The following is a 57,671-nucleotide window of genomic DNA, read 5'->3' on the forward strand; positions in this document are numbered from 1 at the left end:
CCTTAGATTATTTATTGTACGGTGTTGCAGATTCTGATGTAGCTATTATAGCAAAGTATAATACAGATACCAATGCAACTGGATACAAAAATTATTTAACAGCTATTTTAAACCAAATGACAACCTTAACAGAGCAAGTGGTTACAGATTGGTCTACTTACAGAAATGAGTTTGTAGTTAGTACTTCTAATACAGCAACAAGCGCTGTAAATAAATTGGTAAACGATTATATATTTTATTACGAAAAAGTGATAAGAACTAATAAAATAGGTATTCCAGTAGGTAAATTTTCATCAACAGCTTTACCGGAAAAAGTAGAAGGCTATTATAGTCGTGTTTATTCTAAAAAATTAGCTTTAGAAGCTTTAAGTGCCGCAGAAAATTTATTTGAAGGCAAACATTATAATGGTTCTAGTACAGGTATTGGTTTTAACGATTATTTAATTGAATTAGAAAGATCGGATATTTCTTCTAGTATTATCAGTCAGAATACAGTGGCAAGAGCACAAATAAGTACATTAAATGATAGTTTTTACGAGCAAATTAATACAGATGATATTGCTATGTATAAAGCTTATGATGAACTACAGAAAGTAGTCGTATTTTTAAAGGTTGATATGTTGCAAACTTTTAATATTAGTGTAGATTATGTGGATGCAGATGGAGATTAATACAAGCTGTTTATAAACAAAAATTAAACCCTGAATACTTTTAATTAGAAGTTTTCAGGTTTTTTTATTTCATCAATGAAATTTTTTAAATACAATTTTAAAGAACAAACAAATGCAGCTCCTTTGGCTGTATTTCGTTTGTTTTTTGGTTTTATGATGTTTGCAAGTATTGTCCGTTTTTGGGCAAACGGTTGGATTGAAAAACTGTATTTAGAACCAAAAATGTTTTTTTCGTATTATGGTTTTAGTTGGATAAAACCTATAGGTGATTACACTTATTTATTATTTGTTATTTGTAGTTTATCTGCGCTATTTATAGCTATTGGTTTTAAATATAGATGGGCAATTATTACGTTTTTTCTATCGTTTACTTATATAGAATTTATGGACAAAACCACCTATTTGAATCATTATTATTTCATAACGATTATAAGTTTTGTACTTATATTTTTGCCCGCAAATGCTACTTTTTCTATTGACAATTTATCAAAAAGAAAAAAGTACATAAACATACCAAAATGGACGATTGACATTATTAAAATACTTTTAGGAGTTGTCTATTTTTATGCAGGTTTGGCAAAACTGAATTCAGATTGGTTATTTAGGGCAATGCCTTTAAAAATTTGGTTGCCTTCTAAATACGATTTTCCATTAATAGGCAATACATTTATGCAACAAGATTGGTTTCATTTTGCGATGAGTTGGTCTGGGATGTTGTACGATTTAACAATTCCGTTTTTACTATTGTACAAAAGAACTCGTGTTTTTGCTTTTGTTTTAGTGGTATTTTTTCATGTTTTTACAAGAGTTTTATTTCCTATTGGGATGTTTCCTTTTATAATGATTGTTTCTACACTTATTTTTTTTGATGCTAGTTTTCATCAAAAAATAATTGATTTTATTCAAAAACGTTTCTTTAAACTGTCATTTCGAGCACAGTCGAGAAATCTAAAATTAATTAATAACTATCAATTACCAAAAACTAAAGTTTTAATTCCATTTTTATCAGTGTTTTTAATCATTCAACTTTTAATGCCTTTTAGATCTGTATTATATCCAGGCGAATTGTTTTGGACAGAAGAAGGTTACCGTTTTTCTTGGCGCGTAATGTTAATGGAAAAAGCAGGCATGACCAATTTTAAAGTTGTAGATACTAAAACTGGTAATTATTTTATGGTTGATAATAAAGATTTTTTAACCACATTTCAAGAAAAACAAATGAGTTTTCAACCTGATTTTATCTTGGAATATGCGCATTATTTGGGCGACCATTTTAAAAGTCAGGGACATAAAAATATAGCTATTTTTGCAGATAGTTACGTGGCTTTAAACGGACGTTTAAGTACTAGATACATTAACCCAAAAGTTAATTTATATCAACAAAAAGAAAGCTTTAAATACAAAGATTGGATTATTCCGTTTTCATCAAAAATAAAAATTAAAGGACTTTAAATATATGAAATTTAGAATCGTTTTTATCATTCTTATCTTATTACAAACGGCAACTTATAGTCAGTTTAAAGTTTCAGGAACCGTTGTTTCTGATGAAAATAAAGCTATAAAAAACGTACAGATTTATAATGAATCTGGAGGGTTGTTAACAGAAACAAATAGTTTGGGTAAATTCTTGTTTTCTGTTGATAATAAAACAGTTTCTTTGGTTTATTATGCTGATAATTTTAAAGTAAAAAGAATCGTTTTAAGTTCTGATAACTTTACTGATATCAAAATTGTATTAAACTCTTTTTCAGAAGAATTATCAGAAATAGAAATTAAAGCAAGAAAGCGTAAAGTTTTTGAGATAAAAAGATTGAAAGATGTTGAAGGAACTGCTATTTATGCAGGTAAAAAAACGGAAGTAGTTTTGGTAAATCAATCTGCGGCAGCTTTATCAACAAACAATGCACGTCAGATTTTTAATCAAGTTGCGGGTTTAAATATTTATCAGAATGATGATGCAGGTTTGCAGCTAAATATTGGCGGTAGAGGGTTAGATCCTAATAGAACAGCCAATTTTAATACACGTCAAAATGGCTATGATATTAGTGCAGATGTTTTAGGATATCCAGAAAGTTATTATACACCAGCGTCTGAAGGTTTGGATGAAATACAAGTAATTAGAGGTGCCGCTTCTTTGCAATACGGAACGCAATTTGGTGGTTTAGTCAATTTTATCACTAAAAAACCAACCGAAAATCAGGAAATTGTTTTTAGAAATACGGTAGGTAGTTATGGCTTGTTTACCAATTTTACCAGTTTAAGTGATACGCATGGCAAGTTTAGTTATTATACGTACATCAACTATAAAAAAGGAGATGGATTTAGACCGAATTCTGAGTTTGAATCTACCAATATATTTGCCCATTTAGGATATCAAATTAATGATAAAAGCAAGTTGTCTTTAGAGTTAACGGGTTTAAAATACGTGGCGCAACAAGCAGGTGGTTTAACAGACGAGATGTTTAATGAAGATCCGTTACAAAGTAATAGAGCGCGTAATTGGTTTCAGGTAGAATGGTTTTTGTACAATTTAAAATGGGAACATGCTTTCTCTGATGATACCAATTTTTCTTTTAATTTATTTGGATTAGATGCTTCTAGAGATGCATTAGGTTTTAGAACCAATAGAGTCAATCAAGTAGATTCAGGTGAGGAAAGAGATTTGATAAAAGGAACTTTTAAAAACTTTGGTTTTGAGTCTCGTTTGGTAAGTGATTATAAAGTTTTTGATAAAAAAGCTACTTTTTTAATTGGTACAAAGTTTTATAAAGCGAATAATACCAATATGCAAGGGCCAGGTTCTGATGGTTCTGATGCCGATTTTAATCTATATTTAGAGGAATATCCAGATTATGCAAGTCAGTCTGATAGTAAATTCCCCAACTTAAATGTATCTTTATTTGGAGAAAATATTTTTTATGTAAATGATAAATTATCGATTACTCCTGGTTTTAGATTGGAATACATCAACACCAGAAGAGACGAAATTATAAAAGATATTGTTACAGATGCTGCCGGAAATGTGATTAATGAAAACTTAAGAGATGAAGAAGAAACTAACGAAAGAACTTTTGTTTTATTAGGTTTAGGTTCTAGTTATAAATTGAATCGTTCTACAGAGTTTTATGGTAATATTTCTCAGAATTACCGCTCTGTAACCTTTTCTGATATTAGTACAGCAAATCCTTCTTTTGAAATTTCGCCAGATATTACAGATGAAAAAGGGTTTACAATTGATGCTGGTTTTCGTGGAGATTATAAAAACTTCTTTTCTTATGATGCCAATGTTTTTGGACTGTTTTATAATGACAGAATTAATATTTATACAAGAGATGATGGTAAAGCAGAAAGAGACAATATTGGTGATGCAAGAATTTTAGGAATAGAAAGTTTGATTGATTTTAACTTGAAAAGAATTTTTATAAATGATGCTAATTATATTTTAAATTATTTTATCAATTCTTCTTTTATCACATCAGAATACACAAAGTCTGAAATTAATGGAGTAGTGGGGAATGAGGTTGAATTTATACCAAACATCAATATAAAAACGGGTATTAAATTTGGATATAAAGATTTATTAGCAAGCATTCAATATTCTTATTTATCTCGTCAATTTTCTGATGCGACAAATGCCTCAGGAGGAAGCATTAGTGGTGTTACAGGAGAAATACCAGCGTATGATATTTTAGATTTTTCGGCTTCTTATAAATACAAGTTCATGAAGATAGAAACGGGTGTAAACAACCTTTTAAATAATAGTTATTTTACACGTAGGGCAACAGGTTACCCTGGACCAGGAATTATACCTTCTTCACCAAGAAATTATTATGTTACTTTAGAATTTAAGTTTTAAAACAGTAAAAGTTAAATAAAAAAATCAACCTAGAATTAAATTTTAGGTTGATTTTTTTTTAAATTAGAAGTAATTGCTTCTTAGTAGTTTAGAAATGTATTAATCTCCATCATTATCTGTGGGTAACACGTTAACAGATAGTGTACTTGCAGCATCTACAGAAAAATACTGTAGTAAAGTTAATAAAGAAGTGTGTAAAGTTGCTACACTATCATCTCCATTATAAATGGCAGTATATAGATTTCCATCAATAGCATTAATATTATTAAAAACTGTATTAAAACTATTTTCTATTTCCGTAGAAATTTCTGAAGAACCTGCTATTTCATCAACAATATTAGCAAAATTAACACTACTTGTAGTATATGCATTTTGCACCTCTTCTAAAGAACTTTTTATTAATTTTAAAGAACTCTTACTTCTATAAGCTTCTAAAATGTCTAAATTAATATTTGGTGATTTCTCTAAACCAGCAGGTTTCCCAATTTTAGTAACTCTAATAATATCTATTATATTAATAAGTTGATTAAAAGCCAAACAGCGAGCATTTTCTATACAAGACAAACTCTTATAATTAGAAAAAGTTGTTTTATAACCATCTTCCCAAAAATCAATTAATAGATTTATTTGTCTTAATGTTTCTTTAGATATTGCTAATAAGTAGTCTACTCTGTAAGAATCATTTTGTAAAAGGCCAAGGTTGTCATTATTTGATTCATATAGTAAATATTCAATACCAGCTAAACCTTTAGAAACCGTACTACTGTTGCTAATATAATTGGTATCAAAAGTTGTTTTGTCTGCAATATTACCTTCTATTAAAGTTGGATTTGCAGGGAAATTATAAATGATAATATCAAAATAAAGAGATTTAATATCAACAACATTGTATACTCTGGTTTTAGAGTAAGAAATGGCAGTACTTAACCATTGTTGTTGCAATAAAGTAAAATTTTCTTGAGTTGTATTAGTTTGAAAAAGCTCTGTAAGTGTTACTTGTTTTTCAATTTCTGTTTTAAAATTAGTTAAAGCAGGTAATATATTTACATTATAATATTCTTCATGAAAAAGATCTATTGATGATGTAGAGTCAGAGTTTTCTTTGCTACAAGATGCTAATAAAACAACTGTAGAGAAGAAAAAGAAAAAAAGTTTTTTCATTTTTTATGTATTTATAATGAATTTAAAAATTTAAGTACTTGTTCACGACTTTCTTTGGATAAATTTTTGAAGTTGTTTTTGGCATTTTCTGCTTCACCACCATGCCATAAAATAGCTTCTTCAATGTTTCTGGCTCTACCATCATGTAATAAAAAAGTATGACCGTTTACGGTTTCTATCATCCCTAAACCCCAAAGAGGTTGTGTTCTCCATTCGTTTCCGTTTGCTAAAAAATCGGCTCTGTTATCGGCTAAATCATCACCCATATCATGTAATAAAAAATCAGAATAAGGTCTAATTTTTACATTTTCTAATTGAGTTAATAATGAATAATCATTACCAGTTGTAAAATTATTTACGTGGCATTTAGCACATGCTAATTCATTAAACAATTGTTTACCTTCTAAAACATCAATGGTTTTGTAATCTCTTCTTTTTGGTACAGAAATAGCTGCTTGGTATAACAGTATTCTAGTCATTTGAGTATCTGTAACTTCTACACTTTCTCCTGTGTTATTTCCATTATATAACTCAGAACAATCTAAACCGTCTGGACAATTTTCATCAGGAAATAGAGTAGATGTTAAACCCATATCACCATTAAAAGCACCCGCAATTTGTTGTTCTAAAGTTGGTTGATTGGCTTTCCAACCAAATTTACCAATGGTCGTTTTATTTTCTTTAACATTCCAAACATAATTGGCTTTTCCAGAAATTCCATCACCATCAAGGTCGTTAACATCTTCGTTAGCTAAAATACTGGCTTCACTTAAAGCGTCTATAAAGCCTAACCCAATTACTTGTTGTCCAATTCTTGGTGATTGTTTCGCATTATTTAAAGATCCATAATTTTCATCTACAATTGTATAGCTTGGTTTTCTAAGTTCATAAGATTCTCCATCAGGATAAGTACCTACTATTGTTTCAAAATGAACGTTAATTGTACCTTCTTTGTCAATACCTAAATTAGCATTATCTTGTAATTGTCCTCCGTAATTAGTCAAACCAATAGGTCCTGTTATTGGGTCGTTACCAGAACTTAATCTAATTAAAAAACCTTGAGAGCTTGCATTGTTTTCTAATAAAGGTTTTCCTCTACCGTCATTAGAATGGCAAGACCCACAGGCTCTAGCATTAAAAATTGGACCTAAACCGTCTCTAGAGGTTGTAGTTGCAGGAGCAGAGACCCAACTTTGCTCGAACATTGCATTACCAATGCCAAAAAAAGCAGGTTCTAAGTCTATTAAACCAGGAATACTACTTCCAAAAGCTTTTTCTGCTGTAAATGCTTCTATTGTTAAGTCTGAAACTAAGTTTTCTTCATCTACTTCGTAAAGTATATCTATGTATTCTTCTTCAGAAATTTCATCGGAACTACATGAAAAAAAAACAGATATAAATACCAAACTAAAATATAAATATTTCATTTATTTTTTTTGTGAAAATAGAAAAAAACTGAAGACATTTAAGTCTTCAGTTTCTAAAAATTTATTTTAATAATTAAAATATTAGTCAGCAACAGAAATACTAACACCTAAAGCACCAGCGGCATCAGAAATAGCATTACTTTGAGCTATTAAAGCTAATGCTAATTCAGTAGCTGGTCCACCAGATTCTAATGTTTCTTCACTAACAATTTCGTCAAAATTCTTACCTAAACCTAATAAAGTATTTAATTTAGAAATAGTATCATCTGCTTTTGTTTCTAAAGTAGCTCCAAAAGTTGTATTAAATTCATTAGTTAATTCTATTAAAGAAGCTCCAGAAATAATAGCTCCACTTTCTGTAGTATAACTACCAATAATAACATTATTTAAGCCATGCACATTTGCCCACATATCTTGGTTTGTATTGTCAGAAAAACAAGAGTGCTCGTTTTCTTGACCTTCATCAATTGCTGGGTAAATTCTTTCTTGTGCAACTTCTCCGTTTGAAATAAAACCAATACCACTTAATATATTTGTTATTGCTTCATCTTCATCTAAAGCCTCAAAAGTTGTTCTATAAGAACCACCTGTTGCCCAAGTATTATTTAAATCATTTAAATCGTTTACTAATAAATCAGTTACAATTTTTAAATATGTTTTTCTTCTTTCTGCAAAGTCTGCTGTTGTATAATCAGTAAAAGGTCTGTCACCAGAAACAGAATAATTATCTGTTGTGTGGTTAATAGGGTCGTAGTTTAAATCTTGTCCCCAAAGTAAAAACTCAATTGCATGCCAACCTGTAGCAATATCATCAGGATCTACATCTTCATTTTTATTAATAAGATTAGCTTCAGTTAATTCAAAAGAAGTATCACCAATTAAACCATTTTGTACAGTTTCTCCCACAGTGTTATAAACATAATCAATAAAACCTTCATCTAAAGGCCATGCATTAATTTGTCCTTCTGTACCTAGTAAATCTTCGTTATCTATAGGCCCGTTAGCTTCTCTGTATGCTTCTGTTTGTCCGTAAAAATCTCTAGCATACAACCAAGCTGTTCTAGCTTCTGCTAAAGTAGTTTCTGAAGGAGATGCAATAAAAGCATCAATTTTTGTTTTCATTGCCACTGCTGTGTTGTATGTATCATCATAGTTGGCAGATGCTATTGCAGCATAATTTTCTATAAAACTCGCTTTAGTTATTTCTTTAATTATTTCTGGTGTATCATTATTACTACAAGATATCGTAATTATACCAATAAAAATTAGTAATGCATGTTTTGAAAAATTTAAATTCATTTTCATTATATTTATTTAGATTAATTTTAAATAGTTCACAAATAAAATGACTTTATTTTTAATATGCAAGATTTATTTATAATAAATCTAAATAACACTCACTAAAATAATTACTTATTTTTCTTAGTAATTTATAATGTGTCATTAATTAATTGTAAATTTGCACGCAATTATACCTTAATTGCCATATGACAGCACACAACAACAAAATTTTAGGAGAGGGTTTAACTTATGACGATGTTCTTTTAGTACCTGCCTTTTCAGAAATACTTCCAAGAGAAGTAAGCATTCAAACAAAATTTACTAGAAATATTACAATAAATGTACCTATTGCTTCAGCAGCGATGGATACAGTTACAGAATCTGCTTTAGCAATTGCAATTGCAAGAGAAGGAGGTATTGGAGTTTTACATAAAAATATGACTATTGAGCAACAAGCTCGAGAAGTTAGAAAAGTAAAACGAGCAGAAAGCGGAATGATTTTAGACCCTGTAACTTTACCTTTAACAGCAGTGGTTTTAGACGCTAAAGCTTATATGAAAGAGCATAAAATTGGAGGTATTCCTATTGTTGATGATAATGGAATATTAAAGGGAATTGTTACCAATAGAGATTTACGTTTTGAACACGAAAATCAAAGACCTATCATAGAAGTAATGACAAGTAAAAACTTGGTAACTGCAGATGTTGGTACTTCTTTAAATGATGCTGAAAAAATTCTTCAAAATCATAAAATAGAAAAACTTTTAATTGTAGACAAAGATTACAAATTAAAAGGATTAATTACTTTTAGAGATATTACAAAAGTAACTCAAAAACCAATAGCAAATAAAGATACTTATGGTAGACTAAGGGTAGCAGCAGCTTTGGGTGTTACAGCAGATGCTGTTAATAGAGCAGAAGCTTTAGTCAATGCTGGTGTAGATGCAGTAATTATAGATACTGCTCATGGACACACAAAGGGTGTAGTATCTGTTTTAAAAGAAGTAAAAAATAAGTTTCCAAAATTAGATGTTGTTGTGGGTAATATTGCAACAGGTGAGGCTGCTAAATATTTAGTTGAAGCTGGTGCAGATGCTGTAAAAGTAGGTATAGGGCCAGGTTCTATTTGTACAACAAGAGTTGTAGCTGGTGTTGGTTTTCCTCAGTTTTCTGCAGTATTAGAGGTGGCTGCAGCTATTAAAGGTAGTGGAGTTCCTGTAATTGCAGATGGAGGAATACGTTATACAGGAGATATTCCTAAAGCTATTGCAGCTGGTGCAGATTCTGTTATGTTAGGCTCATTATTAGCAGGAACAAAAGAATCTCCTGGTGAAACAATTATTTACGAAGGTAGAAAGTTTAAATCTTATAGAGGTATGGGATCTGTAGAAGCAATGAAAAAAGGTTCTAAAGATAGATATTTTCAAGATGTAGAAGATGATATTAAAAAGTTGGTTCCAGAAGGAATTGTAGGACGTGTTCCTTATAAAGGAGAATTGGCAGAAAGTATACATCAATTTATTGGCGGTTTACGTGCAGGTATGGGGTATTGTGGTTCTAAAAATATTGAAACATTAAAAGAAACAGGTAAATTTATTAGAATTACTGCAAGTGGTATAAACGAAAGTCACCCTCATGATGTAGCTATTACAAAAGAGGCACCAAATTATAGTAGAAGATAATTATTAGATTATATACATAAAAAACGAGTTAATATTACACTGCCCCCATAAAGTTAGACACTATTTGGGGGTATTTTATGGGTAAAAAGTAAAAGATAATTATGCATTTAAACTTGAATGCGTAAAATTAGTTTTATAATCACACAATTCAGCAACAGCTGTTTCTAAGCAAAAAAGTCAAAATGAATCTAAAATTTGTATAAGGGGTGATTTTATACAAAAAATAAAGAAAAAAAATGGTTATTACCTAAAAAAAAAATATAAATATTCTGCTGTTTTTAAATTATAAGTTTTAGACTCGATAAAGATTTTTTTATAGTTAAGAGAAGTTTGTTTTAAATTCAATAATGTTGACTCTTGAGTTATTGTTAAATGGAAAATAAATTTTGTTATTTTTGGTTTTGAAGAATTTCAGCCTAAGTATATTGTTAATTTTAAACGTAAAAAACACAAATCAACTAAATCTTTAACAAGAAAAGAAGAGCTATTGCAAGAGATAGAATCTTTGCTATGTGAGAATGATTTGTTAAAAAGTTTGACCTGTTAATTCAAGTAAAAAAGCCAAAAGTTATTATGTGGTTAAGGCATAAGTAGTATTAAAAATTTCTTTTTAATACTAAAATAAGAATTGTTATATCTGAAAAAATATAGGTCTATAGAACAATTAAAAAAGAAATTAATTATTATTTTAGAAGTATTTTTATTTTGTACATTATGTCTAAACAAGAATTCAATCAATTTTTAAAAGAGATATCAATAGAGCCAATAACTGTTATTGATACAGCAATATGTATAAAAAAATATAAACCAATTGTTATCTCTAGAGAAAATAAAGATCTAACAAAATTTAATATTTCTTCTTCTAATGAATGGGAAGAATATATTAATAAATTTTTAGTTGATAACAATGCTAAAGTAGCTTTTGGTGGATATTTAGAAAAAAGAAATATTTATGATAGAAGCGATTATTTTAAAAATCAATTAGAAAATGAAAAAAGAAATATTCATTTGGGCATAGATTTATGGTGCAAAGTAAAAACAAAAGTTTTAGCGGCTTTAGATGGAGAAATTCATAGTTTTAAAAATAATGATAATTATGGAGATTATGGTCCAACAATTATTTTAAAACATCAAATAGAAGAAGAAGTTTTTTATACTTTATATGGGCATTTATCTTTGTCATCAATAGAAAAATTAAAAGTAGGAGATACTGTTTTACAAGGAAATGTAATTGGTTTTTTAGGAGATGCATCAATAAATGGAAATTATGCTCCACATTTACATTTTCAAATCATTAAAGATTTAGAAGGAAGTTTTGGAGATTATCCTGGGGTTTCATCACAAGAAAAATTAGATTTTTATAAAAATAATTGCCCAAACCCAAGTTTATTACTAAAGTTATCTATATAATTTATAAGTTTTTGTAAGCTATAGTTGAGTTTATAGACTCTAAAGATAAATATATTTTTAAAAGATAATGCTCATGGATAACTTTTGGTTTTTTGACAATGTAAACTTATTTAATCTTTTATGTCCCCATAAATTTAGGGAATATAAAAAGTGTCATACTTTTGATAGTTATAAAAAAAGTGATTATATATATTTTGAAGAAGATGCAGCAAGTAAAATTTATTTAATAGAAAAAGGGAAAGTTAAACTAGGTTATTATACAGAAGATGGAACTGAGGTAGTTAAAGCCATTTTAACTAAAGGAGAATTATTTGGTGAAAAAGCTATTTTAGGTGAAGAGTTAAGAAATGAATTTGCACAATCTGTAGATTCTTCAACATCTATTTGTCCTATAGGTGTAGATACTATGCATGATTTAATGAGAGATAATAAAACTTTTAGTTTAAAAATTTATAAATTCTTAGGTCTTCGTTTTAAAAAATTAGAACGTAGGTTGCAATTAATTTTATTTAAAGATACTAAAACTAGATTTTTAGAATTTATAAAAGAACTATGTACAGAATATGGACACGATTGTGAAAAAACTGGAGATAAGGTTATACAACACCCATATACTCAAAAAGATATTGCTTCTTTAATAGGAACTTCTAGATCTAATTTAAATGTTCTAATGAATGAACTTAAAGAAGAAAAAATTATCACTTTTAATAGAAAAGAATTAAGATTACTTCATAAAATTGCATAAGTGTTCGCTAGCTAACATTTCATGATTTTTTAAGACTATAAATTTGTCATCAACATTAACATAAATATTAATAAGATGAAAAAAGTTTTAAATTTAGCATTAGCATTTATAATTACAGCAGTTTTTGTTGCGTGTAGTAATGATGATAACACAGAAGTAACAACAGGAGATTTAACCATAGATCTAACAGGTTTAGAAGAATTAGGTTCAGACTATGTCTATGAAGGATGGCTAATTGTAGATGGTAACCCAGTAAGTACAGGAACATTCACAAGTGTTTCTTTTCCGCAAACATATACTGTAGATATAAATGATTTACAGACTGCAACTACTTTTGTATTGTCTATTGAACCTGCTGGAGAAATAGGAGAAGCAGCTTTAACACCAGCAGCTACAAAAATTTTAGTAGGTGATTTTTCAGGTAGTTCTGCTAGTGTATCATCTACAGGAATTGTTGGAGATTTTAGTAATTCTTGGGGAAAATATATTTTAGCAACTCCAACAGATGACGATGATACAAATGAAGCTAGTGGAGTTTGGTTTTTAGATAATACAAATGCACCAACAGTAGTTACAGGTTTAGGGTTACCAACATTAACAGAAGGATGGAAATATGAAGGTTGGGTTGTTTTAAATGGAGTGCCAGTAAGTACAGGTACTTTTTCTGCAGTTGATGCAACTGATGATAATGCAGCAACTTCACCTTATAAAGGATCAATAGGAAATGGACCCGGTTTTCCAGGAGAAGATTATGTAATAGGTGCTGCTGCAGGAATTAATTTTCCAACAGATTTAAAAGGAGCTACTATTGTTATTTCTGTAGAACCAAGTCCAGATAATAGTTCTGCGCCTTTTACGCTAAAACCTTTAGAAGATGTTGTTCCTGTAGATGCAATGAATCATTCAGTTATTAACATGAGTGCAGGGCCAATAAAAGTTTTAACAGGAAGCGTAACTAGATAACAGAAAAAAAATATAATCTGCTATTATGTTAATGGTTGATATATTTAAGAGCAATTATGTATATATAATTGCTCTTTTCTGTATAAAAAAATGCCCAATATAGTTTTACCTATTACTGAGCACCAACTAACCAACAAGTTGTATTTATTTTTTATTAATCTTTATAGGCATTTTATAAATTTCACCTTTTTTGATGTTTTTAACTGCAATTTTTTTGTAGTTTAATCTGCTTTTAGCGTATTTATTAAAATCTTCTAGTTTAGAATTTACAGAGACAACAACAACTTCATTGGCGTTATTAACTATAAATAAAATTTCAGCAGAATAATTTTTATCTATTTTTAAAGAAATATTATCTCCTAATAAAGAAACAAGTTCAGAACGTAAGGTTTTTTTTACTTTTTCTGGATTATTTTCTGTTGCAGCTGTAGAAAATACGGTTGATAAACTAATTGCAATAATGGTAATAATTGTTTTTAAAGTATTCATAATAAGTTTTTTAGGTTAAAATTATATTATAAAGACGATAGAATTAAAAATGAGTTACACTTGTTATATCACTTTAATATAACCTTAACGTTATTTAACTGAAATTATGAAATATTGGCTATTTTTTTAGAATAGTAATCTTTTAACAAGGATAAGAAGAACAATTATATATTAATATAGTGAGGTTATTTATTCAAATTATTTAAAATAATTTGACACCCTTTAATAATTTCTTCATCAGAAATTGTAAGGGGAGGTGTAATTCTCATAGCTCTACCTTCAAATAATAAAAAGAAAAGAATTAACCCTTCTTCTAAACATTCTAAAACAATTTTTGATGCCAAATCGGGAGTTTCTAAAATAGCAGCTAGCATTAAACCTTTTCCTCTTATTTCTTTAATTGCAGAATGGTTTAAATGTTTTTTTATTAATTTTTCTTTTCTTAAAGTTTCTTTAATAAAATTATTTTTTATAATTTCTTTTACTGTTGCAACAGCAGCAGCAGCAATTACAGGATGACCAGCAAAAGTAGAGATATGACCTAATTTTGGGTTGTCTTTTAGTAAACTCATCATTTCTGTTGAAGCCATAAAAGCACCTATAGGCATTCCTCCACCTAAACCTTTTCCTGTAATAATTATATCTGGAACTACATTATAATTTTCAAATCCCCAAAAAGTACCAGTTCTACCAATACCAGTTTGTATTTCATCTAATATTAACAGTGCCCCAACATCTTTACATCGTTGTTTTACTTTAGATAGATACTCTTTTTTTGGTTCTATAAAACCTGCTCCACCTTGTATTGTTTCTAAAATTACTGCAGCAGTTTTAGTTGTTATTTTATTTAATTCATTTTCATTATTAAACTCAATAAATTTTGTTCCAGGAATTAAAGGTCTAAAAGCTGAATTCTGTTTTTCTACCCCAGAAACACTCATAGACCCCATTGTATTTCCATGATAAGAACTTTTAGCCGCAATTATTTCTGATCTATTTGTTACTCTTTTTGCAAGTTTTAAAGAGCCTTCAGTAGCTTCTGTACCTGAATTTGTGATATAAACAGCATTTAAATTTTCTGGAGAGTTTTCTGCTAATAACTTACATAATTCAACCTGTGGTTGTTGTATAAACTCACCATAAACCATTACATGAGCATAAGAATCTAGTTGGTTTTTAATTGCTTCTGTAACTTTAGGATGATTATGCCCTAAACTATTTGCAGAAACACCAGCAACAAAGTCTAAATATTCTTTACCTGAAGTATCATAAATATAGCATCCTTTTGCGCTTGCAATTTCTATTGCAAGTGGATGAGGAGATGTTTGTGCTTGGTATTTAAAGAAATCCTTTTTCAAGATTATTGTTTTTTAACAGAAAAAACTGGTTTGGTTAGTTTTTTATCTCCTTTAATTTTCTTTTTTTATCAAGAATTACAGCAGATTTATTTATTTTTTTGTTTTCTTCTAAAGAAGTTTTATTTTTATCATCTTTAATAAAAATATCTTCCATTTTTTTAGGTTGTTCATCTTCTCTCCAGATAAATCCTTTTAATATTTTAACGTCATCTGGTAGTTTTGAAGGAGGATATGTATCACCGTCAGATTTTTTTAGATACATAATTGTTTCTATTTGCCCATTACTTAATGTGAATTCTATATTACTAGAAATCTCTTTTGTAATAGTTTCTAAAACTTGAGTTTCTTCATTTCTATTAAAGTAAACAGATTCTGCATTTCCTTTTACTAATAGCAATCGTAATTTATTTTCTTTAAACTTTCCAAACATATTTCTTCCTTTAATTTGGTTAAAATCTTTGTTAGAAACTGTATCTTTTGTTACAATAAAAGCGTTGTTTAATACTTTTAAAGAATCTAATTTTTCTGTTTTTACATTAGAAAGTAAGTGAATTGTATCTCCTGTTATTTGATTCTGTTCAGACCAAATTACTGGATTTTTAAACATTTTTGTCAATCCTGTTTCTTGATTTGTGTGTATAGAATCGCATTTTCCTTGTAAATCAGATTTAAAGATTTTAACATTATGAAATGTTCTAACTATTCTTTTTTCAGGTTTACCAGTAACTAAAATTGTATCTCCATGAATAAACATAGAATCTTTGTCAATTATAGAAATAGCAACTGCTTTTTTAATAATATAAAGTGAATCTTTTAATTCAAAAATTTCTGCATAATTCCCTTTTGTTATAAAATTCTGAACAGTATCTATAACCTGTATGTTATTAGTAGCAGAGGCAAATCCTTTTCTTTTGTCATAATACAAACTATCGCCTTCTACAGTCCTTTCTTTTAAGTAAAGTTTTGCATTTTTTACAAAATGAGAAATATCTGTTTTGGTATTATAAAATCCTTTTTCACAGTAAATTTTATTTTCGTTCTGTGTATTTGTAATAGTTGTAGGGCCATATAAATAGGTAAGACCTGAGTTTGTATAATAATCTAAATGATTAGATTCTAAATAATGTTCTGGGTTAACAACAGTAACTCTAGTTGTTGCTGTAAATTTTTTATTTTCTAAATAAAAGTTACCATTTTTACTTTTTAAAGTATTGGTTTTATCTTTTATTGTAGCATAACTTGTATAATACAGTTTTTGATTTAACCTATCAAAATGAAGTGTATCTGTAGTTAAAGTCATAGTTGGGTCTGTTAAAACAACATTTCCCCAAGATAATGCTTGTTTAGCATTAGCATCATAATCTGTGTATTTACTTGTTTGAGTAATTGTATCTCCTTGCTTTATAACAACTGTACCAATTGCTTTAAAAAAGTTTTTTTCTCTAAAATAAAATGCTTTCTGACAATTTAATTTTATACCATCGTGTGTAATTCTAACATCTCCTAATAGAATTGTTGCTCCAGGATATTGTTCTTCATCTGTATATTGAATTTCAGAATTTTCAATAGTAATTTTTCTTGTTTGTGATATTGCAAGAGATGAAATAAGTATAAAAAAGAGAAAAACGATTCTTTTCAAGATAATTGATTTTTAGCAAAAATAATGAAAAGTTAATGGCTTCTTATTAAAGAAAAGTGAAAATTAATTTTATTGAGATTCTTGTTATTGAAATTAAAAATTGGTTCATTTTTTTTACTTCAGATTATAGTATGTAATTTTTAGTTTTATTACTATTTTCTAAAAACAGCAATTGTATTAAATTATATTAATCTGTAGTTGTTTAAAGTCAAGAATTGAAAACCTACAGTTTTTTAAGTAATATTAAGTAAAACAATAAATTTAATGAGATAATCGAAATTTTATATTCTTTTTTTGTGTTAATTTTATTTAAATTAATTTTTTTAACAAAAAATGGATTAATTTTGTATAATAATTCACTGTGTAATAAAATTTTAATTTCAAGTTCTTAAAATTTGTAAAAAAAATAATTTAATGAATTCACCTTTTGAACTTTCTAAAGAAGAAATGCAATCTTATGGATATAAAATTGTAGATATTATTGTAGATCATTATGCAAATGAAGAACAAAAAAAGCCTGTAACTAAGGCTTCGAGAGAAGAAATGGATGCTGTTTTTTTAAGTGAAGCTCCAGAAAAAGGAACACCTGCAAATGAAGTTTTAGATTTTGTAACAAACAATGTGTTGCCTAATAGTAACATTTCTACACATCCAAAATCTTTTTCTTTTGTTCCAGGACCAAGTAATTTTATTAGTGCTATGGCAGATTCTTTAGCAACTGGGTTTAATATTTTTTCTGGTGGATGGATTGTTTCTCCTGCAGCAGCAGAGCTAGAAATTGTTACTTTAAATTGGTTGTTAAAAATGTTTAATTTTCCTGTTACAAAAGGTGGGGGAATTTTTACAAGCGGTGGTTCTATGGCAAATTTAACTGCTTTGGCTACTGCAAGAAGAATAAAATGTGGAGAAGACTTTTCTAATGCAGTTATTTACTTATCAGATCAAGCTCACTCATCAAACATAAAAGCAATTTCTGTTCTTGGTTTTAAGAAAGAACAAATAAAAATAATGCCTACAGATTTAGAATTTAAGTTTAGTATAAATAAACTTAAAAATGAGATTGCTAAAGATAGGTTAGAAGGTAAAAAACCTTTTTGTATTATAGCTTCTGCAGGTACAACAAATACAGGAACTGTAGATCCATTAGATACATTGGCAGATATTTGTGAAAAAGAAAATTTATGGTTCCATATTGATGGTGCTTATGGTGCTGCTGCAATTTTATCTGAAAAAGGTAGTAGAATTTTAAGAGGTATAGAACGTGCAGATTCTTTAACTGTAGACCCTCATAAATGGTTTTTTCAGCCTTATGAAATTGGTTGTTTATTGGTAAAAGATTCTTCTTGGTTAAGTAATACGTTTAGTGAAAAACCAGAATATTTAAGAGATATTGAAGGAAATGAATCTGAAATTAATTTTTATGATTATGGAATACAGTTAACCAGAAGGTTTAGAGCATTAAAATTCTATATGTCTATAAAAACGTATGGATTAAACACTTTTAAAAAAGCCATAAGTTATAACATAGATTTAGCAGATCTAACAGAAGATATTCTTAGAGATAGTAAAGATTGGGAAATAGTTTCTCCTGCTACTTTAGCTATTATAAACTTTAGATATAATCCTTTAAACAAAGATTTATCTGATAAAGAATTAGATACTTTAAATCAAGAAATTTCTGCTAAAGTTGTAGATTCTAAAGAAGCCTTTTTAGTAACTACTGTGCTACAAGATCAAATTGTAATTAGAATGTGTTTAATTAACCCAAGAACAACTATACAACATGTAAAAGATACTTTACAACAATGTGATGATTTTGCTAAAGAGATTCTTTTAGAGTGGAAAAAATAAGTATTATACTAAAAATATAAATTTTAATTGCACTCTCTATAACTATTAATAGGTATACATAATTACTAAATATTATTTGAATACTTATGTTTGATAGTAATTTTTTATTGTAAATAATAACAAAAAGATTAAGTGCCAATTTATTCTTTTTCAAATTTACTAATGATAATAATCATGTTTTTCGAGTTTAATTAAGAATAAATTGCAAGCTTATTTAAAATTAATTAAACATTTAAATTAAATAGATGAAAAACACACATTCCTTTCACATTCCTGTAATGGGAATTGGTTTTACAATAGATTCACCTTTAAAAGTAGCTCAATATGGTATAGATTCTGTAATTTCATTAGTAGATGACATTTTAATAGAAAAAATGCGTAAAGTTTACAGCGAAAAACTTGAACTTCCTTATAAAGAAATTTCAGATAAAGTAGAAGATTTTAGAGCTAAGAGAATTACTTCTTATTTAAATTTATTGCACGAACAAACAGAAGAAAAGTTTAATCAATTAAAGAATATTACTTCAGTAAAAAGCAAAGCTTTAAAAGATTATATTTATATGTTACCAGAATATTCTACTTTAAAAAAAGATTTTTATAAGCTTACAGAAGAAGGAGTAGATTTTTCTAAAATTAAAGATTGGGTAAATAAAAATTTATCAAAGGGTAGTATTGATGTAAACATTATGACTAAGATTGATAAAGGAAATTACCTTAATAAAAAATTATTACCAATAGAATTTAATGATGCTCATGCAGCGTTAAGAGGCTTTTCTGAAAGTAAACTGGAATCTTCAATAGTATTATCTGCAGGTATGAACCCTAGATTATATTCTTATATGAGTAATTTTAAAGATTTTTTTCCTGATAAAAATGGAAACATTAAAAAGAAAATTATTTTAAAAGTAAGTGATTATAGATCTGCTTTAATACAAGGGAAATTTTTGGCAAAAAAGGGTTTATGGGTATCTGAATATAGAATAGAATCTGGTTTAAATTGTGGTGGACATGCTTTTGCTACTGAAGGTTTTTTAATGGGACCTGTTCTAAAAGAATTTAAAGAAAATAAAGAAATATTAAAAAACCAAACACGATCTTTATTGATAGAAGCTTTAAAAGTTACAAATAAAGTTTTACCAGAAAATGATTTAAATTTAAAAATTACTACTCAAGGTGGAGTTGGTACAGATGAAGAGCATTCGTTTTTAATGGAAGAATATGATTTAGATTCTGTAGGTTGGGGGAGTCCTTTTTTGTTAGTTCCAGAAGCAACAAGTGTTGATGAAAAAACAATGGAACAATTAATGCAAGCTAAAGAAAAAGACCTGTATTTAAGTAATAGTTCTCCTTTAGGTGTCCCTTTTAATACTTTAAAAGGAAATACAAAAGATGTTCAGAAGCAAATGCTAATTGATAAAGGTAGACCTGGTACTTCTTGCCCGAATAAATTTATCTCTTTAAATTATGATTTTAAAGAATCTGGTTTATGTACAGCCTCTAGAGAATATCAACACTTAAAATTAAAAGAAATAGATGCTTTAGAACTTTCTTTTGAAGAAAAAGAAAAGCAAGTAAATAAGGTTACAGAAAAATCTTGTATTTGTGTTGGTTTAGGTATATCTACACTAATTTTAAATAATGTAAGTACTAAGAAAACTGGTGATGGAGTTTCTGTATGCCCAGGACCAAATATGGCTTATTATGATAAAATAATGAGTTTACGAGGTATTACAGACCATATTTATGGTAGAAATAATATGTTAACTAGAACTGATAGACCTCATGTTTTTATAAAAGAATTATCTCTCTATATAACTCATTTAAAAGATAAAGTGGAAGAAGTAAAGTCTAATTTTGATAAAAAACAAGTAAGGACTTTAACTAAATTTAAAAGAAATTTAGAAACTGGAATTAATTATTATAACGAAATATTTAATATACAAAAAAAAGTATTTGTAGAACAAAAAGAAATACTTTTAAATGCTCTTAAAGTAGAACAATCTAAATTAATTTTGATAGGAGTAGAGATTGAAAAATTAAATAAAATAACGAATTAGTTTTCAAATATAAAAGCATCTTTCAAATTAATGAAAGATGCTTTTATATTTTTAATAGTAAATCTAGATTTAAGATCTAGTAATTGTTTGCTTTCTATCTGGACCAACAGATACAATAGATACAGGTACACCAGTTTCTTTTTCAATAAAAGCAACATAGTCTAGTAAATTTTGTGGTAATTGATCTGCAGAAGTCATTTTAGTTAAATCATCTTCCCATCCTTTAAACTCAGAATAGTTTACAGAAACATTTTCTGGTTCAATATTATAAGGTAAATGACTAATTTCTTCACCTTTATAATTATAAGATGTACATACTTTTAAAGTATCAAAGCCAGACAAAACATCTCCTTTCATCATCATTAATTGTGTAACACCATTAACGTCTACAGCATATTTTAAAGCAACTAAGTCTAACCAACCACATCTTCTTGGTCTTCCTGTTGTAGCTCCAAATTCATGACCAATTCTAGCCATATCTTCACCATCTTTGTCAAATAATTCTGTAGGAAAAGGTCCAGAACCTACACGTGTTGTATATGCTTTAAAAATTCCGAAAACTTCACCAATTCTGTTAGGAGCAACACCTAAACCAGTACAAGCACCTGCTGCAGTAGTGTTAGAAGAAGTAACAAAAGGATATGTACCAAAATCGATATCTAATAAAGAACCTTGTGCGCCTTCAGCTAAAATTGTTTTCTTATCTTTTATAGCTTGGTTTAAAAACTCTTCACTATCTATAAAAGCTAAAGTTTTTAATTTATCAATTCCTTTGCAAAATTCTGCTTCTAATTCTTTTAAATCATATTCAATTTGAACATCAAAGAATTCTAACATTTTAATATGCTTTTCTGTTAAAGCATCGTATTTTTCTTTCCAGTTATCTAACTCTAAATCTCCAACTCTCATTCCGTTTCTACCAGTTTTGTCCATATAAGTTGGACCAATACCTTTTAATGTAGAACCTATTTTAGCTTTTCCTTTAGAAGTTTCTGATGCAGCATCTAATAATCTATGAGTTGGTAAAATTAAATGTGCTTTTCTAGAAATTAATAATTTAGAAGTATAATCAATATTATGTTTGTCAAGATTTTCTAATTCTTTTTTAAAAATAACAGGGTCTATTACAACTCCGTTACCAACAACGTTTAAAGCTGTTTTATGAAAAATTCCTGAAGGAATTGTATGTAAAACATGTTTATGTCCATCAAAAATTAGAGTATGTCCCGCATTTGGACCACCTTGAAAACGAGCTATAATATCGTAGTTTTTGGTAAGTACATCTACGATTTTACCTTTTCCTTCATCTCCCCATTGTAATCCTAGTAATAAATCTACAGCCATTGGTTGTGTTAATTAGTTGTTTTTTGTATTGTGTTTGTTTGTTAAGATTTGTTCTTTTTTGTTCCGTAAAAGTAAAGTGAATGACTATGAATGTCTATATCAAAAATATCTTCTATGGTTTTTTTTATAATTTGAATTCTTGGATCACAAAATTCTTTTACATCTCCAGTATCAGTAAATATTACGTGATCATGATTTTTATCAAAATAACTTTTTTCATATCGAGCCATAGATTGACCATCAAATTGATGTTTTCTAACTAAACCGCAATCTAAAAGTAAATCTATTGTATTATAAAGTGTAGCTCTGCTTACTCTATAATTTTTATTTTTCATTTTAATATATAAAGATTCTATATCAAAATGTTCTGCTGCTGCATATATTTCTTGTAGTATAGCATAACGTTCAGGAGTTTTTCTATGTTTATTTTCTCCTAAATAGGCAGTGAAAACTTTTTTTACTATTTCTTGATTTTCAAGAGAATTACTCATTTTATGAATGATTTTTTACAAAAAACAAAAATACAGATATTTCTTAATAAAATAAGGTTTTTAATCAATTGATATTTACAAAGTATTAACACGTTCTACTTTTTTTAACCCTTCAATTTTATAAAGACTCTTCATTAGCTTATCTAATTGCGAACTATTCTTAACACTAATAGATACTTTGCCATCAAAAACACCTTCATTTCCTTTTATATTTATGCTGTTAATAAAAACTCCCATATTGTTAGAAATTATACGGGTAACATTATTTGCCATCCCTTTATTATCTACTCCTGAGAGTTGTAAAATTGCTTTAAATTCTTGTTTTGTTGAATCTATCCATTTTGCAGGCATTATTCTATAGGCATAGTTAGATTGCAAAGAAATTGCATTAGGGCAATTCTTTTTATGAACTTTAATTCCATCATTAATTGTTAAAAAACCAAAAACTTTATCTCCAGGAATTGGGTTACAACATTTGGAGAGTTTGTAGTCTAACTTTTGCTCGTCTTTACCAAAAACTAACGCGTCAAATTTATCAGTAATTTCTTCATTTTCGTAAAAGTCTTTCTCTGCCGTTTTTCTTCTTAATTTGGTTTTAAAGAAATTTAATATTTTACTGTTTCTTTGTGATACAAAAGCTTTAAGTTGTGTATTATCTATAGAGCCGTTACCAATTCTAAAAAATAAATCGAAACTGGTTCTTAATTTAAAATAATTTACAAGTTCGTTAGTAGTTTTATCATTAAAATTAATTTTTAAATGACGTAATTTACGCATTAATATAGCTTTACCTTCTTCTGCTATTAATTTTTCTTCTTCATTTAAAGCTGCTCTAATTCTTGCTTTTGCTCTAGCTGTAATAACAAAATCTAACCATCTTGCATTTGGTTTGTTACTAGAACTTGTTATAACTTCTATTTGATCTCCACTTTTAAGTTGATGACTTAGTGGCATTAATTTACCATTTACTTTTGCGCCTCTACATTTTAAACCTATATCTGTATGTATAGAAAATGCAAAGTCTAAGGCAGTAGCATTTTTTGGTAAAGATTTTAAATCTCCTTTAGGTGTAAAAACATAAATTTCTTTAGAGTATAAATTTAGTTTAAAGTTTTCTACAAAATCTACCGCATTTAAGTTTTGATTTTCTAAAGTTTCTTTTAATTTATTTAACCATCCTTCTAAACCGTTATCTTTTGTAACACCTTGTTTGTATTTAAAATGAGCTGCATACCCTTTCTCTGCAATTTCATTCATTCTTTCAGAACGAATTTGTACTTCTACCCATTGAGAATCTGGTCCTACAACTGTAATATGTAAAGCTTCATAGCCTGTAGATTTAGGTTGAGAAATCCAATCTCTTAAACGAGATGGGTTTGGCTTAAAATAGTCTGTAACTATTGTGTAAATTTTCCAAGCATCAAACTTATCATCATTAGAATTTGGTTTATAAATTATTCTAATGGCATATTTATCATAAACTTCTTCAAAAGTTACATTTTGATTGATCATTTTTTTTCGAATAGAATAAATAGACTTAAAGCGTCCTTTTATTTCATATTCAAAATTTTCTTTATCTAAACCAGACTTTAAAGTGTTTTCAAATCTTTCTAAATAGTTTTGTTGTTCTTCTTTACTTTCTTTTATTTTACTTAAAATACCATTATAGGCTTCTGGCTCTGTATATTTTAATCCTAAGTCTTCTAATTCTGTTTTTATATTATATAGCCCTAATCTATGTGCTAAAGGGGCGTAAATATATAATGTTTCAGAAGCAATTTTAACCTGTTTATGTGCAGGCATAGAATCCATAGTTTGCATATTATGGAGTCTGTCTGCAATTTTTATTAAAATAACTCTTACATCATCATTTAATGTTAAGAGCATTTTTCTAAAATTTTCTGCTTGTATAGAAGCGTCTTGTTCTTTATTTAATCGAGATATCTTAGTAAGTCCATTTACAATCTTTGCAATGGTTTTACCAAAAAGGTGCTCCATATCTTCTGTTGTATATTCTGTGTCTTCTACAACATCATGTAAAAGGGCAGAAGCTATAGAAACTGCGTCTAAACCTATTTCATAAGCAACAATTTTAGCAACGGCAATAGGATGGTAGATGTAAGGTTCACCAGTTTTTCTGCGTTGTTTAGAGTGTGCATCTACAGCTATATCAAAAGCTTTTCTTATGAGTTCTTTATCTTCTTTAGATAAAACTTCATAAGTACCTTTAAGTAAATCTTTGTAACGATTTGCTATTTCTTTATTTTCTTCTTCTATGGTTGCGTTGTATTCCAAATCTGTTTTAAAAATTTAGTTATATCTTGAAAGTGAATTTAGGAATAAGAATTATAAAAAACAAGAAATTAAGATTCTAAATTTTTAATTCTTTCCAATAAAGTTGGGTGAGAATAATGAACAAAAACAAAAGCAGGATGAGGCGTTAAATTGCTTAAACTGTTTTTAGATAATTTTTTAAGAGATGTAATTAGTTTGTTAGCAGCAAAAGTTTCTTTAGCATAATTATCTGCTTGATATTCAAATTTCCTAGACATATAATTCATAAACAACCCAGTAACTTCTGAAATAGGTGAATATAAAATTCCAAAAGCAATTAAACCAATATGAAAGCTTGGTATAGATACACCTAATGCTTCAGATAAGATAGGTGAACTTACCATTAAAGACAATATAAATAATGCAATACCAGTAATTATTATTGAAGAAACTAGATTAAAAATAATATGTCTTTTTTTATAATGACCAACTTCATGGGCCAAAACTGCCACAATTTCTTCTTTACTTAAATCATTAATTAAAGTATCATACAATGTAATTCTTTTTTGAGATCCAAATCCAGAAAAATAAGCATTTGCTTTTGTAGATCTTTTAGAACCGTCAATAACAAAAATATTATTGATCGTAAAACCTACCTTTTTTGCATATTTTTCTATAGCCATCTTTAATTCTCCATCTTCTAAAGGACTTTGTTTGTTAAATAAAGGAACAATTAATTTTGCATGAAACATATTAATAAATAAAGAAAAAGCTGTAACAAGACCCCAAGCATAAACCCAGAAGTTTTTACTTGTTAATTGATAAAACCATATAATTAAAGAAAGTATAGCTCCTCCTAACAATATACTTATAAATATGCCTTTAATTTTGTCTAACCAAAATATTTTCTTTGTAGATTTATTAAATCCAAATTTTTCTTCAATAACAAAAGTTTCATAGTAGGAGAGAGGTGTAGATACAATTTCTGATCCTATAATGATAACTCCAAAGAAAATAAGAGCTACAAGTATTGGACTTTCTGTATAATTTCTGGCTAAAGTATCTAAATGTTTAAAACCATCAAATAAAAAGAAAACTATGGTTAGTGAGGTAGTTATTAGTGATGTTAAATTAGAAAATTTGGCACTTGTTTTTTTATAAGATTGTGATTTTTTATACTCTTCTTCGTCATAAATATCTTTAAGTTTATCAGGAATTTCATTATCAAAACATTTTTCATTTAGATAGTCTAAAACTCTATCAACAATAAAATTGATGATTAAAATTGAGATGATTATATAAAATATGGTTGTAGCTTGCATTTATTTTTTACTTTTTTTACTTGCATAAATTGCAGCACCAATAATACCTGCGTTATTTCCAAATTTAGCAACTTCTACAGGAATATCTACAGTTAAATACTCTTTAAATTTATCGAATTTTTTACTTATTCCTCCACCAATAATAAATAATTTAGGAGTGTGTATCGTTTTAACATGGTTTAAGAATAGATCAACTCTTTTTGCCCAATCTTTAAGAGGTAAATCTTCTCTTTTTCTAGCAGAATCAGCAGCAAATTTTTCTATAATATCTCCATCTGTATGGTAAATTCTACCTAATTCTACATTAGGGATTAATTTTCCATCATAAAAAAGGCCTGAACCTATACCTGTACCTAATGTAATTACAAAAATTTTTCCCTTAACACCTTTTCCTGCTCCTAAATTTATTTCTGCAACACCAGCTAAGTCTGCATCATTGCTAATATAAAATTTAACTCCTTTACATTCTTTTTTAAAGAGTTTATCTACCTTAACACCTACCCATTCTTTACTAAGGTTACCATAATGCATACATTGATTGTTAACAATAATTGTAGGAAAACAACAACCAACAGGACCTTTCCAACCAAAATGTTTTACCATTTCTTTTATAATCTTAGCTACCGCTTTTGGTTCTGCAGTTTTTGGTGTATCAATTCTATGTCTTTCCGAAAGTAATTCTCCATTTTTTGTGTTTACAATTGCTGCTTTAATGCCAGAGCCACCAATATCAATTCCTAATACTTTCATTTTTTATAACTTAAATTTTCTTTGTCTTTTTGCTTCAAACACTATAATTGCTGCAGATACAGAAACATTCATAGAGTCTATTTGTCCCTGCATTGGTATATTTATGTTTTGAGAGGCTGCTTCTCTCCAAACATCTGTTAAACCAGTTGCTTCAGTGCCAACAACTATTGCAGAAGCGTGCGTATAATTTTCTTTATGATATTCATTTGAGTTTTGCAGTGTAGCAGCATAAATATTAACATTTTTTTCTTTCAAAAAAGTAATTATATCTTTAGAAGTTCCTACAGCAATTTCATTTGTAAAAACACAACCAACACTAGACCTAATAATGTTAGCATTGTATAAATCACTTTTAGGATTTGCTATAAAAACGGCATCTATATTTGCAGCATCTGCAGTTCTTAAAAGAGCACCAATATTACCTGGTTTTTCTACACCTTCTGCTACTAAAATTAAAGGTTTGTCGTTTTTAAATTGAATTTTTTCTAAAGAAAAATCTTTGGCTTTTGTTACTGCAATAATTCCTTCTGTAGAGCTTCTATATGCTAATCTTTGATATACTTCTTTTGAGATTTCTATTCTATTTACATTAGAATTGAAAATATGAAGAATTTCATTTTCTGATATAATCTCAGGTAAAAAAAGAATTACATCAAACTCATATTTTGCAGCGATAGCTAGAGAAATCTCGCGTTTTCCTTCAATAATAAATAATCCTTTTTTTTTGCGTTCTCTTGCTTTTTCTTGCAGTTTTAGCAAGTTTTTTATAAAGGAGTTATGAATGCTTGTTATTTCTTTCATTAAGAACAAATATACCTAAATGTAGGTATAGAAAAGTAGAATATAATAACAATATTTGTATATCAATAAGCCAAATAGTTAGTTTTGATTTTATTAAATGTATTTGAATTAAAATTTATATGAAAAAGGGAAAAAGAAAATTTGGTTTTTTTTGATATCTGTTTAACATTAAAAGGCTCGCTATTAGCGAGCCTTTTTTATATAAAATAAAAATATTTTATTTGGTTTTATATTTATTAGAATAGCGTTTCCAAAGTTTTGTTTGGTGCGTTTCTAAACTAATTTTTCTTCCTTTTATAAAAGCATCTGTTAAACTATTTCCTCTCATATCTAAAGCATCTCCTTCAGATACAAATAAAGTAGCATCTTTACCAACTTCTAGAGTTCCAACAAAATCATCTATACCTAATATTTTTGCGTTGCTAGAAGTAATCATTTTTAATGCTTCTTCTTTATCTATTCCAAATGCTGCATAAGTTCCTGCATAAAAAGGTAAATTTCTTGTATTCATACGTTCCATTTGTCCTTCCATACCTAAACCTACGTTTATACCTTTTTCTATTAAAATTTTTGCATTTCTGTAAAATAAATCATAATCATCATCTTCTTCATTAGGTACCCTGTGAGATCTTTCTACAATAACAGGAATATCATTTTTTATTAATAAATCTGCCACATTTTCTGCACCTTTTGCATGAACAAGAACTATTTTATGGATTCCTAATTCTTTAAAAGATTTAATAGCATCTGTAATTTCTTTTTCACCATTTACATGTATAAATATTTTTTGAGTACCATTAAATAAACCACTTGTTGCTCTAAAAGGAAGATTTTCTGTAGAAGAATTATTCGCTAAAAAACTTTTAGCATCAGTAAAAAATGTTACAATTTTTTGAATATTGTTTACATAATTTTTATCTTCTTTTAACGCAGGGTCTTCACCTAACCACCAACGTCCGCGAGTTAAACTATTTGGCCAATTTATATGTACTGCATCATCTTTTTTTATGGCAGCATCTTCCCAATTCCAAGCATCAAATTGCATTACAGAAGAAGTACCAGAAATAGTACCACCTCTTGGTGTAATTTGTCCCATTAAAACACCATTAGGCCTCATAGATTCTATCACTTTACTCTCTGCGTTATAAGCTATTAAGCTTCTAATGTGTGGTAACATAGCACCAACTTCGTCTTCATCATCACTTGCTCTTACAGCATCTATTTCCACTAAGCCTAAAGAAGCGTTTGCAGCAATAAAACCAGGGTAAATATGTTTTCCTGTAGCGTTAATAATGGTTCCCATTCTTGCAATTTTTATCATTGCAGAACCAACAAAAGTAATTTTTCCGTCATTAAACATTATGAGCGAGTTTTTAATGACTTTTCCATTTCCTAAATGTGCTGTTGCTCCTTCTATGGAAAAAGCTGTTGTTTGTTTTGGAGCTGGAGTTTGTTGTGCAGATAAATTTCCTATAAAGAATAAGAAACATAGCAAACTATATATATATTGTTTTTTCATTTTGTATTTTTTTAAGTTTTTATTCTGTATCACAATGAAAATGTTGGTTACGTTTTTTCTTTGGCATCACAGTTTTACCACCGTTCATTTTTTCAGCAAGCATCATTTTTAACAATTTGCTTTTTTCTGATTTAATTGCTGTTCTTTTTTCTAAATCTTTTTCAATATCAAAATAAATACTACCATCAATGATTGTTTTTTCTGCTTTTGCATAAATTGATAATGGGTTAGTGTTCCATAAAACAACATCTGCATCTTTACCTACTTTAATAGAACCAGTTCTATCGTCTAAATGCAATAATTTTGCAGGATTAATAGTAATCATTTTCCAAGCTTCTAATTCTGAAACTCCACCATATTTAATGGTTTTTGCAGCTTCTTGATTTAATCTTCTAGACATTTCTCTGTCATCAGAATTAATAGCAACAGTAATTCCTTGGTTGTGCATAATTGCTGCATTGTAAGGAATAGCATCTAAAACTTCATATTTATATGCCCACCAATCAGAAAAAGTAGAACCACCAACACCATGTTCTTTCATTTTATCTGCTACTTTATATCCTTCTAAAATATGTGTGAAAGTATTTATGGTAAAATTAAATTTTTCTGCAACCTTCATTAACATATTAATTTCTGATTGAACATAAGAATGACAAGAAATAAAGCGTTCTTTATTAATGATTTCAGCTAAAGTTTCCATTTCAACATCTTTTCTATATGGTTTTCCACTTTTCTTTAAAGCATCATATTCTTTGGCTCTTTGAAAATAATCTATAAACACTTGTTCAGTTCCCATTCTTGTTTGAGGAAAACGAATGGTATTATTTTGTCCCCAGTTAGATTGTTTTACATTTTCACCTAAAGCAAATTTGATAAATTTAGGAGAGTTTTTATAAAGTAAACCTTCAGCATTTTCTCCCCATTTAAGTTTTATAATTGCAGAACGACCACCAATTGGATTTGCAGAACCGTGTAAAATTTGAATTGATGTTACTCCACCAGCTAAATTTCTGTAAATATTCATATCATTAGGGTTTATAACGTCTTCTATAGAAACTTCTGCTGTTGAGTTATGTCCAGATTCATTTACTGCAGATGTTGCAATATGAGAATGTTCATCAATAATTCCTGCTGTTAAATATTTTCCTGTTCCATCAATAATTTTGGCTTTTCTAGATTTTAAGTTTTTACCAATTTTGGTAATCTTTCCTTCTTTTATTAAAACATCTGTATTTTCTAAAATCCCTTCATCTTCAGAAGTCCAAACAGTAGCATTTTTAATTAAAATTGTTTCTTGTTTTGGTAAATTAAAATTACCATATCCAACATTTGGATAACTTACAGGTAAAAGTGTAATGGCATCATTTTTCTTTTTTACCGTTTTTTTCTTTTTACTGTCTTTTGTAATTTTTTTAGCAGCAGTCCAAATAGATTCATTACCTGCTTCATCATAAGCATTTCCTTGCATTGCATTAGAAGCATTAATAGTTTGACCTATTAATCTTAAATAACCTTGATCTAAAATTGTTAAATGAATCCATCCATCTTTAAAAGTAAATTTAGATTTTACTTTTTTATCACCCATTTTTACAGAACCAGCTTGTTTAGCTCCTTTACCTGTAATTGAAAGTGTGTAATTTTTGTCAACTACACTTACCATATAATCACCTGTAAGATCTTTAATATTCATGTTGTTTATTACATTTTTATGACCTTGAACCCAGTTTTCATAAATGGTTGTTTTAGAATCAAAAATATCACCAGAAGTAATAATAAAATTAGCATAACTACCAATGTTTAAATTACCAATTGTTGTTTTACCTAATAAATCTGCAGGAATTGTAGTTAATGCAGCTAATGCTTTTTCTTTACTAAAACCGTATTTTATTGCTTTTTGTAAATTTTTATGAAAAACACTTATCGATTTTAATTTGTGTGTTGTTAAAGCAAAATTAATTCCGTTTTTTTCTAAAACTTTTAAATTTGATGGGTCTTGATTCCATTTGCGCATATCACTTAAAGCAATATGTTTTGCAATTAATGGATTGCTTACATCATAAGCATTTTGAAAACTAATAGGAACAATTAAACTTGCATTTGTTTTTTTAATTTCATGAATTCTTTCGTATTCATCTCCACCTCCTAAAATAGTATATTGAATATTAAATTCGTCTCCAATTTTATCTGCTCTTAAAACATCTAACCAACTTCCTGCATTAAAAATTTGTAATAAGTTTTTGTTAGCATTTAAAGCTTCTAAAGATTTGTCTTTGTTTTTAGCATTGCCATCTTCATACCATTTTGCATCTAAATACATTTGACGTAAAAGTGCCATTGATCCCATTTTTGAAGTAGGGTAGGCTTGTTTAGATAAAACACTTTTGCTAAAAGATAAATATTGTGCCGAAACATTATCTAATATTCTGTAGGCATCAGAAGAATTTGGATTTAAGGCAACCAACATACCATTACCGCTAACAATACCATCTTGTAAATGTGTATTTACAACACCAAAACCAGCTTTTAAATAATCTTTAGCTTTTTTTTGGTCAAAAATAAATGAATTAGCAGCTTTTGTTTCTGGTCTTACGTGATCATTCCAATAGAAACCTTTTCTACTAGCATCATATTGAGGTCTTTCACTTCGTCTTCTAACTCGATTACTTTTTGGTTTTGTAATTCCAAAATTAGAATAAACATCTATAAAAGAAGGGTATATTGATTTACCTGCCAAGTCAATCACCTTAGTTCCTTTAGGAATAGAGACAGATTTACCAATTGCTAAAACTTTACCATCTTTTAATACTATAGTACTTTTTTTAAGTACTTTTTGGGGAGTTACATAAATAGTAGCGTTTTTTAAGGCTACTATTTTATTGTTTGTTGTTTTTACACCTGTATTTGTTGGGAAATATTCTTGCGATTGCAAAGAAAAAACAACAAATAAGGAGAAGAATAAGAGTAATTTTCTCATAATTAATTAGAGTTAGTTATTTGAATTAATTCACAATTTAATTAGAAGCATTTTGTAAAATGTTAAAAGTAATTGTTTTAACAAAAATTTAAGAAAACTAGTTATTAGGTAAAACTTCAAAATAACTGATAAATAAGTCTACAACATAATTGTAAGAATCTAGACCTTTTGTCTGTTTATTTGCTTTTAAGTATGCATTGTACCCTTTTTTTACAAGTGGTTCAAAAGGGTTTTTATATTGTTGCCAATGTTTATAACTGGCGTTAAAATCTTTAATTATGCCTTTATTAAGAGTTTTCGAAAGTGCTTTTGATAAATCGCTGTCACGTTTTTTAATCTCAGAAATACAATATCCAAAAGCCATTCTATAGCTGGCATATTTAAAATAAATATCATCATTATAATTTGCAGCTAAAAAACCAATAAAATTTGCTTCATTTTCTGCAGCAAAACCAATTTGATGTGCCATTTCATGACACGTAGTTGTTGGATAACTTGTTTTTGGAATTCTACTATTTACTTGTGCTTCACCTGTTAACGGATTTAAATATCCACCTGTACCATTATAAGATTGCAATAAACTCATTAAGGAGTTTTTAACAGATTTATACTTGTATTTTAATTGCGGAAAATCGTTAGATAAATTATCATAACCAGAAATAGCCATTTCATACATTTTCTTTTGAGAATAAGGGTTTTCTACTTTTAAAGTATCATTTTTAGTAATTTTAAATTGATACTTATTTAATTCTAAAATAATATGTTTTGTAACTTTTTTTAATTGATTTGTAGTATATTTTTTTTGTGTATAATTTAAATTTTTTGCCAAAGGTTCTCTGTAATAATTCAATCCCCAAAAGAGATAAAAACAAAAATAAATAACAGAGAAAATTGCAACTAAATGAATGATTTTTGGGATGAAATTCTTAAACTTATTTTTTATCAATTTATAAATAGATCGAAGAAAAATAAGCAAACCAATAGCTAATAAAACATCGCCCACAGAAAAAGGAATCCAGCCTAAGATTATTCTAAAAAAAGAAGAAATGTAAGGGTAAATTCCGTTTGAATAATACTGTTCTATAAAATCAGGATTTCTTGCCACCAATTTCATCAAGAGTATTTGAATTGGTAGTAAAATAGTTAAAATTATATGTTTTTTATTCCATTTCATTTTTGTAAAAATAACAAATCAAATTAGAAGTTGACTGGTTATTAACAAGATAATAACAATTTTGTTTACAATATATGTTTACAAATTAAAGTTAATTTTTAGAAAGGACATTCAACCTAAAAAAGTACATTTGTCATCATGGAAAAAACGACCCCTGTTACAGGTAAAAAGATAGATAAATCAAGATTAGTACAGCTAGAAAAAGGGAAAATTCCTCCTCAAGCAATTGAGTTAGAAGAGGCAGTTCTTGGTGCAATGATGATTGATAAAAAAGGAATTGATGACGTTATAGACGTTTTAAGTGCTGAAGCTTTTTATGATCAAAAACATCAAGAAATTTATGCTGCAATTTATGAATTATTTCAAAATTCTGAGCCTATAGATTTATTAACAGTTTCTAATTTGTTAAAAAAGAACGGTAAATTAGAATTTGTTGGGGGAGATTTTGCATTGATTCGTTTAACTCAAAAAGTGGCCTCTTCTGCACATATTGAGTTTCATGCTAGAATTATACTTCAAAAATTTATTCAGCGTAAATTAATTTCAATTTCTAGTGATATAATCGAAAATGCTTATGATGAAAGTACAGATGTTTTTGATTTATTAGATGATGCAGAAGCAAAACTTTTTGAAGTTACACAAGGAAACCTAAAAAAGAGTTCTGAAGATGCAGGTTCTTTAGTGAAACAAGCTTTAAGAAAAATTCAAGAAATTGGTAATCAAGAAGGAATGTCTGGTTTAGCTACTGGTTTTACTAAATTAGATGCCTTAACTTCTGGTTGGCAACCATCAGATTTAGTAATTATTGCTGCACGTCCTGGTATGGGAAAAACGGCTTTTGTAATTTCTATGGCAAAAAATATGGCAATCGATTTTAATCATGGTGTTGCAGTATTTTCTTTAGAGATGTCTTCTGTTCAGTTGATTACACGTATGATTTCTTCTGAAACAGGTTTAACATCAGAAAAATTAAGAAAAGGAAATTTAGAACCGCATGAATGGGAACAGTTAAATGTAAAAGTAAAACGTTTGTCTGATGCACCTATTTTTATTGATGATACTCCATCGCTTTCTGTTTTTGATTTAAGAGCAAAAGCAAGAAGATTAGTATCTCAACACAATGTTAGAATTCTGGTTATAGATTATTTACAATTAATGACTGCAGGTGGTAAAGCAGGAGGTAATCGTGAGCAAGAAATTTCTATGATTTCTAGAAATTTAAAAGCTTTAGCAAAAGAATTATCTGTGCCAGTAATTGCACTTTCTCAATTATCTAGGGCAGTAGAAACACGTGGAGGCTCTAAAAGACCATTATTATCAGATTTACGTGAATCTGGCGCAATTGAGCAAGATGCAGATATTGTGTCGTTTATTTTTAGACCAGAATATTATGGTATGACAGAATGGGATGATGATGAGCATACTCCTTGTGAAGGTCAGGGTGAGTTTATTGTTGCAAAACATAGAAATGGTGGTTTAGATAATATTCGTTTAAAATTTACTGGACATTTAGCAAAATTCTCTGATTTAGAAGAAGGATTTAGTTCAGAATTCCAATCGTCTATGAATGCAGATTTTCCTGATGATCCTTTTGGAGGTTCTAATGAAGGAGGAATTGACCCTAAAGATGCTTTTGGTGATGATGATGTTCCTTTTTAAAATATTAAAAATTTTATAAATTTATAGAAATACACAATTGCTTTAAAGTAATTGTGTATTTTAGTTTTTAGATATGAAAAAACTAATTATTTTATTTACACTTTTATTCATTTCAAACTCAATTTGGGCATCCTTTATATATGTACCAATGAATCATGATAACCAAAAGAACCATTTAAAAGCTTACGGAATTATCTATTTTTCATTAGAAGCAGGTTTAAAATCTAAATGGTTATTAAATTATGATGGAGGTGCATTTTTAATTGAAAATAATAAAATTGTAGAAAACGAATGCAAAATTCGTGGCGTTTCTTATCAAATAATTTCTGATGCAAAATCACAATTAATTTTGCAAGAAATTTCATCTCCTTCATCAAACAAAGAAGCTGTAACCTTAGAAAAAGCACCCAAAATAGCAGTGTATTCTCCAAAAGACAAAATGCCTTGGGATGATGCTGTTACTATGGTTTTAACCTATGCAGAAATTCCTTTTGATGTTATTTATGACAAAGAAGTTTTAGCTGATAAATTACTTATTTACGAATGGTTGCATTTACATCATGAAGATTTTACAGGACAATATGGACGTTTTTATGGTTCGTTTAGAACTGCTCCTTGGTATATTAATGGAAAACAACGAGCAGAAAATCAAGCCAAAGACTTAGGTTTTAATAAGGTTTCGCAAGAAAAGTTAGCAGTTGCTAAAAAGATTCGCGATTATGTAATTGGTGGCGGATTTATGTTTGCCATGTGTTCTGCAACTGATAGTTTTGATATTGCTTTGTCTGCAGAAGGAGTAGATATTGCAGAAGCTATGTTTGATGGTGATGCATCAGAACCAAATTATCAATCTAAAATTAATTACAATAAAACATTTGCTTTTAAAGATTATCAATTAATTAGAAACCCGACAACTTATGAGTTTTCTACAATAGATATGACACGCAAAAGAAAAGTTCCTAAAACATCAGATTATTTTTCTTTAGTAGAATTCTCTGCAAAATGGGATCCTGTTCCAACAATGTTAACACAAAATCATACAACTTTGGTAAAAGGTTTTATGGGACAAACAACTTCCTTTGATAGAAATACAGTAAAAACGAATGTGTTGGTTTTGGGTGAAAACAAAGTAAATAGAGAAGCACGTTATATACATGGAACAAAAGGTAAAGGAATGTTTACTTTTTATGGAGGTCATGATCCTGAAGATTATAGCCATAGAGTAGGAGACCCTAAAACAGAATTAGATTTGCATCCAACTTCTCCTGGATATCGTTTAATTTTAAACAATGTTTTGTTTCCTGCAGCTAAGAAAAAGAAGCAAAAAACATAGATTTCTTATTTCAAATAATTAACAAAAAAGAAGATTTTGTCTTAATTGGTATAATTGAAATTATTGCTTAAAAATTATCTTGTTAGTTGCTATTAAAAAAATTACTTTTGTAATCAAATTAAAATAAAACAATGCCAACAACACAACAATTACAAGATTTTACGCAACAAGTTCGTAGAGATATATTAAGAATGGTTCATAAAGTAAGTTCTGGTCACCCAGGTGGTTCTTTAGGATGTGCAGAGTTTATTACTTGTTTATATCAAGAAATAATGGAATATTCTACAGATTTTGACATGGATGGTAAAAATGAAGACTTATTCTTTCTTTCTAATGGTCATATATCTCCAGTATTTTATAGTGTTTTGGCTCATAGTGGTTTTTTTCCAGTAGAAGAATTAAATACTTTTAGGTTATTAGATTCTCGTTTGCAAGGACATCCAACAACGCATGAAGGTTTGCCTGGAGTTAGAATTGCTTCTGGTTCTTTAGGACAGGGATTGTCTGTTGGTTTAGGTGCAGCACAAGCAAAAAAACTAAATGGAGACGATAAATTGGTGTATACCTTACATGGTGATGGAGAATTACAAGAAGGTCAGAACTGGGAAGCAATTATGTATGCATCAGCAAAAAAAGTTGATAATTTAATTGCTACTATAGATTTAAATGAAAAACAAATTGATGGAACTACAGATGAAGTTTTAGCAATGGGAAGTTTAAGAGCTAAATTTGAAGCATTTGGATGGGATGTTTTAGATGTTGAAAAAGGAAATGACATTGATGCTATTTTAACAGGTTTAGCTAAAGCAAAAGCTTTAACAGGTAAAGGAAAACCAGTTTGTATATTATTACATACAGAAATGGGTAATGGAGTAGATTTTATGATGCATACACATGCATGGCATGGTAAAGCACCAAGTGATGAGCAGTTAGAAAATGCTTTAGCTCAAAACCCTGCAACTTTAGGAGATTATTAAAAACTATTCAAAAATTAAAGAATAAATATTAAAGAGTTTTTCAATCGAATTGAAAAGCTCTTTTTTTATGCTTTTATTTAGATTTCAACTGTAAGAATAAAGGTATATTTACAACTAAAGATTGATATTAGTTAATCTTTTAATTTTAAATCATTTAATATTTCAATAATTACATGAAAATAGGAATTGTTTGTTATCCAACATTTGGAGGAAGTGGAGTAGTAGCTACAGAATTAGGAATGGCATTGGCAGATAAAGGTCATGAAGTGCATTTTATTACATACAATCAACCAGTTCGTTTAGATTTTTTGTCTCATCATTTACATTTTCATCAAGTTGTTCTAGAAGAGTATCCACTCTTTGAATATCAACCTTACGAGTTAGCTTTATCTAGTAAAATGGTTGAAATTGTAGAAAAATATGACCTAGAAGTCTTACACGTTCATTATGCAATACCACATGCCTATGCAGCATATATGGCTAAACAAATGTTAAAAGAAAAAGGCCTTTCTGTAAAAGTTGTAACCACTTTACACGGAACAGATATTACCTTAGTAGGAAGTCACCCTACATATAAAACTGCTGTAGAATTTAGTATTAATAATTCTGATGTTGTAACATCTGTTTCAAATGATTTAAAAAATACAACTAATAGATTATTTAATATAAAGAAGGATATTAAAGTAATTTATAACTTTATTGATGTTGATAAATATGATAACGTTCATCAACAAAAATGTAATAGAATAGCAATTGCACAACCTTATGAACGTATTTTAACACATATAAGTAACTTTAGACCAGTTAAAAGAGTAGAAGATGTCATTAAAATTTTCTATGAAGTACAAAAAGAAATTCCTTCTAAATTATTATTAATAGGTGAGGGGCCAGAGAGAGCAAAAGCAGAAAACTTAGTAAATAAATTAAATATTTCTGAAGATGTATTATTTTTAGGAAACAGTTCTGAAGTAACAAAAATTCTTTGTTATACAGATATATTTTTATTACCATCTCAAACAGAGAGTTTTGGTTTAGCAGCTTTAGAAGCTATGGCAGCTAAAACTGCAGTTATATCTACAAATACAGGAGGTTTACCTGAAGTAAATATTCATGGAAAAACTGGTTTTTTAAGTAATTTAGGAGATGTAAAAGATATGGCTAAAAATGCAATTTCTATTTTAAATGATGATACTATATTAGAAACTTTTAAAATTAATGCTAGAGAGCATACCAAAAAATTCTCTTTAGAAAATATTCTTCCAGTTTATGAAGAAATTTATAAATCTTGTTATAAAAGTGAAGTTCAATAAAAGAAAAAGCTCAAACTAATAAGTTTGAGCTTTTTTTATAATATGTAAGATAAATTAAATTTTATTTACCAAAAAGTCCACCAAGTAAACTTCCAATTCCTCCAGATTTTTTATCACCACCTAAAAGCATTCCAGCAACATCATCTACAACACTTCCATCTCCATCAGCGTCTAAAATTTGCTCTAAGAAATTTTGTTCATTTTTTGCTTCATTTCCACCAAGCATTCCACCCAATAAACCACCTAATCCAGAAGAATCTGTAACATTGTTTTGACGAGATTGTTTTCCTAAAACACCCATTAATAAAGGGGCAGCAACTTTAAGGATGTTACCAACAGAACCTGCATCTAAACCAGATTTTTGACCAATAACTTGCTCTACACCTTGTTGTTTACTTCCTAAAATATGTCCTAAAATTCCAGCACCATCTTGTTTTACACTATCATCTACACCACCATTAAATAAACCACCAAGGTTATCTAAAATGCTACCATCATGTTTTCCAGATAAAGCACTCATTAATCCTGCAGCTCCTTCTGGAGTAGAAGAATTTCTTTCCATTGCTTTCATTAAAACTGGCAAAGCCATCGTTAAAACACTACTTGTTTTACTAGAGTCATTTCCTGTAGTACCAGAAACTCCTGATATAATTTGTTTTCCTAAATCACTATTTAATAAGTCTAAAATACCTGCCATTATTTGTTTTTTATAATTAATATGAATGTTTTGTAAAATTATGACACAATATACAAATAAAGTCACATCACCTTATTATTATTTTTTTTACCTTTCAAAAAAATTATAACTATAAATTAATTAATGAAAAAACTAGCACTACACTGGAAAATTTTAATAGGAATGGTTCTTGGAATCGTTTTTGGGTTTGTAATGAATACTATTGAAGGAGGTAAAGGTTTTGTTACTGATTGGATAAAACCTTTTGGAACCATCTTTATAAACTTATTAAAATTAATTGCTGTACCACTAATATTAGCATCTTTAATTAAAGGAATTTCTGATTTAAAAGATATTTCTAAAATAAAGAAAATGGGACTTAGAACCATGGTTATTTATATGATAACAACTTTAGTAGCTATTGTTATTGGTTTAGGAATTGTAAATGTTGTAAAACCAGGAGCAGGTATGTCTGCAGATACTATTGAAAAAATTAAATCTAAATATGAAACTTCTTCAGGTGTTGTAGATAAGTTAGCAAAAGCTTCTGCTCGGAATGATGCTGGACCTTTACAAGCTTTGGTAGATATTTTTCCGAGTAATATTTTTACTTCTTTAGGTAATGCAAGTATGTTGCAAATTATCTTTTTTGCATTATTTGTAGGAATTTCTTTATTATTAATACCAGAAAAAAAAGCAAAACCTTTAATGGATTTCTTTGATTCGTTAAACGAAGTTGTTATGAAAATGGTAGATTTAATTATGCTGTTTGCACCTTATGCCGTTTTTGCATTATTAGCGAATGTAATTATTGCTTTTGATGATACTGAAATACTATTAAAATTGTTAGTGTATGCTTTATGTGTTGTTGTTGGTTTAATATTAATGATAGGATTCTACTTAGTTTTAGTAAGTGTATATACAAAAAAATCACCATTTTGGTTTTTAAAACAAATGAGTCCAGCACAACTATTAGCTTTTTCTACAAGTTCTAGTGCAGCAACCTTACCAGTAACTATGGAAAGAGTAGAAGAGCATATTGGTGTAGATAAAGAAGTTTCTGGTTTTGTTTTACCTGTAGGAGCAACTATAAATATGGATGGTACAAGTTTATACCAAGCAATTGCTGCAGTATTTATTATGCAAGTTGTATGGCCAGAAGGCTTAACCTTTTCTAATCAATTAATAATTGTTGCCACAGCTTTGTTGGCATCAATAGGTTCTGCTGCTGTACCAAGCGCAGGTATGGTTATGTTAGTAATTGTTTTAGAATCTATTGGGTTTCCGGCAGAATTATTACCAATTGGTTTGGCTTTAATCTTTGCGGTAGATAGACCCTTAGATATGATGAGAACAACTGTAAATGTTACTGGAGATGCAACTGTATCTATGATTGTAGCTAAATCATTAGGTAAATTACATGATCCAAAACCAAAAGAATGGGATGATAATTATGAAAATGTAAAGTAATTAAGATTAAAATGTCTTTAAAAATAACAAACCCTTTAGTAACTGTAAATTGGTTAAACTCACATATAGATAATACTAAATTAATAGTATTAAATTGCACTATACCTAAAGTTACAGCAAAAGAATCTATAACTATTCTTGAAAAAAAAGTACAAATTAAAGGGGCTCTTTTTTTTGATATAAAAAAGAATTTTTCTATTGTTAATAGCCCTTTTCCAAATACAGTTGTCGGTTCAAAAGAATTTGAAGAAAAAGTACAAAATCTAGGAATTTCTAAAGATAGTATTGTTATTTGTTATGATGATCTAGGTATTTATTCATCACCAAGAGTTTGGTGGATGTTTAAATTAATGGGGTTTAAAAATGTTGCTGTTTTAGATGGAGGTTTTCCAAAATGGAAAGAAAAAGGATTTCCAATAGAAAATGAACAAATACTATTAAAAGAAAAAGGAGATTTTATTTCTAATTATCAACCTAATAAAATAAAATTTATAGAAGATGTGCTTTCAGCAATAGACAATAAAGATATTATAATTGCAGATGCACGCTCAAATGGTCGTTTCTATGAAACAGAACCAGAGCCAAGAAATGATATTAAAACAGGTCATATACCAAATTCTATAAATTTGCCATTTTCTGAATTATTAGAAAACAAACAATTTAAATCTGTAACAGATTTACAAAGAATTTTTAAGAGTATTAATACAAAAAATAAAGAATTTGTGTTTTCTTGTGGATCTGGAATTACAGCATCTATTTTAGCTTTAGGAGCAGAATTGGCAGGTTTTACAAAACATGCTGTTTATGATGGTTCTTGGACAGAATGGGGTAGTATAGAAGGATTACCAATAACTCATACTAGCAAAAATAAAACTTGGAGTAAACAAGAGTTTTTAGCTTATGTTTTATTGTACGCTGCACATTGTAATTTTTTTGAAACCAAAGAAGAAGAAGAATATATACTATCTAGAGTAGACAAAATTACTTTTCATAAAATTCATACAGAAGTAGTTGTAGATTCTAACGAAGAAAACTTAGATAAAATACAGCAATATATTTTAGATAATAAATTAACACCTAATGAAAAAGAAGCGTTAATAAAAGATATTAAAAATGTGTTTTTTGCTGATGGTTCTGTAGATAACATAGAAAAAAAGGTTTTTAACATTTTAAAGAAAATTATTAATTAGCCATTTTAATAAAATTTGTAAGATAAAAACATTAAAAGATGTTTTTTACAAATATGATTTTATTATTTTTGTTGCTTTAAAAAAACACAACAACAATGCAACTAGACAATCAAATTTTTGACCTTATTCAGGAGGAAAAAGAAAGACAATTAAATGGCTTAGAGTTAATCGCTTCAGAAAACTTTGTAAGTGATGAAGTAATGAAAGCCCAAGGTTCTATTTTAACAAATAAATATGCTGAAGGATATCCTGGAAAAAGATATTATGGAGGTTGTGAAATAGTTGATGTAATAGAACAAATTGCCATTGATAGAGCAAAAGAATTATTTGGAGCAGAATATGTAAATGTTCAACCACATTCTGGTTCTCAAGCAAATACAGCTGTTTTTGCAGCTTGTTTAAAACCAGGAGAAACAGTTTTAGGTTTCGATTTATCTCATGGTGGGCATTTAACTCATGGTTCTCCAGTAAATTTTTCGGGTAAATTATACAATCCAGTATTTTACGGAGTAGATAAAGCAACTGGTAGAATAGATTATAATCATGTAGCTGCACAAGCTAAAGAACACAAGCCAAAATTAATTATTGCTGGTGCTTCTGCGTATTCTAGAGATATAGATTTTGCAAAATTTAGAGAAATTGCAGATGAAGTGGGTGCTATTTTAATGGCAGATATTTCTCATCCTGCAGGTTTAATTGCAAAAGGAATTTTAAATGATCCATTACCTCATTGCCATATTGTAACAACTACAACTCACAAAACATTACGTGGACCAAGAGGTGGTATGATTATGATTGGTAAAGATTTCGAAAACCCTTTTGGATTAAAATTGAAATCAGGAAAATTAAAGAAAATGTCTACTTTAATTAATTCTTCTGTTTTTCCAGGAAACCAAGGTGGACCATTAGAGCACGTTATTGCTGCAAAAGCAGTTGCTTTTGGAGAGGCTTTAACAGATGAGTTTTTAGAATATCAATTACAAGTAAAAGCAAATGCTGCTGAAATGGCAAAAGAATTTGTTGCTAAAGGGTATGATATTATTTCTGGAGGAACAGACAATCACTGTATGTTAATAGATTTACGTAATAAAGATATTTCTGGTAAAGATGCTGAAATTGCATTAGGAAAAGCAGATATTACAGTAAACAAAAACATGGTTCCTTTTGATGATAAATCACCATTTGTTACTTCTGGAATTCGTATTGGAACTGCTGCTATAACTACACGTGGTTTAGAAGAAGAAGATATGAAAACTGTTGTAGACTTTATTGATGAAGCAATTAAAAATGCAGATAACGAAGACGTATTACATGAAATAGGAGAAAGAGTTGCTCATATGATGAGTGCAAGAAGATTATTTGTTATGTAAAACAACAATTTAGAAAAATTACAATATTTAAAAAGCATCAAGTTAATTCTTGATGCTTTTGTTATTGTTATAGTAATGATAATTATCATATTTGTTTTGCCTTATTTTTGCTTACTTCGTAGTAATACAATACGTTCAATATGGGGTCACAAGCTGTTTCTGCAATAAAAACGCAAAAAGATCGTAAAGAATTTGTACATCATTTACTCAATGATATGGAAGCTTTTGAGTATATGATTAAAAATAATTTGTTTGAAACTGGCATACATAGAGTAGGTGCAGAACAAGAATTGTGTATTGTAGATAAAGATTTTAGACCATCTACAAAAGCTTTAGAAATTTTAGAGAAAATTAATGATTCACACTATACTACAGAATTAGCATTATTTAATTTAGAAATAAACTTAGATCCTTTTGAATTAAAAAACAAGTGTTTTACTAATATAGAAAAACAACTAACCTCTTTATTAGATAAAGGGTATAAAGTAGCAGAAAGTATAGATAATAATAAAATTATACTTGCAGGAATTTTACCAACTTTAAGAAAAAAAGACCTGGTTTTTAAAAATGTTACTCCATTTAAACGTTATAAAACATTAAATAATGTTTTAAAGAAAATGCGTGGAGATGATTTTAAATTGCATATACAAGGTGTAGATGAACTAATTTTAAAGCATAAATCTATTTTGTTTGAAGCTTGTAACACTAGTTTTCAAGTTCATTTACAAATAAATCCAGAAGAAGCAATAGATAAATACAATTGGTCGCAAGTTATTGCTGGACCATTACTATCTATAATGACAAATTCTCCTATTTTATTAGGAAAAGAATTATGGAGTGAAACTAGAATTGCTCTTTTTCAACAAAGTATAGATTTAAGAAATGTAACTCATTTTTCTAGAGAACAAAAACCGAGAGTTTCTTTTGGTAATAATTGGATAAAAGATTCTATTTTAGAATTATTTACAGATGATATTTCTAGATATCCACCTATTGTTTCATCAAAATTTAAAGAAGATTCTATAGAAGCTGTTAAAAAAGGAATTATGCCTCAATTAAAGGCTTTTAATCTTCATAATGGAACTTTATATAAGTGGAATAGATTGTGTTATGGAGTTCATAAAAATGTAGCTCATTTACGTATTGAAAATAGATATATTCCTGCAGGACCAAGTGTAAAAGATGAAATTTCAAATGCACTTTTATGGGTTGGTGTTATGCAAGGTATGCCAAAACAATATGAGAAAATTTGGCGTAAAATGCCTTTTAATGATGCTCGTGGAAATTTTATAAACGCAGCTAGAACAGGAATAAATACTTATTTTAATTGGTTTGATAAAGGAATATCTGCAAAAAAACTATTAGAAAACATTTTAATACCAATGGCTAAAGAAGGTTTACTAAAGTCTGATATTGATGAAACTGAAATAGATTATTATTTAGGAATTATTCAAAAAAGAATTGATACGAGTATAACAGGTAGTAAATGGCTTGTAAAAAATAAACGTAAATTAAGAAAGGAAGTTTCTAGGTATGAATCTCATGTTATTTTAACAGAAAATATGTATAAAAATCAGAGGTTAAATAAAACAATTTCTGAATGGGAATCTGTAGATATTTATAAAAATAATAGTGATAAAAAATATGATAAAGTTTATAAGATAATGTCTACAAGTCTTTTTGTAGCTCATGAAAACGATTTATTAAAACTAGTTTTAAAAATAATGGAATGGAAAAAAATTCATCATATTCCAGTAGTAGATAAACATAATAAAATTGTAGGGGTTATAGAAAAAATACAATTAGATGTACTCGATTTTTCATCAAAAAAAGTAAAAAATAGGGTTGCAAAAAATATTATGAATAAAAATTATGATGTTTTAGATCCAGAAGCAACCTATAAAGAAGCAAAAAAATTAATTTTAAACACAAAAAATACCTGTATTGCAGTTGTAAAGGAAGATAAGTTAGTTGGAATTTTTACAAAAAGTGATTTGATAAGAACAGAAAAAAACAAAAAAATTAATGAGCAAGCAGATAGAAATTCAATCTTTTAATGAAAAAATTATTGTAAAAAGAGTAATAGGAAATATTAGCGGCACTAAAGAATCTCCTACTGTTATTGCAATTGGTGGAATTCATGGAAATGAAAGAGCTGGTCTAAATGCACTATCTCAAGTTTTTAATAATATTGAAAAAGAGAATATACCTTTTAAAGGCAATTTTTATGGAATTGCAGGTAATATAAATGCCATATTAAAAAATATTCGTTTTAAAAATGTAGACTTAAATAGAATTTGGACCAAACAAGAGGTTCAAAAATTATACAATGGTTATGATTTAGAAGTAGAATATCAAGAACAATATGAAATTTATATTATTATTAGAGATATTTTAAAATGGGAAAAGGGACCTTTTTACTTTATAGATTTACATACAACTTCTGCAGATACACAACCTTTTATTACAATTAGTGATTCTTTAAATAATAGAAAATTTTCCTCTAATTTTACTATACCCACTATTTTAGGAATTGAAGAATTTTTAGACGGACCTTTGCTAACTTATATAAATGAATTTGGTCATATAGCATTAGGTTTTGAAGCGGGTCAGCATGATAAAAAAGAATCTGTAGATAATACAGTTGCCTTTCTTTGGTTGGCTTTAGTTGCAGCAAAATGTGTTAAAAAGAAAGAAATAAAAAACTATAGTTTTTATAAAAAATCATTGTCTTTTTTTAACGAACAACAAGAATTTTACAAAATAGATTATAAATACACCATTAAGCCATTAGAAAGGTTTAAAATGGTTGATGGTTACAAAAATTTCCAAGAAATTGATAAAAATGAATTGTTAGCTTTTTCTAACGGAAAAGAAATATATTCTTCTTATAAAGCTAAAATTTTTATGCCTTTATATCAACAAAAAGGTGATGATGGTTTTTTTATTATTTCTAAAATTTCTAAATTTTGGTTAAAAGCCTCTAGAATTCTAAGAAAATTGAAGTTTCATAACCTTTTAACTTTGTTACCTGGTGTAGATGCAGATCTTGCAAATAAACATACTTTAATTGTAAACCAAAAAACGGCAAAGTTTTTAGCTACAGATATTTTCCATTTATTTGGATACAGAAAAAAAATAATAGAAAAAGATAAGTTTTATTTTATAAAAAGAGATCGCAAAGTAAGTGAGTTTCTTTAGTCTTCTTGATTTGCTCTTTGAATAATATTTTCTGGAAGAGATTTTTTAGCTTTAGCTCCCATTTTCTTTAACTTTTCTACACTTGTAATAAGGTTTCCTCTTCCTTCAAAAAGTTTATTCATAGCAGCATTATAATCAGTTTTAGAAGCATCAATCTTCTTACCAACACCAATTAAATCAGCTAAAAGACCATGAAATTTATCATATAAAGCACCCGCTTGTCTCGCAATTTCTAAAGCATTTTTTTGTTGTTTTTCATTGTTCCACATGGTATCTATAGTACGTAAAGTAGCTAGTAGAGTAGAAGGTGTAACAATAACAATATTTTTTTCAAAAGCTTTATTGTATAAACTATTATCTGTATTAATTGCAACTGCAAAAGCAGGTTCTATAGGTATAAAAAGCAATACAAAATCTGGCGATTCTATTTTATAAATGTCTTCGTATTTTTTTTCAGACAATTGCTCTACATGTCTTTTAAGTGATGCAACGTGTTCTTTTAAAAATTGTTCTTTTAAAGTATCATCTTCTTCATTTACAAACTGTTCATAAGCTGTTAAAGATACTTTAGAATCTACCACCATTTTTTTATTATCTGGCAAATGAATTACAACATCTGGTAAAATTCTTCTGCCTTCTTCATTTATAAAGCTTTGCTGCACATAGTACTCTCTATCTTTCTCTAAACCAGACCTTTCCAAAACTCTCTCTAGCACTAGTTCTCCCCAGTTTCCTTGCATTTTATTATCTCCTTTAAGAGCTTTTGTAAGGTTTAAAGTTTCTTTACTCATTTGCTGATTTAGCTCTTTTAAGCCTAAAATTTGCTGACGTAAAGCAGCGTGATAATCGATACTTTCTTTGTGAGTTTTATCTACTTTATCTTCGAAAACTTTAATTTTTTCTTGTAATGGATTTAAAATTACCTTTAAGTTTTCTTTATTTTGTTCAGTAAATTTATTCGATTTTTCTTCTAAAATTTTATTCGCTAAAACTTCAAAATCATTGGTAAATTTCTCTTGTAGTTTTTCTACTTCCTTTTTGTTTTCTTGTAGTTTTTCTTCTGTATTTTTAAATTCAGTTTCTAAACGCGTTTTATCAGAAATTAAATTTTCTTTTTCTTTTTGAATGAATTTTAGCTCGCTTTGCAGTTCATCAATTTTAATTTTGGCATTTTTTTCACCTTCATTAAGTTTAGATATTTCAAATTCTAGGGCAGATTTTTCTTTTTCTGTGTTTCCATTTTCTTTTTCGAAATTTAATTTGGTTAAAAGCTTGCCAATAAAGAAACCTATTAAACTAAAAATCAGTGCTATTAAGAAGTAAATAATCAATTCGTTCATCATATCAATTTAAGTTCATAAATTTATCACTTTAAATAAGAACACAAAACCTTTAAATAAGGATTTTATAAACAGTTACTTTTATAGTTAAATGAAACGCATTTCAAGATTTATATTATTTACTTTACTCGGGTGGAAATTAGAAAACGACTTTCCTCAAGATATTAAGAAATATGTTGTTATAGCAGCACCACATACAAGTTGGGTAGATTTTCCTATCGCAATTTTATCTAGAATGGCTTCTGGAACAATGATTCATTTTATTGGTAAAGGGTCTTTGTTTAAACCACCTTTTGGTTTTTTCTTTAAAATGTTAGGAGGTACACCAGTTGATAGAACTAAAAGCAATAATTTAGTGGATGCAGTAATAGATGTTTTTAATACTAAAGATGAATTTAGATTAGGTATATCTCCTGAAGGAACAAGAAAAAAGGTAGATAAATGGAAAACTGGCTTTTATTATATAGCAAAAGGTGCTAATGTGCCTATTGTAATGGCTACACTAGATTTTGGAAATAAAAAAGTTAAAATTTCTAAGCCATATTATGTTACACCTAATAAAGAAAAGGATTTTGAGGTGTTTTATAATTACTTTAAAAATATAAAAGGTAAAAAACCTGAATTATTTTAACATTTTTGTGTGTTATATGATAAAAATGATTAAGTTTGTAGCGTAAACAATACTTTTTTATAGAGATTAGGGGCTTTATTCTTAATGAGTTTACTTAATAGCATAAGCTATGATAAATAAGTCTTCAGTTTACTGAAGACTTTTTTTATACTTTTATTTTTCTGAAACTTTTTTAGCAATACCAATAATTACTTCTGTTGCTTTTAGGATAGATTCTACAGGAACATACTCAAAACGACCATGAAAATTGTGTCCACCAGCAAAAATATTAGGACAAGGCAAACCTTTATAGGATAATTGAGAACCATCTGTTCCTCCACGAATTGCTTTAATTAAAGGAGTTATTCCTAAATCTTTCATAACTTCTTCTGCTATATCAACAATATGCATTACAGGAGTTATTTTTTCTTTCATATTAAAGTATTGATCTTTAATTTCTACTTTAATAATTTCTTGATTGTATTTTTTATTAAGATTGATTGCAGTTTGTTGTATTAATTGTTTTCTACCTTTAAACAATTCTAAATCATGATCTCTAATAATATACTCTAAAACAGTGTTTTCTACATTTCCATTCATGTCATGTAAGTGAAAAAAACCTTCATAACCTTCTGTTTTTTCTGGAACTTCGTTTAAAGGAAGAGAAGCAATAAATTCATTAGCAATAAGCATAGAGTTTATCATTTTTCCTTTTGCATAACCTGGATGAACAATTTTACCAGTTATTGTAACTTTTGCTCCAGCTGCATTAAAGTTTTCGTATTCTAATTCACCAATCTGACTTCCATCCATAGTGTAAGCCCATTTTGCACCGAACTTTTTTACATCAAATAAATGAGCACCTTTACCAACTTCTTCATCTGGTGTAAAACAAATTCTTATTGTACCATGTTTAATTTCTGGATGCTGAATTAAATATTCCATAGCAGAAACAATTTCTGTTATTCCTGCTTTATCATCTGCTCCTAAAAGTGTTGTGCCATCTGTTGTTATTATGGTTTGACCTTTATATTGTAATAAATCATCAAAATAACTAGGAGATAAAATAATATTTTGCTCTTTATTTAAAACGATATCTTTTCCATCGTAATTTTCTATAATTTGAGGTTTTACACCTTTACCAGTAAAATCTGGACTTGTATCAATATGTGCAACAAAACCAATGGTTGGCACTTCATAATCTAAATTACTTGGTAAAGTTGCCATGATGTAGCAATTGTTATCTAAATCTACATCTTGCATTCCTATTTCTTTCAATTCATCAACTAAAACCTTTGCTAAATCCCATTGTTTTGTTGTACTGGGAAAAGCAGGATTGTTTGGATCTGATTCAGTATCTATGGTAACATACTTAATGAATCTATTGATAATGTGTTGTTTACTAATCATTTTAATATAATATTTTTATTTTTTCAATAAGAGCTAAAGCGTTACAGAATCTTTTGTTAATTAAGGAGTCTCCATAAATTTCGGCTTTTGCTAATATAAATTTCTGTTCATTTATTTTGATAAAAAAATGCCCTACTTGATAATTGAACTTTCCTTTTTTTCCTTTAGAAATTGTATAATAAGCAGGTTTGTTTTGTATTATTACTTCTTTTGATGCTTTTTTTATTAATTTTTTAGATAAATTGTTTTGCTCTTGTTTTAACTTAAAAGCGATATCAAATTTAAGGTTTTGATTGATAGAAGTAATATCTAAAAGTAAAGTTTCTGTTAATTGTTTTGTAGTATCTGCAGTATAAATTGAAGATTGTACAGCATCATAATAAAAATTGGTTTTCCAAGTTTTAGGAATCTTAATAGAAAAGAAATTTTTTACATCTTTTATTTCTTCTATATTATTAAAACTTGCAGTTTTACAATTAAAATCTTTACCAATTTTAGATGGTTTTGAGCAAGAAAAAAATAGGAATAAAACTCCTGTAAATAAAAATAAATTTTCCTTCATTTATTTTAAAACCAATTTTCCAATTTTATTGTTACCAGATAACCATGCTGTATTTCTATCTACAAATTGAATTGCATAATAACTATCTTTAGAAACCTCTTTCCAAGAAATTCCACCATCATTAGAAAAAGAAACCCCTGTTTTTCCTACAGCAAAAATCTCTTTCCCATTGGTTTTAGGTACGTATTGTACACAACTTTTATAGTTAGGGTTTTGTTCATTAGCAACTAATGTCCAAGTTTTTCCCCCATCATTTGTTATTGCTTTGTTTTTTTTATTTTCTAATGGTTTAGAATAATCACCTCCAATTACAATTCCGTTATTTTTATCAGCAAAATCTATTGAATATATTCCTTGAGCACCAACTCCTTGAATAATTGGGGTTTCAAAAATTTGCCATGTTTTTCCGTAATTATCAGATTTTAAGATTCTAGATTTTTTTCCTCCAGAAGCAATCCAAACAGTACTGCCAATAGTTTTTATATTGGTATTACTTGCAGCAAAAAAGGCTTCCCCTTGTTCAAATTCAGGAAGGTTATTGCATGTAATTTTTTTCCAAGTTTCACCTCCATCAGAAGTTAAAAGAATAGAAGCACAGTTTTCTGTAGGATCTCCAACTGCAATTCCGTGTTTAAGATCATCAAAAAATTTCATTGAATCATAAAAAACCTTTTCGTGTTTTTCAGAATATTTTAATTCAGTTTTTCCGTCAGCAATTTTGTACAATAGGGCAGGATTTGCAACACTTAAAGTAAAAACAGCCTTTCCATTTGAGGTAATACTTCTAAAATTAGGACTTAAAGAATCTTGATATTTAATTGAAATTGGTTGTAAAGTAGGTAAATTGTTATCTGTAAAGTAGCCAACCTCTCCGTTAGAACCTGCATAAATTACTTTTTCTTTATCAACAACTTTAATAGCTCTAATGCTAATATTTTCCATTTTAAACTCTTTAACAGTTATATTATCTATTATTCTGGGTTGATATTCTTTATTACAAGAGCTAAAAACTAGGAAAATAAAAAATAGTACGGTTATTCTTTTCATTTTTGATATTTTTATAGCACTAAAATAAACAAATCATTTTTAGATAATGAAAAAAGCATTGGTAATTTCTGGAGGAGGTAGTAAAGGAGCATTTGCAGGTGGTGTTGCACAATACTTAATGAAAAAAGAAAATAAAGATTACGATTTATTTTTAGGCACTTCTACAGGAAGTTTAATGGTTTCTCATTTAGCATTAGGAAGATTAGATGATTTAAAGAAACTTTATACAAACGTAAATCAGAAAACAATTTTTAGTAACAATCCTTTTAAAATAAAAAGAGTTGCTGGAGAGAAGGTTATTAGTATTCGTCACTTAAATACTTTTTGGAATTTTTTAAACGGAAGAAAAACTTTTGGAGAAAGTAAAAACCTAAGAAGTTTAATAAAAAGGAACGTTACCAAAGAAATGTATGAAGAAATTAAAGCCAATAATAAAGAAGTTGTTGTTACAGTTTCTAATTTAACAGCAAACAATATAGAGTATAAGTCTATAAATGATTGTACGTATGATGATTTTTGTGATTGGATTTGGGGTTCTTGTAATTATGTGCCTTTTATGAGTTTATTAGAAAAAAACAATTGTCAATATGCAGATGGTGGTTTTGGAGCTTTAGTGCCCATTAGAGAAGCAATTTTAAGAGGTGCTACAGAGATAGATGCTATTATTTTAGAAACAGAAGTTTCTCATTTTAATAGATTGCCAGCTACAAATCCGTTTTCATTATTGTTTGATGTGTTCGATTTTATGTTAACGCATGTAGAAAGACATAATATTACCATAGGTAAATTAGCAGCTAATAATAAAGATATAAAATTAAATTTATATTATACACCTACTGTGCTAACTACCAATTCATTAGTTTTTGATGAAAAATTAATGCGAAAATGGTGGAAATCTGGCTATAAGTATGCTAAATCTAAAAGAGAAGAATTAATGAGTGAATTTAGACCAGATGTTTTAACGGATAAAGAAATAGAAGGGTTTATTGACAAACCTGATTTAAAGTAATTAAATTTTAAGCATAAAAAAAATCAGTTTTTAAACTGTTTTTTTTATGAAGTATTATTGTTACTTAAAATCTACATACATTTCATTTGCAAAAGGTCTTTGTAATTTAGAATTTGTAATCTGTTCTTTTTTGACAGAAATTGTTCTTTTTCCAGAAAATTTTGAACCAGTTGTTATATAGTTAATTGTTCTGTTTAATAAGGGATCAGATTTTTCTCCTAAAACACCTAAATCTACGTCGCCAGAAATTTGACCAAAATCTTCATAAAGTTCTACTTCAGGAATATAACCATCAGGATTATTCTCTCCTTTAGAGTTTGTTATCTCCAGTACAATAGGTTGCATTGCATACGTATGATTTGGATTTAAATTAGCATCATTTCTTCCATAACCATCAGAATCATATAAAGTAATAGAACCTACTTGTTTTCCAACAGTTTGTGTGCCAACTAAATTTACATCAATATAAGGTTTTAAGGCATTTATTACTAATTCTGAAGCCGATGCTGTATCTTCTGTTACAATAAAATAGACACTAGAAAGATTTAAACTATTTATGGTTTCTTCTAGAATAACATTTCCATTTTCATCAGTATTCTTTATCATATCTGTAAAATAATTTAAGAAATAACTAGCATCAATGTTTTTCATTACTTTTTCATTCCAAACTTGTTGAGAAAATAAAGTTTCATTAGATTTTGTCGTAATCATGCTTCCTAAATAGGTTGCAGTTCTTACAGAACCACCACCATTGTATCTTAAATCAACAATTAATTCATTTACACCTTGTGTTTTAAAATAATTAAATGCAGCATTTAATTCTCCATCATATGAACTTGCAAATTGATTGTATAATAAATATCCAATTTTTTTTGTGCCCTCATCAAAAGTTTTTACAATTGAAACAGGATTATCTTGCAATTCAAATTTTTCTAAAGAAATAGAATTTCCATTTAAAATAGGATTGCCTGCATTAAAATCTGCTAAATTAATAGTGTAATTTGTATTTGTACCAAATAATAAACTTTGGTAGTTATTATTTGTAATTGGAGTTCCATTTACAGCACTAAAAACCATTCCTCTTAATACACCTTTATTATCTGCATCAGAGTTTGGTACTACATATCTTACAATACCATAAGCATTTGTAGTACTTCCGTTTTCATAAAATAAAGAGAATTCCATTCCATTATTTAAAGTAATACCTTGAAAATAATTTTCTAAAGCAATATAATCATCAACAATCCAAGAAAATCTGTCTATAACTCCTGGTTGATAACGTACTGCTTCAAATAATTCTTCAGGTGTTGGAAACCCATAAGAAAAACTATTTATCTCTGCTTGTGAAGAAAAACGAGTGTCTGCCAAATTAGGTACATCGCTTTGCCAGTAATAATAAGCATTCATTCCTTTCCAAACAAAATCTTGAATTTCTATATCTTGAGGAATACTAGAACTATCGTCTTTAGAACAACTAACTAATAAGCTTAAAGCAATAAAAAATATGAGTTTTTTTGTAAAATTTTTCATTTATAATAAAATGTTTATAGTAAAACTAACGCAATATAAAGAGAAATAGTATTATTTTTAAAATATCTTGTAACAAAATATAGTATGCATCGTCGTAATTATGTAAACCTGATAAATAGAAACGTTTTTATTTTAAGATTACAAGATAAATCAACCAAAACCAAATGAACCAATCAGACTTTTTAAAAGTTGTTTTACCATTTAAAGATAAAGTTTTTAGGTTAGCAAAAAGACTTTTAGTTTCTACAGAAGAGGCTGAAGATGCTACACAAGAACTATTCTTTAAATTATGGAGAAGTAAAGAAAAGATTGCTGATTACAAGAATGTTGAGGCATTTGCTATGACAATGACTAAAAATTATTGTTATGATCGTTTAAAATCTAAACAAGCAAGTAATTTAACATTAGTACACAGTAATTATAAAGAAAAAGATACGTCTTTAGATAAACAAGTTGAACATAAAGATAGTGTAAACCAAGTACACCAATTGATAGAAGACTTACCAGAACAACAAAAAATTATTATTCAACTAAGAGATGTTGAACAATATGATTTTGACGAAATTTGCAAAATGGTAGATATGAAACCAACAGCAGTAAGAGTAGCTTTATCTAGAGCAAGAAAAACGATAAGAGAAGCATTAATTAAAAAACACAACTATGGAGTTAGCTAACATAGAGAAATTAGTAGAAAAATACGAAAACGCGGAAACGTCTTTGCAAGAAGAAGCAACCTTAAGAAACTATTTTACAGGAGGGGATATTGCACCACATTTGCAAGAGTATGCATTCATGTTTAATTATTTTGCTGCAACTAAAGATGAAACGTTTACAAAAACCATTCAGTTAGAACCTAAGAAATCTAAAAAGAGAAACTTAAAATGGTTATCTGTAGCAGCGTCAGTAGCCTTATTATTTAGTGTATTTATTGGTAAAAATGAATATGATAGATATCAAGCAAATAAGAAATTTGCGCAAATTACAGAAGGGTTAAGACTTTTGTCTTCAAACTTTAAAAAAGGCGAGCAAGCAGTAGCAACCTTACATACTTATAAAAATACAGTAAACAAAATATTAAAATAAACCAAGTAGAATAGTAAAACCAAGTAAACAGAGAAATTATGAAAAAAATAGCAATATTAATAGCGTTAGTAGTTGCACCAATGGTAACCAACGCACAGTCGTTTTTTGACACATTAGAAGATATGGATGGAGTAGATATGGTAGTAGTTACCAAAGATGCTTTTGAGTTAATCTCTAAGTTTAAAAATGTGCAGATTGATGATAATGAAGGGATGAAAGTCTTTCAAATGATTCAAGATTTAAAAGAATTTAAAATGTTTTCTGCTTCTAATTCAGACATCGCAAACAAAATGGAAAAAATGGCTAATTCAGCTATTAAAAAACAAAACTTAACACAATTAATGAGAATTAAAGATGACAATTCTCGTGTAAAAATCTACGTAAAATCTACTAAGAACAAAGATTTTGTAAGCGAAGTGTTAATGTTTATTAAAGGTATTGACAAACATACAAAAGGTCAATCAGAAGCTGTTATTGTCTCTTTAACAGGTAACATAGATATTAATAAAATGTCTGAATTAGCAGATACTTTTTCTAAAGGTAAAGACAAGTAAATAGATATCTGTTTGAGCATAGTTGAAACTAAATACTTTTCAACTATGTTTAATAGGATAGATTTTATCAACTAAAACAAAAAATAATGAAAAATATAACAAAAGTACTTTCACTTTTATTACTTGTTTTAATGATTACTTCATGTAAAAACGAAAAATCATTACAAGGATATTTAGTGGAAAGTCAAGAAAAAACAGGTTTTATAACTGTTGATATTCCTACAACGTTTTTACAGTTAAAATCTGATGATGTTTCTGAAGATGTAAAAGCTACTTTAAAAAGTATTCGTAAAGTAAATGTTGTAGCATTGCCTATAAAAAATAATGAAGCAGCTTATGAAGTTGAAAAAGCAAAACTAAAAAACATTTTTAAAGACAATAAAGAGTATAAAACTTTAATGTCTATGAAAGCAAAAGGAATGAATGTAAGTCTTTATTATACAGGAGATACAGAATCTATAGACGAAGTAATTGCTTTTGGTTACGGTAAAGAAGCTGGAGTAGGAGTTGCACGTTTGTTAGGAGATAACATGAATCCTGCAAAAATTATAGAAATGATGAATAGTGTCAAAATTGACGGAGATAATATTGGTTTAGAACAATTTAGTGCCATTTTTAAAGGCAAATAAACTTTTTATATAATAAACATAAAAAGCTGTAATCTTAATTGGTTACAGCTTTTTTTATTTGTTTTTGGTATACTTTTTGAATTTAACTGCTCATTAACAGCTACAATTTTAATATTTCTTATTTTTGATGCTACAAGAAATGATGTTTATGATGATTAAAAAAATGCTCCTTGTTGTTTTAGCAATGTTTAGCTTAGTGAGTTTTTCTCAAACTTATACTACATACAAGCCAGAAAGAGATAAAATTCACGATTTAGTACACACTAAATTAAAAGTAGATTTTAATTTTAAAGACAAACAATTAAATGGAGAAGCTTGGGTAACTGCAAAACCTCATTTTTATGCAACTAATAAATTTATTTTAGATGCAAAAGCTATGGTTATTCATCAAATATCGTTAGAAAATCAAAAATTAGATTTTAATTATGATAATTATAAAATTATTATAGATTTACCAAAAAAGTACACAAAAGAAGAAGAGTTTACGGTTTATATTAAATACACTGCACGTCCAGAAAAAGTAAAACAAAAAGGATCTGCTGCTATAACAGATGCTAAAGGGTTGTATTTTATAAATGCAGATGGTTTAGATAAGAATAAACCAACTCAAATTTGGACACAAGGAGAAACAGAAGCAAGTAGTTGTTGGTTTCCAACCATAGACAGTCCAAATCAAAAAACAACACAAGAAATTTATATGACTGTTCCAGATAGATTTGTAACACTTTCTAACGGAAAATTGGTAAGTCAAATTAAAAACGGAACCAATAGAACAGATTATTGGAAAATGGATCAAAAACATGCTCCCTATTTATTTTTTATGGGAGTAGGAGAGTATGAAATTGTAAAAGATTCTTATAAAAACATACCCGTAAATTATTATGTAGAAAAAGAATATGCTCCTTATGCTAAAGATATTTTTGGTTTAACACCAGAAATGATGAAATTTTTCTCAGAAAAATTAGGTGTAGAATATCCTTGGAATAAATACAGTCAGATTGTTGGTAGAGATTATGTTTCTGGTGCAATGGAAAATACAACAGCTGTAATTCATGGAGAACAAGCTTACCAAACACCAGGACAATTAATAGATGAAAATGTACAGGAAAATACGATTGCACACGAGTTGTTTCATCATTGGTTTGGAGATTTAGTAACTTCAGAAAGTTGGTCTAACCTTACTTTAAACGAATCTTTTGCAAATTATAGCGAGTATTTATGGAGAGAATATAAATATGGAAAGTTAGATGCAGATATGCATTTATATGAAGATAGTGAAGCTTATAAAAAAGGGTTAAATAATGAAAAACATCTGGTTCGTTTTAATTATGATGACAAAGAAGATATGTTCGATTTAGTAAGCTACAATAAAGGTGGAGCTATTTTGCATATGTTGCGTAATTATATTGGTGATGCTGCTTTTTTCTTAGGATTAAAAACCTATTTAAATGAAAATAAATACAAAGCTGCAG

General features: G+C 28.3%; 46 protein-coding genes (1 of these 46 running past the window's edge). 25 read left to right on the forward strand and 21 right to left on the reverse strand.

Annotation, left to right across the window (positions count from 1 at the left end; genetic code table 11):
• The 3 genes from ABJG40_RS01520 to ABJG40_RS01530 form a co-directional block, all read left to right on the forward strand.
• Nucleotides 1-671 (forward strand): imelysin family protein (locus tag ABJG40_RS01520; protein WP_348022815.1); only part of this gene is annotated, 671 nt, incomplete at its 5' end.
• 75 nt (nucleotides 672-746) lie between these two features.
• Nucleotides 747-2,123: an HTTM domain-containing protein gene (locus ABJG40_RS01525; RefSeq protein WP_348022816.1), complete on the forward strand. Its 1,377-nt coding sequence runs from the start codon at nucleotides 747-749 to the stop codon at nucleotides 2,121-2,123.
• A 4-nt stretch (nucleotides 2,124-2,127) separates the two neighbouring features.
• The gene (locus ABJG40_RS01530; RefSeq protein ID WP_348022817.1) at nucleotides 2,128-4,527 is read left to right on the forward strand and encodes a TonB-dependent receptor plug domain-containing protein; all 2,400 of its coding nucleotides are present in this window, start codon (nucleotides 2,128-2,130) and stop codon (nucleotides 4,525-4,527) included.
• Nucleotides 4,528-4,626: 99 nt separating this feature from the next.
• On the opposite strand, the gene ABJG40_RS01535 is transcribed toward ABJG40_RS01530, so the two are convergent.
• The 3 genes from ABJG40_RS01535 to ABJG40_RS01545 all read right to left on the reverse strand — a co-directional run bounded on the left by ABJG40_RS01535 (nucleotide 4,627) and on the right by ABJG40_RS01545 (nucleotide 8,420).
• Complete coding sequence (locus ABJG40_RS01535; protein WP_348022818.1) at nucleotides 4,627-5,688, reverse strand: imelysin family protein; 1,062 nt, start codon at nucleotides 5,686-5,688, stop codon at nucleotides 4,627-4,629.
• A gap of 11 nt (nucleotides 5,689-5,699) precedes the next feature.
• A complete protein-coding gene (locus tag ABJG40_RS01540; protein WP_348022819.1) occupies nucleotides 5,700-7,115 on the reverse strand; it encodes a di-heme oxidoredictase family protein in 1,416 nt (471 codons plus the stop codon).
• A gap of 81 nt (nucleotides 7,116-7,196) precedes the next feature.
• The gene (locus ABJG40_RS01545) at nucleotides 7,197-8,420 is read right to left on the reverse strand and encodes an imelysin family protein (RefSeq protein ID WP_348022820.1); all 1,224 of its coding nucleotides are present in this window, start codon (nucleotides 8,418-8,420) and stop codon (nucleotides 7,197-7,199) included.
• 182 nt (nucleotides 8,421-8,602) lie between these two features.
• Between ABJG40_RS01545 and guaB the strand changes: the two genes are divergently transcribed.
• From guaB to ABJG40_RS01565, 4 genes are all read left to right on the forward strand, one after another.
• On the forward strand, nucleotides 8,603-10,078 hold the full coding sequence (gene guaB, locus ABJG40_RS01550; protein ID WP_348022821.1) for an IMP dehydrogenase: 1,476 nt from the start codon (nucleotides 8,603-8,605) through the stop codon (nucleotides 10,076-10,078).
• 714 nt (nucleotides 10,079-10,792) lie between these two features.
• On the forward strand, nucleotides 10,793-11,488 hold the full coding sequence (locus ABJG40_RS01555; RefSeq protein WP_348022822.1) for a peptidoglycan DD-metalloendopeptidase family protein: 696 nt from the start codon (nucleotides 10,793-10,795) through the stop codon (nucleotides 11,486-11,488).
• A 73-nt stretch (nucleotides 11,489-11,561) separates the two neighbouring features.
• Nucleotides 11,562-12,233, forward strand: a complete 672-nt coding sequence (locus tag ABJG40_RS01560; protein WP_348022823.1) for a Crp/Fnr family transcriptional regulator — start codon at nucleotides 11,562-11,564, stop codon at nucleotides 12,231-12,233.
• A 75-nt stretch (nucleotides 12,234-12,308) separates the two neighbouring features.
• Nucleotides 12,309-13,196 (forward strand): anti-sigma factor, encoded by an 888-nt coding sequence (locus tag ABJG40_RS01565; RefSeq protein WP_348022824.1) that lies wholly within the window; start codon nucleotides 12,309-12,311, stop codon nucleotides 13,194-13,196.
• A gap of 144 nt (nucleotides 13,197-13,340) precedes the next feature.
• On the opposite strand, the gene ABJG40_RS01570 is transcribed toward ABJG40_RS01565, so the two are convergent.
• The 3 genes from ABJG40_RS01570 to ABJG40_RS01580 form a co-directional block, all read right to left on the reverse strand.
• Nucleotides 13,341-13,685 (reverse strand): hypothetical protein, encoded by a 345-nt coding sequence (locus tag ABJG40_RS01570; RefSeq protein ID WP_348022825.1) that lies wholly within the window; start codon nucleotides 13,683-13,685, stop codon nucleotides 13,341-13,343.
• 185 nt (nucleotides 13,686-13,870) lie between these two features.
• The gene (locus tag ABJG40_RS01575; RefSeq protein WP_348022826.1) at nucleotides 13,871-15,043 is read right to left on the reverse strand and encodes an aspartate aminotransferase family protein; all 1,173 of its coding nucleotides are present in this window, start codon (nucleotides 15,041-15,043) and stop codon (nucleotides 13,871-13,873) included.
• A gap of 34 nt (nucleotides 15,044-15,077) precedes the next feature.
• Nucleotides 15,078-16,682 (reverse strand): OstA-like protein, encoded by a 1,605-nt coding sequence (locus tag ABJG40_RS01580; RefSeq protein ID WP_348022827.1) that lies wholly within the window; start codon nucleotides 16,680-16,682, stop codon nucleotides 15,078-15,080.
• Between the two features lie 414 nt (nucleotides 16,683-17,096).
• Here ABJG40_RS01580 and ABJG40_RS01585 point away from each other — a divergent pair, with 414 nt between their 5' ends.
• Nucleotides 17,097-18,533 carry an aminotransferase class V-fold PLP-dependent enzyme gene (locus ABJG40_RS01585; protein ID WP_348022828.1) on the forward strand — a complete coding sequence of 479 codons (1,437 nt, stop codon included), beginning with the start codon at nucleotides 17,097-17,099 and terminating at the stop codon, nucleotides 18,531-18,533.
• A 245-nt stretch (nucleotides 18,534-18,778) separates the two neighbouring features.
• Nucleotides 18,779-20,590: a hypothetical protein gene (locus ABJG40_RS01590; RefSeq protein WP_348022829.1), complete on the forward strand. Its 1,812-nt coding sequence runs from the start codon at nucleotides 18,779-18,781 to the stop codon at nucleotides 20,588-20,590.
• A gap of 69 nt (nucleotides 20,591-20,659) precedes the next feature.
• Here the strand turns inward: ABJG40_RS01590 and ABJG40_RS01595 are convergent, their stop codons facing one another.
• From ABJG40_RS01595 to ABJG40_RS01635, 9 genes are all read right to left on the reverse strand, one after another.
• Nucleotides 20,660-21,934: an adenylosuccinate synthase gene (locus ABJG40_RS01595; protein ID WP_348022830.1), complete on the reverse strand. Its 1,275-nt coding sequence runs from the start codon at nucleotides 21,932-21,934 to the stop codon at nucleotides 20,660-20,662.
• Nucleotides 21,935-21,975: 41 nt separating this feature from the next.
• The gene (locus ABJG40_RS01600; protein WP_348022831.1) at nucleotides 21,976-22,425 is read right to left on the reverse strand and encodes a transcriptional repressor; all 450 of its coding nucleotides are present in this window, start codon (nucleotides 22,423-22,425) and stop codon (nucleotides 21,976-21,978) included.
• Between the two features lie 75 nt (nucleotides 22,426-22,500).
• Nucleotides 22,501-24,720, reverse strand: coding sequence for a RelA/SpoT family protein (locus tag ABJG40_RS01605; RefSeq protein WP_348022832.1), 2,220 nt, complete (start codon nucleotides 24,718-24,720; stop codon nucleotides 22,501-22,503).
• A gap of 68 nt (nucleotides 24,721-24,788) precedes the next feature.
• Nucleotides 24,789-26,021 carry a M48 family metallopeptidase gene (locus tag ABJG40_RS01610; protein WP_348022833.1) on the reverse strand — a complete coding sequence of 411 codons (1,233 nt, stop codon included), beginning with the start codon at nucleotides 26,019-26,021 and terminating at the stop codon, nucleotides 24,789-24,791.
• Nucleotides 26,022-26,771, reverse strand: coding sequence for a polyphosphate--glucose phosphotransferase (gene ppgK, locus ABJG40_RS01615; RefSeq protein ID WP_348022834.1), 750 nt, complete (start codon nucleotides 26,769-26,771; stop codon nucleotides 26,022-26,024).
• 3 nt (nucleotides 26,772-26,774) lie between these two features.
• Complete coding sequence (locus ABJG40_RS01620) at nucleotides 26,775-27,572, reverse strand: RNA methyltransferase (RefSeq protein WP_348022835.1); 798 nt, start codon at nucleotides 27,570-27,572, stop codon at nucleotides 26,775-26,777.
• A 217-nt stretch (nucleotides 27,573-27,789) separates the two neighbouring features.
• Nucleotides 27,790-29,091 carry an amidohydrolase family protein gene (locus ABJG40_RS01625; RefSeq protein WP_348022836.1) on the reverse strand — a complete coding sequence of 434 codons (1,302 nt, stop codon included), beginning with the start codon at nucleotides 29,089-29,091 and terminating at the stop codon, nucleotides 27,790-27,792.
• Between the two features lie 19 nt (nucleotides 29,092-29,110).
• Nucleotides 29,111-32,065, reverse strand: coding sequence for an amidohydrolase family protein (locus tag ABJG40_RS01630; protein WP_348022837.1), 2,955 nt, complete (start codon nucleotides 32,063-32,065; stop codon nucleotides 29,111-29,113).
• 97 nt (nucleotides 32,066-32,162) lie between these two features.
• Complete coding sequence (locus ABJG40_RS01635; protein ID WP_348022838.1) at nucleotides 32,163-33,239, reverse strand: DUF3810 domain-containing protein; 1,077 nt, start codon at nucleotides 33,237-33,239, stop codon at nucleotides 32,163-32,165.
• Between the two features lie 138 nt (nucleotides 33,240-33,377).
• Between ABJG40_RS01635 and dnaB the strand changes: the two genes are divergently transcribed.
• The 4 genes from dnaB to bshA all read left to right on the forward strand — a co-directional run bounded on the left by dnaB (nucleotide 33,378) and on the right by bshA (nucleotide 38,518).
• Nucleotides 33,378-34,898, forward strand: coding sequence for a replicative DNA helicase (gene dnaB, locus ABJG40_RS01640; RefSeq protein WP_348022839.1), 1,521 nt, complete (start codon nucleotides 33,378-33,380; stop codon nucleotides 34,896-34,898).
• A 73-nt stretch (nucleotides 34,899-34,971) separates the two neighbouring features.
• Nucleotides 34,972-36,231, forward strand: a complete 1,260-nt coding sequence (locus ABJG40_RS01645) for an asparagine synthetase B (protein ID WP_348022840.1) — start codon at nucleotides 34,972-34,974, stop codon at nucleotides 36,229-36,231.
• A 131-nt stretch (nucleotides 36,232-36,362) separates the two neighbouring features.
• A complete protein-coding gene (locus tag ABJG40_RS01650; protein ID WP_348022841.1) occupies nucleotides 36,363-37,208 on the forward strand; it encodes a transketolase in 846 nt (281 codons plus the stop codon).
• 173 nt (nucleotides 37,209-37,381) lie between these two features.
• A complete protein-coding gene (bshA, locus tag ABJG40_RS01655) occupies nucleotides 37,382-38,518 on the forward strand; it encodes an N-acetyl-alpha-D-glucosaminyl L-malate synthase BshA (protein WP_348022842.1) in 1,137 nt (378 codons plus the stop codon).
• 61 nt (nucleotides 38,519-38,579) lie between these two features.
• Here the strand turns inward: bshA and ABJG40_RS01660 are convergent, their stop codons facing one another.
• On the reverse strand, nucleotides 38,580-39,215 hold the full coding sequence (locus ABJG40_RS01660; RefSeq protein ID WP_348022843.1) for a DUF937 domain-containing protein: 636 nt from the start codon (nucleotides 39,213-39,215) through the stop codon (nucleotides 38,580-38,582).
• A 123-nt stretch (nucleotides 39,216-39,338) separates the two neighbouring features.
• On the opposite strand from ABJG40_RS01660, the gene ABJG40_RS01665 reads away from it, so the two are divergent.
• The 5 genes from ABJG40_RS01665 (at nucleotide 39,339) to ABJG40_RS01685 (ending at nucleotide 46,425) form a co-directional block, all read left to right on the forward strand.
• The gene (locus ABJG40_RS01665) at nucleotides 39,339-40,664 is read left to right on the forward strand and encodes a dicarboxylate/amino acid:cation symporter (protein ID WP_348022844.1); all 1,326 of its coding nucleotides are present in this window, start codon (nucleotides 39,339-39,341) and stop codon (nucleotides 40,662-40,664) included.
• A gap of 11 nt (nucleotides 40,665-40,675) precedes the next feature.
• Nucleotides 40,676-41,854, forward strand: a complete 1,179-nt coding sequence (locus ABJG40_RS01670; protein WP_348022845.1) for a sulfurtransferase — start codon at nucleotides 40,676-40,678, stop codon at nucleotides 41,852-41,854.
• Between the two features lie 95 nt (nucleotides 41,855-41,949).
• Nucleotides 41,950-43,224 carry a serine hydroxymethyltransferase gene (gene glyA, locus ABJG40_RS01675; protein WP_348022846.1) on the forward strand — a complete coding sequence of 425 codons (1,275 nt, stop codon included), beginning with the start codon at nucleotides 41,950-41,952 and terminating at the stop codon, nucleotides 43,222-43,224.
• 140 nt (nucleotides 43,225-43,364) lie between these two features.
• The gene (locus ABJG40_RS01680; protein ID WP_348022847.1) at nucleotides 43,365-45,281 is read left to right on the forward strand and encodes a CBS domain-containing protein; all 1,917 of its coding nucleotides are present in this window, start codon (nucleotides 43,365-43,367) and stop codon (nucleotides 45,279-45,281) included.
• On the forward strand, nucleotides 45,250-46,425 hold the full coding sequence (locus tag ABJG40_RS01685) for a succinylglutamate desuccinylase/aspartoacylase family protein (protein WP_348022848.1): 1,176 nt from the start codon (nucleotides 45,250-45,252) through the stop codon (nucleotides 46,423-46,425). Before ABJG40_RS01680 ends, ABJG40_RS01685 begins: the two co-directional genes overlap by 32 nt.
• On the opposite strand, the gene rmuC is transcribed toward ABJG40_RS01685, so the two are convergent.
• A complete protein-coding gene (gene rmuC / locus ABJG40_RS01690; protein WP_348022970.1) occupies nucleotides 46,422-47,765 on the reverse strand; it encodes a DNA recombination protein RmuC in 1,344 nt (447 codons plus the stop codon). The two genes, ABJG40_RS01685 and rmuC, sit on opposite strands and share 4 nt — an antisense overlap.
• Before the next feature lie 91 nt (nucleotides 47,766-47,856).
• On the opposite strand from rmuC, the gene ABJG40_RS01695 reads away from it, so the two are divergent.
• Nucleotides 47,857-48,396, forward strand: coding sequence for a 1-acyl-sn-glycerol-3-phosphate acyltransferase (locus ABJG40_RS01695; protein WP_348022849.1), 540 nt, complete (start codon nucleotides 47,857-47,859; stop codon nucleotides 48,394-48,396).
• Between the two features lie 153 nt (nucleotides 48,397-48,549).
• On the opposite strand, the gene pepT is transcribed toward ABJG40_RS01695, so the two are convergent.
• The 3 genes from pepT to ABJG40_RS01710 are packed head-to-tail and all read right to left on the reverse strand — an operon-like array spanning nucleotide 48,550 to nucleotide 51,394.
• Nucleotides 48,550-49,785 carry a peptidase T gene (gene pepT, locus ABJG40_RS01700; RefSeq protein WP_348022850.1) on the reverse strand — a complete coding sequence of 412 codons (1,236 nt, stop codon included), beginning with the start codon at nucleotides 49,783-49,785 and terminating at the stop codon, nucleotides 48,550-48,552.
• Between the two features lies 1 nt (nucleotide 49,786).
• Nucleotides 49,787-50,347 carry a hypothetical protein gene (locus tag ABJG40_RS01705; RefSeq protein WP_348022851.1) on the reverse strand — a complete coding sequence of 187 codons (561 nt, stop codon included), beginning with the start codon at nucleotides 50,345-50,347 and terminating at the stop codon, nucleotides 49,787-49,789.
• Nucleotides 50,348-51,394: an oxidoreductase gene (locus ABJG40_RS01710; RefSeq protein ID WP_348022852.1), complete on the reverse strand. Its 1,047-nt coding sequence runs from the start codon at nucleotides 51,392-51,394 to the stop codon at nucleotides 50,348-50,350. It abuts the gene before it with no gap.
• A 46-nt stretch (nucleotides 51,395-51,440) separates the two neighbouring features.
• Between ABJG40_RS01710 and ABJG40_RS01715 the strand changes: the two genes are divergently transcribed.
• Nucleotides 51,441-52,403 (forward strand): patatin-like phospholipase family protein, encoded by a 963-nt coding sequence (locus ABJG40_RS01715; RefSeq protein ID WP_348022853.1) that lies wholly within the window; start codon nucleotides 51,441-51,443, stop codon nucleotides 52,401-52,403.
• Nucleotides 52,404-52,463: 60 nt separating this feature from the next.
• Here the strand turns inward: ABJG40_RS01715 and ABJG40_RS01720 are convergent, their stop codons facing one another.
• On the reverse strand, nucleotides 52,464-53,933 hold the full coding sequence (locus ABJG40_RS01720) for a S41 family peptidase (protein WP_348022854.1): 1,470 nt from the start codon (nucleotides 53,931-53,933) through the stop codon (nucleotides 52,464-52,466).
• A 164-nt stretch (nucleotides 53,934-54,097) separates the two neighbouring features.
• Here ABJG40_RS01720 and ABJG40_RS01725 point away from each other — a divergent pair, with 164 nt between their 5' ends.
• The 5 genes from ABJG40_RS01725 to ABJG40_RS01745 form a co-directional block, all read left to right on the forward strand.
• Nucleotides 54,098-54,607 (forward strand): sigma-70 family RNA polymerase sigma factor, encoded by a 510-nt coding sequence (locus ABJG40_RS01725; protein WP_348022855.1) that lies wholly within the window; start codon nucleotides 54,098-54,100, stop codon nucleotides 54,605-54,607.
• Entirely contained in the window at nucleotides 54,594-55,016 is a 423-nt protein-coding gene (locus tag ABJG40_RS01730) for a hypothetical protein (protein WP_348022856.1), read from the forward strand. The genes ABJG40_RS01725 and ABJG40_RS01730 overlap by 14 nt, the downstream gene beginning before the upstream one ends.
• A 38-nt stretch (nucleotides 55,017-55,054) precedes the next feature.
• Complete coding sequence (locus ABJG40_RS01735) at nucleotides 55,055-55,570, forward strand: DUF4252 domain-containing protein (protein WP_348022857.1); 516 nt, start codon at nucleotides 55,055-55,057, stop codon at nucleotides 55,568-55,570.
• A gap of 86 nt (nucleotides 55,571-55,656) precedes the next feature.
• The gene (locus ABJG40_RS01740) at nucleotides 55,657-56,199 is read left to right on the forward strand and encodes a DUF4252 domain-containing protein (protein ID WP_348022858.1); all 543 of its coding nucleotides are present in this window, start codon (nucleotides 55,657-55,659) and stop codon (nucleotides 56,197-56,199) included.
• A 148-nt stretch (nucleotides 56,200-56,347) separates the two neighbouring features.
• Nucleotides 56,348-57,671, forward strand: partial view of a M1 family aminopeptidase gene (locus tag ABJG40_RS01745; protein ID WP_348022859.1) — the 5' portion only. Its footprint extends 1,118 nt past the window's final position; 1,324 of the gene's 2,442 nt are visible here — the first part of the coding sequence; the start codon lies at nucleotides 56,348-56,350; its stop codon lies off the right edge, out of view.

The sequence above is a fragment of the Polaribacter sp. genome (assembly GCF_039939415.1).
In the GTDB taxonomy this organism is placed as follows: domain Bacteria; phylum Bacteroidota; class Bacteroidia; order Flavobacteriales; family Flavobacteriaceae; genus Polaribacter.

Excerpts from the sequence above, each read along its gene's own strand:
- ABJG40_RS01740 (WP_348022858.1), top strand. The coding sequence starts at position 55,657 with ATGAAAAATATAACAAAAGTACTTTCACTTTTATTACTTGTTTTAATG.
- rmuC (WP_348022970.1), bottom strand. The coding sequence starts at position 47,765 with ATGAACGAATTGATTATTTACTTCTTAATAGCACTGATTTTTAGTTTA.
- ABJG40_RS01650 (WP_348022841.1), top strand. The coding sequence starts at position 36,363 with ATGCCAACAACACAACAATTACAAGATTTTACGCAACAAGTTCGTAGA.
- ABJG40_RS01665 (WP_348022844.1), top strand. The coding sequence starts at position 39,339 with ATGAAAAAACTAGCACTACACTGGAAAATTTTAATAGGAATGGTTCTT.
- ABJG40_RS01625 (WP_348022836.1), bottom strand. The coding sequence starts at position 29,091 with ATGAAAAAACAATATATATATAGTTTGCTATGTTTCTTATTCTTTATA.
- glyA (WP_348022846.1), top strand. The coding sequence starts at position 41,950 with ATGCAACTAGACAATCAAATTTTTGACCTTATTCAGGAGGAAAAAGAA.
- ABJG40_RS01540 (WP_348022819.1), bottom strand. The coding sequence starts at position 7,115 with ATGAAATATTTATATTTTAGTTTGGTATTTATATCTGTTTTTTTTTCA.
- ABJG40_RS01620 (WP_348022835.1), bottom strand. The coding sequence starts at position 27,572 with ATGAAAGAAATAACAAGCATTCATAACTCCTTTATAAAAAACTTGCTA.
- ABJG40_RS01630 (WP_348022837.1), bottom strand. The coding sequence starts at position 32,065 with ATGAGAAAATTACTCTTATTCTTCTCCTTATTTGTTGTTTTTTCTTTG.
- ABJG40_RS01670 (WP_348022845.1), top strand. The coding sequence starts at position 40,676 with ATGTCTTTAAAAATAACAAACCCTTTAGTAACTGTAAATTGGTTAAAC.
- ABJG40_RS01595 (WP_348022830.1), bottom strand. The coding sequence starts at position 21,934 with ATGGCTGTAGATTTATTACTAGGATTACAATGGGGAGATGAAGGAAAA.
- ABJG40_RS01660 (WP_348022843.1), bottom strand. The coding sequence starts at position 39,215 with ATGGCAGGTATTTTAGACTTATTAAATAGTGATTTAGGAAAACAAATT.
- ABJG40_RS01720 (WP_348022854.1), bottom strand. The coding sequence starts at position 53,933 with ATGAAAAATTTTACAAAAAAACTCATATTTTTTATTGCTTTAAGCTTA.
- ABJG40_RS01545 (WP_348022820.1), bottom strand. The coding sequence starts at position 8,420 with ATGAAAATGAATTTAAATTTTTCAAAACATGCATTACTAATTTTTATT.
- ppgK (WP_348022834.1), bottom strand. The coding sequence starts at position 26,771 with ATGAAAGTATTAGGAATTGATATTGGTGGCTCTGGCATTAAAGCAGCA.
- ABJG40_RS01735 (WP_348022857.1), top strand. The coding sequence starts at position 55,055 with ATGAAAAAAATAGCAATATTAATAGCGTTAGTAGTTGCACCAATGGTA.
- ABJG40_RS01725 (WP_348022855.1), top strand. The coding sequence starts at position 54,098 with ATGAACCAATCAGACTTTTTAAAAGTTGTTTTACCATTTAAAGATAAA.
- ABJG40_RS01695 (WP_348022849.1), top strand. The coding sequence starts at position 47,857 with ATGAAACGCATTTCAAGATTTATATTATTTACTTTACTCGGGTGGAAA.
- ABJG40_RS01600 (WP_348022831.1), bottom strand. The coding sequence starts at position 22,425 with ATGAGTAATTCTCTTGAAAATCAAGAAATAGTAAAAAAAGTTTTCACT.
- ABJG40_RS01535 (WP_348022818.1), bottom strand. The coding sequence starts at position 5,688 with ATGAAAAAACTTTTTTTCTTTTTCTTCTCTACAGTTGTTTTATTAGCA.
- ABJG40_RS01715 (WP_348022853.1), top strand. The coding sequence starts at position 51,441 with ATGAAAAAAGCATTGGTAATTTCTGGAGGAGGTAGTAAAGGAGCATTT.
- ABJG40_RS01705 (WP_348022851.1), bottom strand. The coding sequence starts at position 50,347 with ATGAAGGAAAATTTATTTTTATTTACAGGAGTTTTATTCCTATTTTTT.
- dnaB (WP_348022839.1), top strand. The coding sequence starts at position 33,378 with ATGGAAAAAACGACCCCTGTTACAGGTAAAAAGATAGATAAATCAAGA.
- bshA (WP_348022842.1), top strand. The coding sequence starts at position 37,382 with ATGAAAATAGGAATTGTTTGTTATCCAACATTTGGAGGAAGTGGAGTA.
- ABJG40_RS01645 (WP_348022840.1), top strand. The coding sequence starts at position 34,972 with ATGAAAAAACTAATTATTTTATTTACACTTTTATTCATTTCAAACTCA.
- ABJG40_RS01555 (WP_348022822.1), top strand. The coding sequence starts at position 10,793 with ATGTCTAAACAAGAATTCAATCAATTTTTAAAAGAGATATCAATAGAG.
- ABJG40_RS01635 (WP_348022838.1), bottom strand. The coding sequence starts at position 33,239 with ATGAAATGGAATAAAAAACATATAATTTTAACTATTTTACTACCAATT.
- ABJG40_RS01560 (WP_348022823.1), top strand. The coding sequence starts at position 11,562 with ATGGATAACTTTTGGTTTTTTGACAATGTAAACTTATTTAATCTTTTA.
- ABJG40_RS01565 (WP_348022824.1), top strand. The coding sequence starts at position 12,309 with ATGAAAAAAGTTTTAAATTTAGCATTAGCATTTATAATTACAGCAGTT.
- ABJG40_RS01610 (WP_348022833.1), bottom strand. The coding sequence starts at position 26,021 with ATGCAAGCTACAACCATATTTTATATAATCATCTCAATTTTAATCATC.
- ABJG40_RS01685 (WP_348022848.1), top strand. The coding sequence starts at position 45,250 with ATGAGCAAGCAGATAGAAATTCAATCTTTTAATGAAAAAATTATTGTA.
- ABJG40_RS01530 (WP_348022817.1), top strand. The coding sequence starts at position 2,128 with ATGAAATTTAGAATCGTTTTTATCATTCTTATCTTATTACAAACGGCA.
- guaB (WP_348022821.1), top strand. The coding sequence starts at position 8,603 with ATGACAGCACACAACAACAAAATTTTAGGAGAGGGTTTAACTTATGAC.
- ABJG40_RS01525 (WP_348022816.1), top strand. The coding sequence starts at position 747 with ATGAAATTTTTTAAATACAATTTTAAAGAACAAACAAATGCAGCTCCT.
- ABJG40_RS01570 (WP_348022825.1), bottom strand. The coding sequence starts at position 13,685 with ATGAATACTTTAAAAACAATTATTACCATTATTGCAATTAGTTTATCA.
- ABJG40_RS01585 (WP_348022828.1), top strand. The coding sequence starts at position 17,097 with ATGAATTCACCTTTTGAACTTTCTAAAGAAGAAATGCAATCTTATGGA.
- pepT (WP_348022850.1), bottom strand. The coding sequence starts at position 49,785 with ATGATTAGTAAACAACACATTATCAATAGATTCATTAAGTATGTTACC.
- ABJG40_RS01590 (WP_348022829.1), top strand. The coding sequence starts at position 18,779 with ATGAAAAACACACATTCCTTTCACATTCCTGTAATGGGAATTGGTTTT.
- ABJG40_RS01680 (WP_348022847.1), top strand. The coding sequence starts at position 43,365 with ATGGGGTCACAAGCTGTTTCTGCAATAAAAACGCAAAAAGATCGTAAA.
- ABJG40_RS01710 (WP_348022852.1), bottom strand. The coding sequence starts at position 51,394 with ATGAAAAGAATAACCGTACTATTTTTTATTTTCCTAGTTTTTAGCTCT.
- ABJG40_RS01730 (WP_348022856.1), top strand. The coding sequence starts at position 54,594 with ATGGAGTTAGCTAACATAGAGAAATTAGTAGAAAAATACGAAAACGCG.